We start from the raw sequence: 57,671 nt of genomic DNA on the forward strand, positions 1-57,671 counted from the left end.
ATGGCGGCGCACCCGAACATCGTGCCCGCGTTGGCGAGCGGTCCGGGTCATCGCCCCAACGCGTTGCGCATGGCCGACGCGGTCTTCGGCGGCCTCGTCGCGGCGGGCTGGCCGCGGCGGGAGGCCACCACGGTCGGCACCACCATGCGCTATTTCCTCACCGGAGCGTCGCTGGGATCGTTCGCCGCGGGCTTCCCCGCCGACGTCGCGGTCTACGCCGACGCGTATCCGCACCTCAACGAGGCGCATCTGCTGGCAGAGCGGCAGCAGCGGATCGATCGCGACGCCTTCGAAGTCGGCCTGGAGTCCCTGCTGGACGGACTGGAAAATCGCTACCGGCGTCTCGTCGACGGCGCGTAGCTCGACCGGGTCACCACAGCGGCAGTGGCGGCGAGGGCGGGAACACCACCGGAAGGGCGGTCAGCGCGCGGTGGAAGGGACCGGGACGCCAGGTCAGCTCGTCGGCCGGGACCGCGAGCCGCAGTTCGGGCAGCGCGTCGAGCAGTTGATCGATGGCGTCCTGAGCGATGAGGTAGGCCAGCGAATTCGCCGGACACGCGTGCGGGCCGCCGCCGAACGCGAGGTGGGCGCGGTTGCCCGAGTACCGTTCGGCGCGGATCGCGGGGTCGGTGTTGCAGGCCGCGATGCTGATCACGACCGGCTGGTGGGCGGGCAACCAGACATCGTCGATCAGGATGGGCTGCTTCGGGAAACTGAAGCAGAAGTTCGCCATCGGGGGATCGTTGAACAGCACCTCGTCCAGCGCGTCCCGGCTCGACAGGCTGCCGCCCAGCACACTGCCGCCGAACCGCTCGTCGGTGAGGATGAGCAAGAGCGTGTTGACGATCAGATTCAGTTGCGGCTCGATCCCCGCGCCGTAGAGCGTCCCCAGCTGGTGCACGACTTCGGCGTCGCTCAACTCGGTCGGGTGCCGGAGTATCCGCGTCGTGATGTCGTCACCCGGCTCGGCCCGTTTCAACACCGCCAGCTCACCCAGCGAGCCGATGAGCATCTTGTTCCCCTCCTCCGCGTCGACGCCCTCGAAGATCGCGGCCATACCGCTCGCGGCGCGCTGCGCGATCTCGGCCGGGCACCCCAGCATGGCGTTCAGCACCGCGAACGCGAGCGGAAAAGCGTACTGCCGCACGATATCCGCCGACCCGTCCGCGCAGAACGAGTTGATCAGCGGCGTCGCCAGCTTCGCGACGGTGTCGTGCAGGCCGTACAGGTCCACCTCGGCCAGGCCCGCGACGTTGGCTTGCCGATAGCGGGCATGCTCGGCTCCGGCGTTGCGCAACGCGTTCGGCCGCCACTGCATCATCGGCAGCACCGGGCAGTCGGCGGCGATGTCCTGCTGCCAGGCCCGTGGGTCGGCCGGAAAGTGGTCCGGATCGTTCAAGATCCGCACGGCCGTGTGATACCCGAGCACCAAGGTGGCCGGCACGCCCGGCGCCAGTTCCACCGGCGCCAGCGATCCGTACCGCTCCCGCATCGCGCGATAGGCGCCGTGCGGGTCCGCGGCGAATTCGTTGGCGAACAACGGAATGCGCGGGCCGTCGGTGTCGATCGGCGAACCGTGCTGTGCGCGGCTGTACGCGGAGGACGTTGGCATCGTCATCGAAGAAGCTCCAGGCGGTCGAACAACAAGATCCGTGAGCCTAAGCAGCGCGCAGGGCGTCCGCACCGGAAACGACTCGAGATGACCGGCCAGCGCAAGTTGCTATAGAATTGCCCCGATATTCGACGCGTTGACCTGATCGAAGGCGAATCGCACCCGCTGTGTCGAGTGCGCCGGTCGAGCGCAGGTAGCACGGCGGCCGTGCGCGAACTGCAACCCGAGGACGGCACGCCATGACAGACGTCGACTTTTGCGTAATCGGCGGGGGATTCGCCGGATTGACGGCCGCGCTGCGGCTGAAACAGATGGGTCGATCGGTGGCGCTGCTGGAGGCCAGAGACCGGCTCGGCGGGCGCACCTTCACCCAGGTGCGCGACGACGGGTCGTGGATCGATCGCGGCGGCGCCTGGATCGGGCCGGGCCAGGACCGCATCCGAGCGCTGATGACCGAGTTCGGCGTCGCGAGCTACAAGCAGTACACCGGCGGCGAGGCCATGATGGTGGTCGACGGCAAGCAGCATCGCTACACGGGGACGATCCCGTGGACCATGAGCCCGTGGGCGGCGATGAACCTCGGCGCCGTATTCCTCGAGCTGGGACATATGTGCAAGTCGGTGCCGCTGGAAGCGCCGTGGGCGGCGAAGAAGGCCGACAAGTGGGATCAGGTCAGCCTGGCGCACTGGCTGGAAGCCAACGTCCTGTCCAAGCCCGCGCACGATCTGCTCGAGACCGCCATCGCCGGTTGCTACACCTCGGCGGCTTCGGAGGTCTCGTTGCTTTTCGTCCTGTACCAGATGGCCTCCGGCGGCGGGCCGAGTTTCGTTCTCGGCGTCAAAGACGCGGCGCAGGACGCGCGGCCGATCGGGGGCATGGGTGCGATCTACCGGCCGATGGCCGCCGAACTCGGCGACGCGATCCACCTTTCGCAGCCCGTGCGCTGCATCCACCAGGACGATTCGGGAGTGACGGTCCGCGGGACCGACCTGAGGGTGCGGGCGCGCCGGGCGATCGTGACCGTCCCCCTCGCGGTCGCAGGCCAGATCTCGTACAAACCGATGTTGCCCGCCGACCGCATGTTCCTGCATCAGCGCATGCCGAGCGGTGCGATCATCAAAGTCTCCGTCGTGTACGACGAGCCGTTCTGGCGCGCCGACGGTCTGTCGGGGCAGTCCGCAGCGCCGGGCTCCCCCGCGACGATCACCATCGACGCGTGCACGGACACCGGGCGGCCCGGTGTGCTGTGCGTCATCGTCGAGGGACCCATCGCACGGCAGCTCGCCCGGCTCGACGAGACCGAACGCCGGCGCGCGATCCTCGACGCCCTCGTGGAACGATTCGGCCGGAAGGCGGGCGCGCCGGTCGACTACCTCGAACAGGACTGGAGCGCCGAGCGTTACTCCGGCGGCGGGATGCTCAGTCACGCGCCCACCGGTGTGCTCACGCAATTCGGTCATGCGCTGCGGGAGCCGTGCGGCCGTATCCACTGGGCGGGCACCGAGAGTTCCGCGGTCATGTGCGGCTGGATCGACGGGGCCATTCGCTCCGGCGAACGCGCGGCCAGCGAAGTGCTCGAGCACGAGACCGCGGTGGTGGGCTGACCGATGCGCACCGACGGAGACGTATGGGACATCGTCAGCAGTGTCGGGCTCACCGCCTTGGGAGTCGCGACGTTCCGGGCGCTGGAGACAGCCGCTCCCGATCCGCTGATCCGGGACGATTATGCGCCGCTGTTCGTCGCGGCCTCGGGTCACCAGCATTTCATCGGACTCTTGGCGGACCCGTCCCCGCTGGACGACATACCGCTGGTGCCCGGGTTCATGGGCTTTCGCACGAAGTTCTTCGACGACTTCTTCCTCTCGGCCGCCGCGTCGGGCGTTCGGCAAGCCGTGATCGTCGCGGCGGGGCTGGACGCGCGGGCACAGCGCCTGGACTGGCCCGCGGGGACGACGGTGTTCGAGATCGATCAGCCCAAAGTGCTGGAATTCAAGGAGAAGGTGCTCACCGAGCACGGCGCGCGAGCGAAGGCCGAGCGGCGCACGGTGCCGGTGGACCTGCGTGAAGACTGGCCCGCCGCGCTGCGTGGCGCGGGCTTCGACCCGGGTGCGCCCACCGCGTGGTCGGCCGAGGGGCTGTTGCCCTATCTGCCGGGCGCGGCGCAGGACAGGTTGTTCGAACACATCGATGCACTGTCCGCGCCCGGCAGCAGGCTGGCGGTGGAGAGCTTCGTGGCCGGAGTCGACGTCAAACGCTTCGCGAGCGTCGAGTCCAAGTACTTCGGCCAGTACAACCCGTTCGGGACTGTCGATCCGGCCGAGCTGTTCTACGACGACGAGCGGGCCGATCCGGCCCGGTGGCTGGCCGAGCACGGCTGGTCGGTGCGGGCCGAGAGTCCGAGCGAGCTGGCCGCGTCCTACGGCCGGTCGGTCCCGGATCTCCCCGATGACCTCGACGACCTGTGGCGGCAACCTCGGCTGCTGACCGCTGGGCGGTAGCAGTCGTCACATCTTCGCGCTGCGGGCCATGACGAAGCTGTAGAGCCCGTAGGTGATGATGCCCAGGCCGGCGACCAGGAGCAGGGCAAAGCCGAAGGGTTGCGCGCCGAGCGTCTTGATGGCTCCGTCCAGTCCGGCGGACTTGTTCGGATCGGATTCGGTCGCGGCGAGGATCACCAGCAACCCGACTGCGGCGACGGCCAGTCCCTTCGCGATGTAGCCTGCCGTGCCGAGCCGTCGCACGAAAGCGCTCGGCGTCCCGCGCAGGTCGTCGAGGAAGTTCTGCGTGGCGCCTTTGTACACGTGATAGCCGCCGACCGCGATGATGATCAGCCCACCCACGACGAGAGCGATCGTTCCGGCGGTGTTCTGCATCAACCGTGCCGTGAGCCCCACGCTCTGACTGCTGCTCGACCGCCCGCTGCCGTGGGCGAAACGGAACGCGGTGACAGCCAATCCCGTGTAGACCGCGAACAGGGAGAAGGCCTTGACGCGGTCGAACGCCTCGGATTTCTTGCTGTCGGCCGCCGGTTCGGACGCTTTGCCGAAGAAAGCTTCCATCAGCCGCCACAGCGCCATCACGACGAACGCGGCCCCAGCCACCCACAGCGTGATCGTGCCGCCCGGCTTGTTCGCCAGTTCGGCCATCGCACCGGATTGATCGGCGTTCCCACCGCCACCGAACGCGAGCCGGATGGCGATGTAGCCGATGAGCAGGTGCACGAGGCCGGACATGACGTAGCCCGCGCGGGCGAACCCCGCGAACACGCTGTTCTGTGCGATGCGCCCGGCGGTGTCGGAAAGGCCGGTGTGGGTCATTGGTACTCCTCCCATCCCAGGTGCCACGACAGAAGCGCCGCAGGACACCGACCGGATACCCAAGTCCGCCGCGAACCCACCTGCCCATCTCGGTGCCTCGCCGATCCACGATCGCAGCGGTGCGCGCCCTCGTGTCAGCGGCCGGCGGGTGCGCGTCGCGCGAATACCGGTGCGCGCTCCGCCCGAATCCCGACGCCGCCCAGGTAGGCGGTGAGACCGCGAAGGGGCGGGACCTGCCGCAACGCGCGCAGCGGCCCCGGCAGGCGATGGGGATCGAGGGTGCCCGACAGCGCCGGTCGCAGGAGCATCTCGTGTTCGCCGCGCTGGGATCGCTGGGTCACGATCGTCGGCAGTGACCTGCGGTGCTGGACCCGCCCGAGATGGCGGGCGCCGATCTGCCCGCCCAGCAACGGTCGCGCCAGGATTCGCGCGGCGGCGACCGCGTCCTGGATGGCGAGGTTGACTCCGACGCCGCCGACCGGCGACATGGTGTGCGCGGCGTCGCCGATGCAGAGCACGCCGGGGGCGTGCCAGCGGCGCAACCGGTTCATCTCGGCGCGAAGCAGTTTCACGTCGTCCCAGGATCGAATGGCTTCCGTCTGCCGCGTCGACCAGCCGAACATCCCGGCCAAGCGTGTGCGCAAGACCGAGATGTCGTCGGCCCGCCGGTGCGCGTCGGTGCCTTTGGCGATCAGATAGGAGGTCTGGTAGTAGTCGCCGCGGTCCATGGTGACCGCGACCTGGCCTGCGCCGAACCAGCCGAACACTTCGCCGTCGCGGGTGTCGTCGCCCTTCGGAACGCGGACCTGCCAGACATCCATCGGGACGTCGAACGCCCTGACCGGCAGCCCGGCTTCCCGGCGGACCGTCGACCAGCGACCGTCGCAGCCGACGGTCAGCCGGGCGTCGAGTTCGTGGTCGGCGCCGTCGGCGTCGCGGTAGCGCACGCCGGTGACCCGCCCGCTGTCATCGCGGCGCAGGTCGGTGACGGCGCAGTTCATCCGCAGTGTGAACGACGGTTCCTCCGCCGCGGCGGTCGCGAGCAGGTCGAGGAAGTCCCACTGCGGGACCATCGCGATGTACTTGTGCCGGCCCGGGATTCGCCGGAAGTCGGCCATCACGACCGTGGTGGCTCCGATCCGGATGCGCATCTGTTCCAGCCGCCTGGCCGGAAGCCGCGCGAATCGCTGCCCCAATCCAAGTTCGTCCAGCAGCCGCAGGGTCGAGGGATGAACCGTGTCGCCACGGAAGTCCCGCAGGAAATCACGATGCTTCTCGAGCACCGTCACCTCGACCCCGGCGCGAGCCAGCAGCAGGCCCAGCATCATCCCGGCCGGACCGCCACCGACGACCACGCATTGTGTCCGTTCAACCATGCCGCCACGGTAGCAAAACTTAGACAGAGTCTAATTTTAGAGGGTGTGTAACAATCGATCCTGTGGCTGAGCGTCTCGGACTGCGGGAACAGAAGAAGCGCCGCACCCGTCGAGCGCTGGTGCGGGCCGCTCTGGCGCTGTTCGACGAGAAGGGCTACGACCACACGACGGTCGCGGAGATCGCGAGCGCCGCGCAGGTGTCGTACGCGACGTTCTTCAATTACTTCACCGCCAAAGACGAGGTGATCTTCGCCGACGACGATCTCTACGACGATCTGCTGCGCGAGGTGTTCGACCACCGCGCACCGGACGAGCGCCCGGCCGATCTCCTGCTGCGCGCGATCGAGCACCTCAGCACCGCCACGTCGTGGAGCTTTCCACTCGACCACGAACTCACCCGCCTGCGCGCCCGCCTCATCGCGGAGGTGCCCGCACTACGCGCCGCCGCCCTGCTGCGCAACGCCGCGCTGCAGCAGCGGCTCGCCACCGCCTTGCGGCAGGCCTATCCGGACGACGTCGACGCCTTGCACGCGGCGGCGCTCACCGGCGCGCTCGTCGGAGCCGTCGATGCCGCGCTCACCTGCGTCGCCACCGGGGCCGTCACACCGGACACGATCTCCGCCGCCGTCGGCGAAGCCGCCAGAATCGTGCTGCGAGGTCATCTGTCGAATCACCGAACCTCGGCGAAGCCGGACCACCTCCCGAACCCGGACGCTTGACCGGTCCCGTCCGCCGACTCACACGGTCGCCGCTGGAACACCGTTTCGCGTACCGACCGGCGGCTGCCGCTCCTGGCCGAGAGCGGCGCTGGCCCGCGGCCATACCCGGGCCAAGGCGAGCAGGTGCCGCAGATCGGTGTCGAAATCTCGTGCGCCCAGCGGCGACCGCGACACGACCACCGCCCGCACCGGTGGCCTGCCCGTCTTCCTGGCCTGCACGGCATAGGCGAGCCGGTGCGCGTAATCCGCTGTGCCAAGGGACGATTCGTCATCCTCCGGAAAGTACGGCCGCAGATGCAGGAGCGCATCGCGCACTTCGACCGCCATCCGAAGCAGGCGTGTCGCCGGGGGAACCCGTTCCCGCGTGCTGGTGTCCGGCACGAGCACGATTTCCGGCACCGCCGCGGTGAGATCGCGCCACAGCGGTCGCAGCCTGCGGCAGGAGCGGGCAGGCCGGTCCAAGCCGAGGCGTTCGAGCAGCCAGGCGCCCAGCGGCACCGCGAGCAACGTCGAACCGGAGACGAGACAGACGACGGTGATGGACTCCACGCGCGGCAGGTGCGGCCCGAGATCGGGCCACCCGGTGAGCATCTGCATCGTGGAGAGGAGCTGATTGGCCAGGATGCAGGCGGTGTCGATGATGAGGGCGTAGTAGAAGACCTTTTCCTTCGCCGATTCGGTGCGGCGCAGCCAGCGGCCCCCCATCCACAGCAACGTCATCGCGCTGACCGCCATCGGCCCGCCGAAGGCGACCGCCAGCACCATCCCGTCGAGATCCGAACCCATATCGATGGACCGGCCCCGAGCATGGGCGTGCGAGCCCGCACCGAGGATGGCGACCGCCGAGACCGCCGCGACGAGACAGTAGCCGCGCTGACGTCGCCATATCGCCGCCACATCGCCGTCGGCATCCCAGAATCGAGCGAGCCCGAGCATGTACATGGCCATCACGACCAGGCAGCCGAGGGCGGGCAACTGCGCCAATTCCGCGACGGCCGTCGTCCAAGTGCAGCGATACAACGCCAGGGCGAGCAGGCACCACAGCAGTATCCGATTGAGGAACTGATCGGCGATCGTGTCGCGGAACAACAGCAGCCTTCCGGCGGTCAGCGCCGAGGCGTACCCGAGCACCGGCCACGCGATGAACCCCGGCAGCGGCGACAACACCATCGAACCACTCCCCTCGCCTCCACCGACCTCTCACGCGGTGCCGAAAACTACACTGGCGCGAGCATATCCAGCACCGAGAAGCGACCTCCCGGCTGGCACGGCGTCGCGAACTCGCCCGCGCTGACAGTAGACGCGAACGACGTGACCGGCTGCGAGCGAATCATTCCATCACTGCCCAAGAGCAGGTCAGCGCCTGTCGCGTACCGGCAACCAGCGGGCGTGATCGCGGAAGCCGGGGTTGACAACTCGTGGATCTTCGCCTGTCGCAAGGATATTCGTGATGGACTCGACATTGGCCGCGAGTATCTCCTGGAAAGACTCCTCGGTAGCGCCTGCCGCGTGCGGCGTGACGAGAATCTTGTCGTTGCCCAACGCCAGTAAACCCAGGGGATCGTTCCCGCTGGAAGGCGCCGGGACGATGTAGTAGCCATCCATGGCGGCGGCCGCGAGGCGACCGTCGAGCAGGGCGGTTCGCAGCGACGCCGCATCCACGAGCTCCGCTTCGGACGTGTTGATCAGGATCGCGCCGGGCTTGACGACGGCGAGTTGGGCTTCGCCGATCATCCGATCCGTCCGCGGCCCGTAGGGAACATGGAGACTGATGACATCGGCCTCGGCGAGCAGCTCGGGCAATTCCACCCGGCGAGCGGCCGTAAGTCTTTCCAGCTCCGGTTTGGCTGTCCGGCTCACGTAGACCACTCGCATCCCGAACCCGTCGGCCGCTATCCGGGCGACGATTGTGCCGATGGTCCCCATCCCGATGACGCCCAGCGTCTTCGCGTGCAGATTGCGTGTCGTGATCCCACCCCAGCGACCGGCTTTCGTCTCCACCGCCAGGTCCGTGATCCTGCGCCAGGCGTCGAGCATGAGACCGATCGTGAATTCCGCGACCGCGCGCGCATTGGCTCCAGGCGTGTTGGTCACGGCGATGCCCGCCGCGGTCGCTGCCGCGGTGTCGATGTACGACTCGTACCCGACACCCATGAACGCTATGACTTTGAGGTCGTCGGCAGTGGACAACGCGGCAGCGGTAGCTCGCTCGATACCGCCGAGAATGTACGCGTCCTTCCCCACCAGAGCGCGCGCCAACTCGCTCTCGGACAGGTCGGAGCGGCGCACTTCCACCTCGAGATTCTGCCGCCGCAGCCACTCGATATCGGCCGGCGCCGGATCAGCGCCGGTGAGCAGGGCACGACAACGGCTCGATCGGGCGCTCATGGTCATGCGTCCTGGGCCGCGAGCCGGTTCGCCGTGTCTCGCAGCAGCCGCGCACCCTCCAGCATCAGCCGCGGATCGCGGGCCAAGGCGACGCGAACGAAGTTTCGCCCGCGTTCCGGCCTGTTCCAGAAGAAGTTCGTTCCGGGTAGAACGTGGACCCCCGCGCGGATCGCCTCCCGGACGAATTCTTCGCAATCCATCCCCTCCTGAAGACGCAGCCAGTCCACCGAGACCGGCGATCGCACGCCGGTGAGGAATTGCAATTCCCCGCCCGAAAGGATCGACCGGAGGATATCGCGGTTCTGTAGCACAGAAGGCAGGATGCTGCGTTCTATACCGTTCCTCGAACTATCCTCGATGAATTCCGTCAGAATGCGCAGGTGAAAGGGGGAGACGCTTTGCAACAGGTCGTCGTGCAGCCGGTACATCTCTGTGTACATATCCGGACTGCACACCGTCAATCCAACCTTCATTTCACTGGTGGCCCAGGTCTTCCCGGTGTCTTCGAGCACGATGTACGAGATCCCGGATTCCTCCAGGATCTCGTACTGCGACCAACCGGTCGGCAGCGGAGCGAAGAAGCGGAACGAGGAATCCAGAACCAGGGTGCACCGACGGTCGGCACAACACTGGACCAGCGTTCCGAACTCCGATTCGGACAGCGTCCATCCGGTGGGGTTGTTCGGCGATACCAGCCACACCACCGCCGGATCGAGTCGAGCCAGCGCCGCAGGAAGGTGTTCGGCGGTGCAATCCTGTTCCGGCAGCGGTACCAGCTCGACGTTCTCGCGGCGCAAGATCGAGGAAATATTGTCGAAAACCGGCTCTATCAGAGCCACTCGCTTGCCCGCGCGGGCACAGTGACTTGCCACCATGGTTATCGCGGACGACGCGGAGTACGACAGCATATACCTGGAGAGATCTCGATGCATCGGCTCGCAGGCCAGGCGCAGAAAAGCAGTGAGGAATTCCTCTTCCAGTTCGGACTGCGACCGCTCTCGTGCCTCGTGGAACAGCTCGGGAAATCGCTCGACGATCTTCTTTTGCGAGGACGTCAACGGCTGCCGGCAATGGGCATCCGACAGGTTGACGGCCCGATCGAGACTGTGCCTCTCATAGGTCGTGCTGGTCGTGTGACCGAGCGGATTCGGGTGAGGTGAGCTGTGCGGACGGACAGATGTCACGGTTGATGAAACCTTCGAGGTGGTAGTTACGACCCGGTGGAGGGCTTGCGGCGGATCGAGCCGGTCGGTCGCCCATCGCCGGAAGTCACGGCGATCGACGGAACCCGCATGGTTCAACCCGGTGGACGGCTCCATGGAGAGCCGTTTCGCTCATGCGGTGGAGGTGTTCTGGTCCAAGGCGTCGGGACGCGTCGCACCGCGGGCGCACCCGAGTCGACAGCTTCGGAATCCGATGTCGATACCGGCGGTGATTCTGTTCGAGCGAGACGCCTGCGAACCGGACTTCTCGACGAATTCTCGAAAGAGTAGATTCCGCCGAGGCGGATCTGGAGTGTGCCGTCCGCGGTGCGTGCCGTGGTGATCTGCGCGACGTCCAATATTCGCCTTGCCGCGGTGACTATCGGTGTTCGGCTCATTCGTCCGTGCGCCCCGGATATGGAGTCGGCGCGCGCCGCGATTCGGCCGAGCGCGAGACCGCCGCCGATGCCGATCGCGGCCGCGGACAGGATTCCGCCGGACGAACCGCCGAAGTCGACGGATTGGCTGGCCACGATACTTCCCATGGCTACACCCACCCACATCAGACTGAAATGGAAGCCGAGGGCCTCACCTAGTGCGTCCTGAGACGCGGCGGCATTCATCTGATCGCCGCACGCCGGGAAAACCGCACCGGCGAGCACACCGACCACGAAAACGGCTACGGCCAGCAGGACCGGCCCGGATGCGACGGAACAGAGCAGGACACCGGCTCCCAGGGCGGCCAGCAGAACATAGGGCGAAATGGTTGTGGAGAGCGCGCCGTAACCGTACCCACCGACCACCGCACCGGCCGCACCGATGGCCAGCACCAGTCCAGTGGCATGCTTGGCGTGCATATCGTGCATCGCCGTGATGACACTCAATTCCTCCGCGCACAGGACGGCAGCGGCTGCGGCGTATCCGACACAGGCCGTCACGAAACCGGTCTGTAGCCAGGATCGCCGTGGGGCACGCGGGGACATCCCGCTCGTATCGGTTCGCAGCGGTGGGTTCAGCCTCAGCAACACGACCCCGCAGCCCACCGCCACCAATCGGACCCCGAGCAGCACCGTCGCCGTGTCCCAGACATTCATGATCGCGACGCCCAGCGGCGGTCCGACCAACAGGGACACATCCGCGGTGATCTCGTACGCCGCGAGCGCCGGTCGCCGCTCGCGTTCGGTCGTGGCGACCGTAATGGCCTGTTTCGCGACGTTGATGACGGGCATCTCGAACCATCCCGCCAGCGCCGCGAGCAACAGCAACAGCGGAAACGGAGCGAATGGCGCGATGAGCCAACAGATCCCGTTCACCAAGATCGATGGAGCCATGGTGGCCCGCAGACCCAGTCGATCGAGCCGCGGGCCGCGCCGTAGCTCGGTGCCGGCCAGACACAGGTAAACCACAGTGCTCAGTAGGCCCGCGGCACCGTAGGAGAGGTGCAACGTGTGCCGCACATGCATTACCAACAACAGGGATTGGGAGTTGAGAACAATGCGGAACAGTAGGCTGACCAGCACCATATTGCATACTGTCCGATTTGCCAGAAGCTCGCGGTAGGCGTTCACTCCCACTCACCTTTCGGCTGGAACACTCGTGCTCTCAACCCTCGAGGTGATCGGAGGTCTCCTGGTAACGTCTGTTCGAAGAGTCATGCGACGACGAGCGCGGCTAGGCGGATGCTGTCTCGAGCAGGTCACACAACTCCGGGATGGCGACGGAAAGAGCATGCGCGAATCGGCGCATGTGCTGTTCGATGCCCTTGGACGCGCTGAGATGGACGTTGAAACCGCCGGGCTGCAAGAGGTAGCCGATGCCGATGCATTGATCGGTCGGCGGACCGAAACCGAAGAACCGAACATTGGCCGACGACACGGCACTGGTGCTGAGATAGTCATCACGCAGAATCCGCCAGCCGGGAGATGCGTACAGCGCGTGCGGCTCGTCGCCGTTTTGCCGCTGGATTCGCTGTAGCTCCACCAGGTGCCGTTCGGGCGCGCGTCCCGCCTGGCAATCTCTGGTATTGGCGACGTGTGCTCCCGCCGCGGCCCGTAGCGCCTCGGCGCGAGCGGTGGCTGTTGCGGTCGAGTCGTTCATCAATGTCACGAAGCGGACGACTTCGGGAGTGACCGCCCGGAGGGCCTCTGTGCGACCGTTGCGGTAATGCCGCACGGCAACGGATTCGTAGGTGGTGCCAAGGAATCCCCTCGACCGTTGATGCGCCAGTTGGTAAGCCATTTGCACGAACGCATCCGGCGATATCCCGAGACGTTTGGCCGTGTCCGAGCCGAAGTCGTCGAACGTCACGACTTCCGTGGCGATCTCGCCGGTTTGTTCGGCGAAGCGGGCCGAGGCTTGCCGGATCTCCTGCCGCAGATCCTCATCGAGGCGGAATTCGATCGGTGCTGTCGTGGGCGCTCGGCCGGGCCGGTCCGCCGAGATGGCGGTCGTACTCGCGAGAATAGCGTCGCAGAAGCCTGCCACGGTGGTTCCGTCCAGCCCGGACTCCTCGATGTTGACGCCAGCGCGGCCGTCGGCGAACACGATGAATGTCAGCGCTTTGTCGTACCAGCGATTGCCCCCGTCACCGTGCAGAAGCTGGTGGCATGCGGAGAGTTCGTCGCGCGGGGCGAAGTCGTCGAGCGCGACGCAGAACAACGCCGTTTCGATCACCTCGAGTGCCGCGGCATTGTCCGGATTCTCGATGAGGGCCTGACGGGCCGCCGCCCATGTGGCGCGCGATGCCGTCGTCAACGCTCCCGGCGACGGCTCCGCGGCCGGATCGGTTCTCCTGATCGCTTGCAGCCCGGCGATCAGATCCTCGACGGGATGCGGGGTACCGTCCGCCGCGATGACGTCCATTCGGAACGCCCGACCACGGAAATGGACGACGATGTGCCGGGCCGTCGACGGGCCGGGTTCCGCACCGCCGACGGAGCGCACGGCGTCGAATTCGATCCCGGGGATCCTGGTCGTGGAGAACAAGCACCTGTTCTGATGCATGGACACCGGCCTGCCGCGCAGGTGCACGGGCGCGACCAGCTCGGCGTCGAGTTCGAGTTTGTACGCGGCGCTGCGCGCGATCAGTTCGGCGGCGCGTTCGAGCTGCCCATGCTCCGAGTCCGCGAACAGGAAGAAGGAATTCGCGCTGAGCGCGATGCTGTCCCGATAGCCGAGATGGCGAGACGCCCAGAATGCGTCCAGCCAACTGCCGACCCCCGGTGTCCGATCGAATCGTTCGATGTCGCCCTGCCATGCCCGTGCCGGACTGTCCGGGGCGAGGAACTGCTCGACCGCCGCCGCCGTGGCAGCGAGTTCCTCATCGGTCAGCAACGGCGAACACCGCTGGAGAAACCGCTCGCACGTTTCCTCCAACGTCGGGATCGGTAGCCGCGGCAATTTCTCGTCGAAATCGTATGTGCTGACATGGATCTCGGCTACGGACTTCTCGCTCACCGTCCGAGTTTCCCATCACCACCGACACGGCTGACTCCAGCGGTGGGAATGCCGGGCGAGGCCGTTACGGCGTCTCGAACGCACTCGCCACAGTGCACAAGTTCGCACGAAGGCCCGAGAAAATGCCGCACCGGCGGGTGGCGACCATTGCTTCTCTTCTGCGCGACGCGCGGGTGTCCCCGGGAACGGGAATGGCGGGCACCGGTGTGCCCGTCACCAGGGCACCGCTCCGGCGTCGTCGAAGAATTCGCCGGTCGGTCCGTCGTCGGGCAGAGTCGCGAGGCGGATCGCGATGGCCGCGCCCTGTTGCGGTGTACGGACGCCGCGAAAGCCGTTGAGGTCGGTGGCGGTGAAACCGGGACAGCCGCAGTTGATCAGGATGTCGGTATCACCCAGTTCCTTGGCGTATTGGATGGTGAGGGCGTTGAGGAAGGTCTTCGAGGCCAAGTAGGCGGCGGGGACCGGGCCCAAGTCGACGCCGGGTGTGGTTTGCAGGGTGAGCGAGCCGACGCTGCTGGACATGTTGACGATCCGCGGTGCGGCCGAGGCGCGCAGCATCGGCAGCATAGCGTTGGTGACCCGGATGACCCCGATCACGTTGGTTTCCACGACAGCTCGCACGGTCACGGGATCGACCGTGGTCGGTGTCTGCGGCATACCGCCGGTGATCGCGGCGTTATTGACCAACACATCGAGCCCTCCGGCGTGGTCGGCGATCAATTCGGCCGCCGCGGCCACACTCGCGTCGTCGGTCACGTCGAGCGGCACACCGAACGCGTCGGTTCCGGCCGCGCGCAGCTTCTCCACCGCGGTGTCGCGGCGTTGCCGATCGCGCGCGCCCACGCCGATTCGCCAGCCGAGCGCGCCAAGGCCGGCGGCGATCTCGTATCCGATTCCCTTGTTCGCGCCGGTCACCAGCGCGATCGTCTGTTCACTCACACCGCCGATCCTGCTGCGGCCGCGGGTGCGGCGTCCAAGACCGATCGGGTGGGCGGCGATACCGCACGGGTATCGGTCGTGGTCATCGCCGGATAGCATGACCCGGTGGAGACGCGGGAGATGCGGTACTTCGTCGCCGTCGCCGAGGAGTTGCACTTCGGGCGGGCGGCACAACGGCTCGCGATCGCGCAACCACCACTGTCGCGAGCCATCCAGCAGCTCGAACGGCGGCTCGGAGTCGTCTTGCTGCACCGCACCGCTCGCGCCGTCGCGTTGACCGAGGCCGGGGCGGTGCTGCTGCGGGAGGCCAGGATCGCGCTCGACGCGGTCGAAGCCGCCGAGCGGCGCACCCGCCGTGCCGCGTCCGATCAGCCCGGTGTGGTGCTGGCCACCAAGGCCGGAGCGTCCAGCGAACTGTTGTCGAAGCTGCTGCACGCCTACGCCGCCGAACCGGGCGCCGTGGCCGTCGAGGTGATGCTGTGCGGGCCGGGCCAGCCGGAACGTCTGCTGCGCAACGGGCGCGCCGACGTTGCTCTGCTCCACCGGCCTTACGACTCGACAGCCGGATTCGACACCGAGGATCTGCACACCGAACAGCAGGTCGTGGTCCTGCCTGCGAACCATCCCCTCGCCAACCGGACGCAGGTGTCGTCGGCCGAGCTCGACACCCTGACGAACCTGCCACTGCCGCGCTGGCCTGGACCGGATGGCAGCTATCCGGACGGCCCCGGCCCGCAGGTGCGCGACCATACCCAGCTATTCCAACTGATCGCGCTCGGACTGGCCTGCGCAGTCGTGCCCGAGTCGCTGCGAACCCAGCTACGCGACGATCATGCCGTCGTGCCCGTGCCGGACGCACCGGCCGTCACGACCGTCATCGCGTGGCCACCACACAGCAGATCCAAAGCCGTCGCCGACCTCGTCCACACCGCGACACGCCTCTGACCGACGCCGGCCGCATCAGGCATAACCGTAGTACCGCCGCACCAGTCGCTCGTAGACGTAGGCCGGGACAAGCCTGCGGGTCCAGAAGGACAACCGGACGTCCCGCCCGCACAGGTACGACTGCCGGGGCCGGGCGGCGGCGAGGATCACCGCGACCTTCCTTGCGACCGTTTCCGCGGATTGTCCGGCCGCCAGGTAGCCGCGCACCAGGTTCAGCACGGCCGCGCGGTCGCGGTCGTATGCGGCGATCGGGTCGGACACGTGCACTGCCGTGTCGATGATCGGGGTGACGGTCCACCCGGGGATGAGCACCGACACGTGCACACCGAACCCGGCCGCCTCCATCCGCGCGGCCTCGCCGATACGCTCGACAGCCGCCTTCGTGGCCGAGTACCAACCGCCGTACGGCTCCGCGATCGCGCCCGCTCCCGAACTCACCACGATCACCCGGCCCGCGCCCTGAGCCCGCAGTAGCGGCAGCACGGCTCGCAGCACGCGATGGGTGCCGAGCACATTGGTGTCGAACAGCGCCGCGGCTTCCTCCGGCGTGGTCTCCTCGACCGAGCCGACCACGCCGTAGGCCGCGAAGGTGACCACCGCGTCGATGCGGCCGTGCCGTGCGTGCGCCTCGCGCACCCAGCGGTCCACCGCTTCCGGGTCGCGCACGTCCACTCGCGCGACACCCGACGCCGCCACGCGGTCGCATCCTTCGATGGTATAGCCCAATGCCGCAAGGTGTTCCATGGTGGCAGCGCCCATGCCGTTCGCCGCCCCGGTGACGAGCACGACGGTCATGCGGCGCACACCCGCAGTACCCGTGGCAGAACTTCCAGCCGCGCCGATTCCACCATCGTGATCTCGCCGTCCAGCTCCAGGGGCGCCGGACGGTCGGGCCGCAGCTCCACCGCCGTGTCCCGGTAGCGCACCGCCAGCCGGGAGCCTCGGAACCGCCCGGCGTACAGCCCGGCGATCAGGCCGAGGGTCCGCAGCCTTCCCGCCGCGGACCAGATGTTCACGTCGAACTGGCCGTCGCCGCGGGTGACCTCGGTGTCGTAATGCATGCCGCCCGCGAAATGCACGCTCTTGAGTACGCCGACGTTGGTGATCGGGGCGGTGTGGGTCCACGTGCCGCCGCGTATCGAGACCGGCAGCGGCCGGTGGGTGGCGATGGTGGCCAGCGCCGTGGCGAGGATGGCGGCTTCGACGCTGCGCGACTTGAGCCAGCCTGCCACGCCGGTAGCGTGGTTGAACGAATGATTGCCCGCCGCGACCAGTCCCATGCTGGCGTTCAGCAGGAAGTAGTGAACGGTGCGCGTGCCGTCGGTCCGCAGCACGCTGGCTTTGCCGACGTCGACGAGTTCGGCGCGCGCGGCGTCCAGCCGAACCGGGATGGCGCCGACGCGCGCGCTCGCGGGCACCGGCTTGTGGAAGTCGTTGGAGCTGCCCAGTCCGACCGCGCCGAGCGCCGACCCGGCGGCGCGGGGCCGGTCGGTCGAGGGGTCCATGAGGGCGTTCAGCACCAGGTTCACCATGCCGTCGCCACCGGCGGCCACCAGCACCCGCGGAGGATTCGGCCGGGTGACGGCCGCGCGCACGATCTCGGTGGCGTGCCGAGGGTCGGAGGGCAGTTCGACGGACAGATCCGGATGGCGAGTGCGCAGCACGGATTCCACCGGCTGCCAACGCCGCAGCGCGGTGCCCGCGTTCGACCGCGGATTCAGGACGACGAGCACGAATCCTCCTCGATGCCGAGCCACCGGCGCAGCGCGCTGTGGTCTCCCGTGGTGATCAAACCGGTGCGGGCCACCGCGGGTGGTATGCCGGTGCTCCGGGCGCCCAGCAGGAACACCGGAATCCCGAGGTGCGCCGCGGGTCCGTCGCTGACGGGATCGTTGCCGACCATCACGCACTCCCCCGCTGCCGCTCCGAGGTGGTCGAGCACTTCGCGATAGAAATCCAGCCGCGGCTTGGCGCGGCGCATGGTCTCACCGCTGGTGGTGAACGCGAACGACGCCAGATCGTGTCCGCCCCAGCGGATCCTCGTCTCGACGGTGCTGCGCGGCCACAACGGGTTGGTCGCGACCACTTGACGCGCACCCGACGCCGTCAATCGGCGCACCGTCGCGACCGCGGCCGGGCTCGGCGGGAAACATGCTCGCAGTCGGACGAATTCGACCTCCGACAGCCGCGCCAGGCGGGCCGCAGCTACGTCGCGGCTGGTGCCGACGCGTTCGGCGAGCAGTCTCAGCATCAGCTCGGTATTGGTGTGGTCGGTGTCGTTGGCGCGCACGTCCCGCAGTGTGCGGCGCAACACCGGCAGGAAACGGTGCGGCGGCGCGAGATCGCGGAATACCCACGCCGCCCCGGCGGGCATCAACGTCGCGAAGGTGCGCCGCCGCAGTCCGATCAGGGTGCCGTCCAGATCCCACAGCACCGTGCGCCGCTCGCTCATTCCTGGCTGTCCAGTACGGCTTGCAGATCCGCCTTCGTCAGCCCGAGCCGGGCGGCGTACTCCTCGATACCGGGCGGCGTGGTCCGCGCGCCGCCGAGCCCGGTGCGCGACCGCAGCTGTCCGGCGTATGCCGCGCCGAGATCGAAGACCGTCTTGGCGAGCGCGGCGGGGAACAGCCATCGGCCGAGGTCGCGCTGGAACACGCGGGTCAGGCGGTAGGGCGCGATCACGCGCGCGCCGAGGGCGGCCACCGGGCCCGGCTCGCGCAGCGAGCTCATCCGGGCCGCCTCCGCGCCGGGGACCAGGAGCAGCCCGGACCACAGCCGGCCGAAGCCGTCCAGCTTCTCCCGCGCGTCTGCGGTCATGTTGAACTCGGTGTAGGCCTTCTCGATGCGGGATGTGTGGGTGGAGCGGCTGCGCAGCAGCGTGTGCACGTCGGCGACCTTGCGCGCGGTGTCGCCGCGAGTGAACCGGTCCACGCGCGCGGCGATCCGGTCCAGCAGCACGGCGAAGTCGTCGTTGGGCACCAGCCGGTGGGCGAGCGAAAGGGCGTGATACATCAGCCCTTCGCTGCCCGCCGTCGCGATCTCGGCGGCGAGCAGGTCATAGTCCAGATTGGTGCCCGCATAGCGGGCCAAGTTCCAGATGTCCCCGAGCTCGCGGACGCCGGTCTTATAGTAGGGCAGGTGGATGCCCAGGTGATGCAGGTTGTCCTCGTGCGCCATCGCCCACGCGGGCACGCCGTGGAAATCGATGCGCCGCACGCGCTTCCAGATCGCGGCGTAGTCGACCGTGTAGGGCGCCAGCGGAGTGATCAGGCCCCAGTGCGTGCCCACCACCAGCGCGCCGTCGCGGGAGACGAACGACGGCAGGTGGTGGGAGCGCTCGGCCCGCGCCTTGGGCGCCTTGCCCAGCAGCTCCGAGGTCGCGAACAGGCCCAGCTCACGATAGATCTCGACAACGGTGTCGATCTGCTCCGGTTCCACCAGGATGTCCAGGTCGTTCATCCGCTTGTAGCGCGGGTCGTGGTAGATCTCGGTGGCGAAGAGCATGCCTTTGAGCACGACGCAGCGCACACCCCGCTCGTCGAACCGGCGCAACAGGTGTACCGCGCCCGCCAGGCGGCGGTCGTTCGCGGCGGCGATCCGCTCCGCGACGGCGTCGAACCGTACTCGCGTCAACGGCGGGACCAGCTCGTACACCCCGGCGGCGAGCAGCGAGTTCCGCACCAGCGGAACCGTCGCGTTCAGTTGCGCCAGCTCGAAGAAGCTCGTCCAGTCGGTGACCCGGTGCGCCAACTCGGTCAGCTCGAAGCGCTCCGATTCGGTCGGGGCGGCCAGCGCGGCGTGCACCAGCAGCCGCTCGGCGTCCGTCCCGCCCGCGGCGATCATGGTGTCGGTCATATCAGGCGATCCCTTCCTGCTCGGGATGGAAGCCGAAGCGGCGGGCGACGGTGTCGATCCGGTCCAGCGCGTGATCGAGGTGGTCGCGGGTGAGGGTGGCCATCATGCTGATCCGCAAGCGCTGCTGGTCGCGGGGCACCGCGGGGAATTCGACGCCGTTGACGAACACGCCCTCCCGGTGCAGGGCGGTGACCACGTCGGCGACGGCGAGGCGCTGCGGTACCAGGATCGGAATGATCGCGGTCTGCGGATCCACCGCGAAACCCATGGCGCGCAATCCGCGCACGAAATACGCCACGTTGTCGTGCAATCGCCGGACCCGATCGGGATGCTCGGCCAGGAAGTCGATCCCGGCGAGCACCGCCGCGACCACCGGCGGCGCGAGCGCCGCGGAGAACATGTAGGACCGGGCGAAGAAGCGCAGCGTGTCCACCAGATCCCTGGAGCCGGTCACGAAACCGCCGGTGCTCGCGAAGACCTTCGAGAACGTGCCCATGGACAGCTCCACGGCGCCTGCTCCGAGCCCGAAGTGCTCGGCGGTGCCGTGGCCGCGTGCGCCGAGCACCCCGGTGCCGTGCGCGTCGTCCACCGCCAGCCATGCGCCGAAGGCGTCGCACAGCGCGCGGATCTCCGGTAGCGGGGCGATGTCGCCGTCCATCGAGTACACGCCCTCGACGGCCACCACGATGTTCGCGCCCGGATTGCGCCACCTGATCTGCATCAGCCGGTGACGCAAGTGACGTAAGTCGTTGTGGGCGAACGCCATCGAGCGCACCCGGCCGAGCTGGATGCCGTCGTAGAGGCTGGCGTGATTCTGTTCGTCGTAGAGCAGCACGTCGCCCTTGCGCAGCAGACCGGTCACCCAGCCGACGTTGGCGGCGTAGCCGGAGGAGAACAGCATGGCCGCTTCGCTGCCCTTGAGCTCGGCCAGCCGTTCCTCGAGCCGCCGGTGCAGCGTCGTGGTGCCGTTGAGCAGCGGCGGGCCGCCGTGTCCGACACCGTATTCCCGGATCGCCGCGATGGCCGCCTCGGCGATCCGCGGTTCGTTGCCGAGGCCGAGGTAGTTGTTGGACCCGAGCATGATCAGCTCGTCGGTCGCGCCGGTCCCCGGATCGCGCACCGGCACGACCGCGCCGGAAGGACCGGCCACCTCGCGCAGCACGAACCCGCTGCCACGGGCGTGCTCGGCGTAGGGGCGGAACTCCGCGAAACGCTGTTCGAAGGTGTGTGCCGTGGGGTCGAGATAGTGTTCGAGGCTGAAGTTCTCGCCGTGGGCGAGATCGGGAGCTGTCATGCTCGCTGCTCCTTACCGAGCGTTACGGTTCCGGCCCGGCCGTCCAGCACCAGGACGTCGCCGCTGGCGACCAACTGGGTGACGCCAGGGACCCCGACGACCGTGGGGATGCCGAGTTCGCGTCCGATGATGGCCGTGTGCGACAGCAGGCTGCCGCGCTCGCTCACCAGACCGCCCGCAGCCACCATGAGGAACACCCATCCCGGGTCGGTGGTGGAGGCCACCAGCACCTGGCCGTCGATCGCCACGTCCGGGTCCGGGGTGCGCAGCACCAACGCGGGGGCCTCGACACGGCCGGGGGCACAACCGATTCCACGCAATACCCGAGCGCCGGCCACGACGCCGTCGTCCGGTTCCTCCAGCGTCGGGTCGGCGATGCCTGCCGCGGCGATCCCGGTGGTGACGATGCGGGAGGGCAGTCGTTGGGCACGCCAGCGCTCGTGGTCGGCCTTGCGCAGGGCCACGGTGCGGGCGGCGTCGGTGTCCACCGCGGTGCCGCGGGTGAGGGCGGCGATCTCCTCGTAGGTCAGCCAGAAGACGTCACGCGGATCGTCCAGCAGCCCGGACGCGTGCAGCTGTCTGCCGTACTCGCGGAATACTCGCTTCACCAAGCCGAAAGAGCGGCTGCGGCCCAGACGCATGTTCTCGCGCTGCTTGACGTGTTCGCGCGCCAAGCGAAGCGTGAGGCGGAAGGCTGCGCGCCGTAGGGCTTTACCATCGAACAGTCCGGCGGCCGTGTGCTCCGCCGCGCGGCGGATCGCTTGCTCCCGCGCGATCATGTCGTCGGCGTTCTGCCCGCCGCGCAGGTAGTTGCGCAGCATCGGCACCAGCCGTTCGGGGTGCTCGCCCAGCGGATCGGTCTCCAGCTTCAGCTCGTCCACGGTGCGGTCGCCGAACTCCGCGATGTGGCGCAGGCAGGCGGCGCGGAAGTCCGCGAACCGATCCTCCGACAACGTCGTCCACACTTCCCGTGCGGTGGCGGGGCCGTCGAACAGCGCGCGCAGCGCCGAATCGGTGTGCACTCGGGCGGTGAGCGCGAGCGCCGAACGCACCGGGTCGACGCTGTCGACGCCGTCCTCACCGCAGAACAGCTCGTTGCGCAGGGTGAGCGCCGCGTCCTCGGTCAAGCCCGCCCGCCGTAGCTGCAGACCGACCACATGGAACATCTGCTGGGCGAGGAAGTCGTTGAAGATCTGCACCGAATACACGGGCACGAGCTCGGCGAAGAAGCGTTCCATCCAGACCAGCAACGCCTGCGCGTCGCGTTCGCGCTCCGGCGTGCCCGGGTCGAGGCGGCGATCGAGGTCGGCGGTGATCGCCGCCAGTTCGCTGAAGAATGCGCGCAGTCGCCGGGGCAGCCGCAGCCAGCCGAGCAGGATGACCGCGAACACCCGTAGCCGCAGGGCGACCGCGCGCACCCGGGCGACGCCATGGGCGGGCGCGTCCGGTCGCCGGTATCGGTTCTCGATGTCGAGTGCGGCCTCCCAGCCCTCGATGGCGAATTCCATGCCGGGAATCTCGAGGAAGAGCCGGTACCAGTTGCTGATGTTGTAGTAGATCCGGCCGCGCGCCGTGCCGACCAGATAGGGGTACAGATCGGCGGCGTTGCGCTCCACGATCCGCGCGGTGGCGCCGAAATCCCGGTGGCAGGCCCGGAAGACCTGCTCGTAGGCCGCTCGCAAGACGGAGAAGGTGAGTGGACTCGACATTCCCGGATACGACTCGGCGACGTTGACGTTGTCGAAGATGGTCTCCTCCGCACCGGTCACGGTGACCGGCCTGGCCTGCAACAGATGCAGCAGGCCGTCGGGTGTGTAGGAGAATTCGATGTCCTGGGGCGCGCCGAAGCGGTCGGCGAGTTCTCCTGCTGTCGCGGCCAATTCGAGGATTTGAGCGTCCGACAGCGCCGGGGTCCGCACCGGGTCGCCGAGGTCTTCGACGGCGGTGCCCGTACCGTCGGGCGACGGCGTCACGCGGCTGTGCTTGTCGACTACGACACGCGAGGTGATGGTGCGAGTGTCGCGATCGATGAAATAGGTGTCGCAGTCGACTGTTCCCGCCACGACGCCCTCGCCCAATCCGAGCGCCGCCGCGACGACCGCCTCGGCGGGATCACCGGTCTGCGGGTTGCAACTGAACACCACCCCGGAGACGGCGCTGTCGAGCAGCACCTGTACCACGACGGCGCAGGCGATCGGCGTCGCGTCGAGACCACGGCGCGCCCGGTAGAACAGCGCCCGCTCCGACCACGCGGAGGCCAGCACAGTGCCGATCGCGGCGGGCAGGCCCGTCGCGGCGACATTGAGCACCGTGTCGAGCTGCCCGGCGAAGGAATCGGTGGCCGAATCCTCGCCGCGCACCGAGGAGCGGACGGCGAAGCGCACGTCCGCCGCGGACGAGCCTGCGGTGGACATCTCGGCGACAACGGCATCCAGTTCGGCCGCGATGTCCGCGGGCAGCGTCAGCGCCTCGACGAGCGCCCGGATCCGCGGCGAGACGGCCCGCAGCGCGGCCGGGTCGTCGGTGTCGAGTCCGGCCAGCAGGTCGGCGATGGAGTCGGCCGCCGGGGCGAGCACACGCGCGCACGCGTCGGTGCTCAACACCGCGAACGGCGGGACACGACACCCGGCGGTGTGCAGCCTGGCGAGGTTGGCGGCCTTGGCGCCCGCGTGCGCCTCGGCGTCGGGGTCCGTGGCGAGGGTTTCCGCGCGCAGTATCGCGCCGGTGGTGGTACTGGTCATCGGGCGGTCTCCTGTCTGGCCGGGATCGCCGCGGCGGCGTGCTCGCGCCGGGTCAGCCGGACCAGGACCGGGTCGGGGGTGTTCGAGATCTCGGGGCGCTCGCGCACCCGCATCCCGTTCACCAGTTCGATGTCATAGCGGGACAGCAGCATCGCGAGACCCACGCGGATCTCGATCAACGCCATCTGCTGACCCACGCACAGATGTGCGCCCCAGCCGAAGGGGAAGTACCGGAACGGCGGGCGCGCCCGGTTCCGCTCCTTGGTGAACCGGTCGGGGTCGAAGGTCAGCGGCGAGTCCCAGAAATCGGGTAGCCGGTGGTTGACGAACGGACTGATCACCACGATCGCGCCGGGACGCAGGTCGAACCGGTCGAAATGGTCCGGCGCGAGCGCGGTGCGGCTGAACGCCCACGCCGGCGGGTGCAGGCGCATCGCCTCGTCGATCGCGCGGCCGGTGTACTCCAGTTCGGGCAGTGCGGCGCGCATCGCGCCCGGATCGTCCATGCCTTCCGACAGCAGGTCGATTTCGGCGCGCACCCGCTCGAGTGCGGCGGGGTTGCGGCACAGCTCGTAGATCGTCCAGGCCAGCGCCCCTCCGGTGGTCTCGTGACCGGCCAGCAGGAAGGTCAGCACCTCGTGCCGCAGTTGCGCGTCGTCCATCGCGTGCCCGGCGTCGTCGCGGGCGGCGAGCAGCCGGGCCAGCAGCGAGTGGGCGTCACCGTCGGTGTGCCGATGCCGCCGGATCACCTCGTCCACCACGTGATGCAGCCGCCGCCGCACGCCGTGGAAGCGCCGATTGCCCGGCGTCGGCACCCGCGGCGGCACCTGGATCGGCGCGGCCATGTGCCGCATCACCCAGGAAACGCCGTCGCGCACATCGTCCTCGATCTGCGGGAGCACGCCGTCGATGTCCGCGCCGAGTACCGCGCGGCACACCACGTCGGCGGCGAATCCCATCACCTCGGGCACCAGGTCGAACGCCGCGCCCGCCGCGGCGCGCGCGTCCAGGCGGGCGCGTAGCCGGTGTCCGCACTCGACCATGAGCGGGATCTCGGTTTCCACGTGACGCCGCGCGAACGCGGGTTTGATCAAGGCGCGCTGACGCTTCCACAGTTCGCCGCCGCTGGTCAGCAGGCCGGGACCGAGCAGATGGTTCAGGCTCCGGTAGCTGATCCCCTTCTCGTATCGTGTCGCGTGCGTGACCAGCACCTGTTCGATGTGCTCTGGCTCGACCAGCAGGTGCACGTGCTGGTGGGCCAGCCGCAGCCGCACGCTGCCGTGGGCGAGACCGGACTCGTAGAACAGGGTGAGCGGGTCGGCTCGATAGTCGGGGTAGGCGCCGAGCGGATGTCGCAGGACGGGACCGTCCAAGCGGCGGTCGCCGTTTCGGGTCAGCAGTGTCATCGCGCGGCATCTCCCCCGCGCCCGGCGCCGACCAGCGCGTCGGGATCGACCTCGAGCAGGTGTCGTGCCGCGGCGCGCTGCACCTTCCCACTCGTGGTTTTGGGGATGCTGCGCGGCGCCACAATGCGTACGCCCGCGGCCAGTACCCCGGTCCGTTTGCTCACCGCGGCGCGTATCGCCCGGGCGAGCGCGTCGTATTCCTCTGGCACCAGAGCTGATTCGACGATCAGATGCAATTCTTCCGACATGCCTTCGGCGTCGGTCACTCCCACCGCGGCCACGCCGCCGGGCCGGACGCCCGGCACCTGTTCGGCGGCGATCTCGAAGTCGGTGGGCAGATAGTTCGCACCGCGGATGATGATCAGATCCTTGCGCCGCCCGGTGACCCGCAGTCGTCCATCCCGCAGATAGCCCATATCGCCGGTGTCCCACCAGCCGTCCACGCGCGTGGCCGCGGTCGCTTCGGGCAATCGGAAGTAGCCCGGCGTGGTGGACGGTCCGCGGAATTGCACGCGGCCGATCAGATCCGGGCCGCGCGGGTCACCGTTCTCGTCCACGATCCGGACCTCGGTGCCCGCCACGGGTGCGCCGCAGTCGACGATGTCGAGCGCGTCGCCATCGTCGGACGGAACATCCACAGCCATATCGTCTTCGGCGAGTGCCCGGCGCGAGATCGAGTCGTATGCGATCGGCGCCCGCGGCTGTGACACTGTCACCGCGAGCGACGCCTCGGCCAACCCGTAGCACGGCACGAGCGCGTCGGACGGAAGTCCCCAGGCGCGGAACCGGTCGACGAACCGTCGCACCGTCGCCGGATGGATCGGTTCCGCTCCGCAGAACAGGAACCGCCAGGTGGACAGGTCCAGCCCGTCGAGTTCGCTGTCGGCGATCCGCGCCGCGGCATAGCCGTAGGCGAAATTCGGGGCGGCGGTGAGGGTTCCCCGATGCCGGTGGACCGCCCGCAGCCAGTCGGCCGGATGACGCAGGAAGCGGTTCGGCGGGATCAGCACCGCGTCGACGCCGCGGAACAGCGGCGTGAGGAATCCGCCGATCAGTCCCATGTCGTGGTGCAGCGGCAGCCAGCTCACCCAGGTGTCGCCGGGTCCGATCGCGGCGGCGCGGGCGATCTGCTCGCAATTGGCGGCCAGATTCGCGTGGGTGACCTGGACCCCCTTCGGTGCGCCGGTCGAGCCGGAAGTGGCCTGGATGAAGGCGAGATCGTCCGGTGCGGGCAGGCGAGGCGTCAACGCGGGTGCGTCCGGCGCGCCGGCCAGCGCGTGCAACACCGTGGCGTCGATCGCCGCCACCGACGTGGGCAGCGGCACATCGGCCAGCACCGATCCGGCGGCCACCACGGCCGCGGGTTCCAGATAGGCGAGCAGCCGGGTGAAACGGTCCAGGAATATCTCCGCCGCCCCGAATCCGCCCGGGGTGGCGATCGCCGTGGGCACCGCGCCGAGCAGCAGTGCGCCGAAGAACGCCGTGACGAACTCCGCCGACGTGGGCAGGCACAGCAGCACCCGATCGCCCTCGCGCACCCCTGCGTCGGCCAATCCGGCCGCCGCCCGGCTCGCCACCTCTACGAGATCATCGTGCCGCCAGGCGATCTCGTCGGCGCCGGGTGCCGCGGCACGCTCGGCCATGATGGTCGTCGACGCCGCTGCCGTGCCCCGCTCGCCGCCTGCCAGCAGTGCGTGCACGATACTCGGGTATGCCGGGCGCAGCGCATCGGATGGTGTGGTCATGCCTGGTCCTCGACGTATCGCACGATCGTGGCGACCGTGGTCAGCCGGACCGCGACATCCTCGGGAATGCTCACGGAGAACGCCTGTTCCAGCTGGATGGTCAGTTCGATGGCGGTCGGCGAGTCGAGTCCGTAGTCGATCAACGGTGTCGCCGGGTCCAACTCGGCGGCGGACACCCACAGCACCTCCCCGACGATCGCGCGTACCCGCGCCTCCAGATCGGCCGCGCCGATATCACCGCGCGTGCTCATCCCAGCAACTTCCCTTCCGTCACGCAGGAGCGCACCGATTCCTCGATATCGACGCCGTCGCCGGTGTCGATGCGGTGGAATCCCACCTCGGGGAACGCGGTCGCGAGGGTTTCGCGCACCCGCTCGTAGCCGGTGCGCAGAGCGGCAAGCCGCTCGGCCGTCTCATGGGCCTCGACGGGCCCGTGCGCCGACCGCTGCACGCAGCGTGCCGCGGCCTGCTCCGGTGGCGCGTCCAGCCACAGCACCGCGTCGGGCAGTGTGGTGCGGAACCGTTCGGCGAAACCGGACACCGCGCCGGAGATGTCGCGTCCGACCAGCTCCGCGATTTCCGACAGCAGCAGCCACGGGTCCGGCGAACTGCCGAGCCGGGCGGCTTGGGCGTGCTGCCACGCCAGGATGTCGGCGAAGGTGCCGGGCCGATGCCGTTCCAGTACCGCGGCGATCTCGTCCTCCCGCTCGCGGCAGCGTCCGTCGGTGCCCGCCAGCGCCACATACAGCGGGCCGTAGACCAGCAGTTCGATCAGCGGATGCCGTTCGCAGACCAGCACATCCGGCGCCCAGGTGCGCAGAAGGTGCTGTTCGACCGGGCCGAACAGGGTCATCTGCAGATACATCGCGGTGGCCTTCATCGCCACGTCGCCGATCTCGTCGCAGCCGACGCTGAACGCTCTGAGCTGCCGGGACAGATCGGCGAGCGGGACGTCCCTGGTGTCGTGGAAGTCGGGGCAGGTCATCGAGGCGAACCGGCCGACCCCGGCGGGTTCGGCCAGCGCGCGCAGCCCGGCCAGCACCGAGGACTTCCCCGCGCCGTCGATGCCGACCAGTGCCACCCGGCGGGTGCTCATCGGTCGTCCTCGCGCAACTGGGCGAGCACGGCGCGGGTGACATCGGCGGGCGCCGCGGCGCCGTCGAGGCGGATCCAGCCGAGTTCCTCCGACAGAGCGTCCAGCGCCTCGTGGCTGCGCTGCTGGAAGGTCAGGAACGACTCCTCGTCGCCGTAGCCGCTCTCGTAATCACTGCGCAATCGCTTGCGCGCCAGCGCATCGTGCGGACGCACCGTGAGGTAGAAGGTGCGATCGGGCTCCGGGAACCCCGCCGCCAGGCTGCGCAGCACGGCCGGGTCACCGCCGTGGGCGACTTCGGTGGCGTAGTACTTGTACCAATAGGCGTTGGCGAGCACGATGTCCGCGTCGCGTTCGGCGGCCAGGTCCAGCGAGAGCTGCATGGCGTGGAACAGGAAGTGCGCACGGCTGAGCGGGCTGAGCAACTGGAGGTAGCCGTAGATCTCGGCGGGACTGCCCCAGGGCAGTTTCGAGGAGATCTTGGGGTCGAGGAACGCGTCCCAGATCGTCACCGCGGCCACGCTGTGGCCCTGCGCCTCGAACTCGGCGGCGATCCTCGCCACCTGGGTCGTCTTGCCCGAACCGTCGCCACCCGCCAGGCAGATGAGACGTTTGCGTGCGGTCAGTGCGGTGTCCTTTCCCGAACCGCGCGGAATACGCGGCAGTACTGTGAAATTGGTTGTCTCGACGGGTGTTTCAGGCATCCGCCGGATCGGCGGCGGGTCCGTTTCCGGCGTTTCGCGAATCGCGGTGTCCGGTCGGTGCGCGTGGGAGACCGACTCGGTCGCGGCGGGTTCGTCCGCCGGATCACCGCCGTCGAGGACCTGCACCACGCCCGCACCGCCGTCGACCCGGATGCGCTGGCCCGATCGCACCGCCGTCGTCGCCCCCGCCACGTTCAGCACGGCCGGAATGCCGTACTCGCGTCCGATCACGGCCGCGTGCGACAGCATGCCGCCCACTTCGGTGACCACGCCGGCCACCAACCCCAGCGCGGGCGTCCAGCCGGGATCGGTGAACCGCGTGACGAGGATGTCACCCTCGCGCAGCTGGTCGATGTGGTCCAGCGAGGTGATCACCCGGGCCGTGCCCTCGGCCACGCCCGGGCTGCATCCGAGGCCGGACAGATCGCCATCGCCCACCGCGCGTACCGCGGCGACGGTCACCCCGCCGCCGAGTTCGTGCGGCGGCACGAGATCGCGGTAGCCCGCGTACATCGCACGGCGGTAGGCGATCACGGGCGCGAGGTCGCTACCGGCCGCGCGGCCCGCGACCAGATCGGTCAGTTCGTGGATGGTCAGCTGGAACGCGTCGTCGGCGTGTTCAAGCACACCTGCCGCGGCCAGCCGGGTACCGGCTTCCACCACGTAGGCGCGGACCACGGCGTAGCACTGCGAGGAGAATTCGCGCATCCGCTCGCGGGCGACCAGATAACGCCGCATCCGCTCGATCTGCTTGTCCAGCGCCTTGGCGTACCGCACCCGCGTCGTCGGCCGGGCACGGACCCGGGCGCGCACCGCCGCGAGCTCGGACTCGTAGCGTTTGCGCTGCTCCACCAGGGTGGTCGCGGGATCGGCGGGCACGGTCCCGTTGTCGAGCATCACCGCGATCATCGCTCGCACTCGCTGTGGGTCCTCCGACCAGCGCGGGCAGGTCAGATCGAGTTCGGCGTCGGCGTGGAAGCCTTGCTCGTCGAGAAAGGCCGCGAGCGCCGCGTCCCACTCCGGGCTGTCGAGCCCGGATTCCCGTGCCACTCGGTGCAATGCGACGATGCCGCGTTGCAGCGCCATGTGGCTGATCTCGGCGAGGCCGCCCATGAGGGCGATGGCCGAGGTGGTCGCACCGGTGGCCGCGTCCACCTTGTCCAGCAACTGCTTGAAATCGGTTTGCAGGCTGGAGTTGTGGTAGATGGTGGTGAAGTAGGTGCGCTCGGTGGCGGCGTGCACGGTGAGCAGGCAGTCGGCCAGGTCGGCGGCGAAGGTCGACTCGTCGGTCCGCGGCAGCGCGCTGACCCGTTCCCGCCAGGCCTGGTACTTGGCGGGCCAGCTCGCGGCGAACGCGTCCACCGCTTCGAGCTGTTCGCGATAGCTGCGCTGCACGGCCAGGGCGACCGGCAGCGCGCGAGCAATGATCAACGGCGTATTCGGGGTGCGAATCGGACCCTGCGGGCCGTATTCGTTGAGGACGCCCAGATCGTCGTCGAAATGCTGCTCGTCGAAGCCGGGAATGCGCCGGAAGCACTGCTTCACCGCGCTGACGTTCCAGTAGGCCCGGCCGTAGTACATCGCCATCCAGTCCGGCTCCCGCCCCGGCTCGGCCAGCCCGAGTCCCTCGAAGAACCGCTGCATCGAGTACTGGAAGGCGTTGTCGTACAACGAGAACATCATCGGCGTGCACACCCGCGCCGAGACGCCGCCGTCCCGGAGATCCGCGTCGGAGAACTGCTCGATGTCGGTGCGCCAGCTGATCGCGGTGACCGCGCGGGACTGCAACAGCCACAATGCGCCGTCGCCGTCGATCGCCCACTCGATGTCCTGCGGCCGATGCCTGCGCGCCTGCACGGTGAGCAGCAGCGCAGCCAGCGCCGCGGTGTCGGTGGCGTCCAGGTGGACGTCCTCCTGTCCCGCGTCGCGCGCCACCACGGCGCCATCCGACAGCCGAAGGGTGTAGCGAGTGGGCGCGACCTGCCCGGAGACCAGTCGCTCGCCCACACCGTGGCAGGTCTCCACCACCGCGTTCTCCTCGATGCCCGAAAGCACATCGATGCTGAAACCGACCCCGGCGCAACGAGCGGCGACCATGCGCTGCACCAAGACGGCGACACTCGCGTCCGCCTCGGCCAGGCCGCGCCGCGACAGGTAGGCCCGCACTCGTTCATTGCGCACCGACGCCCGGCACTGCTCGATGTGCGTCCGTAGCGCGGCCGCGTCGGTGATGTCCAGGTAGGACTCGTACTGTCCGGCGAAACTGGCGTCGTCGAGATCCTCGAGCACGCCGCTGGAGCGCGCGGCCACCGGGAATCCGCCGATCGACCGCACCCAGCCGGTCAGCTCGTCGTCGGCGACGGCGTCCAGGTCCAAGTCGGCGGGAACGACGAAGCCGGGTGGGACGGCGAATCCGTCGGAGAGCAATTCGTGCAGGGTGGCGGCCTTGGCGCCCGCCCGCGACGGGGTGAAGTCGGCCGCACCGAGGAACATCGGTGTCGGACCGGACGCGGTGGTGGGGGTGATCACGGTGGTGGCTCCTGTCGGCAGCAGAACCGGGCGAAGGTCGTGGCGGGCGGCCAGTTCCCGCGCTTGATGTACGCCGGCGGCGGTGAGCGCGCCGTAGGACGGGCTCGCGGTGCGCGGCTCGAAGCCGAGCAGCAGCGTCTCGGCCATGCACGCGTACACGATCCCGGCGGGCAGCCCGGTTTCCGGGAAGGGCGGGGTCTGGCCGAGCGGCAACGCCATGCGGCCGCCGCCGACCAGGGTGATGTGCGGGTGTGCGGCTACCGCCGGGTCCACATCGCCGGGCACGGCCAGATCGCAGATCAGCACGGGGTGGTCGGCGGCGAGATGCTGGGTGGTGACCAGTGGCGCGGCCGAGTTGGTCGCGGTGACCACGACCCGGCAATCGCGCAGCGCGGTCAGGTCCTCGCTCACGACGACCTCGCCCGGCAGTCCGGCCGCCACCCGGCGCAGCCGTGCCCCGGCGCCGGGCCTGCCCACCAGAACCAGCGAATCAGCCAGTGGCGCAACGAGTTCGGCCATCACCGCGCCGATATTGCCGAGCGCTCCGAGGATGCCGACCCGGCGCTGTCCCGGCGGGAGCGCGGTCAGCTCGGCGTGCAGCACCGCATAGGCGCAGGCCGCCGTGAGCGAATTGCCGGAGGTGACGGTGACGGTGTCCTCCGCTACCTCGCGCGCGGCGTCGGTGACGATCGACGTGTAGCCGCCCAGACCGATCACCCTGGCTCCGGCCGCTAGCGCCTGTTCGACCGCCAGCCACACCAGCTCCCGCACGTAGGCGCGTTCGCCGGCGCGCTGGTGCGCCACGATCTGCTCGGCCGTCAGCGGCACCGCGATCAGCAGCATCTCGACCTCGGCCCCGGTCGGTGAGGTGATCGTCCGCCTGGTCAGTTCGAACGGATCGGCCACCGCGCGCAGACGGTCGAACAGTGCCGCGAACTGCTCGTCCGTCCATTCCGTCAGCTCGGGGGCGAGCCGGCGCAGATCCGCGACCTCGGGCAGGTTCGCCAGGAAAGCCACTCTGATCGGTTGGCGCGGATCTCGCGCCGGTGACGCGTCGGCACGCCGCGGGAGGGGCGCGCGGTCCAGCGCCGCGGATTCGGTGGTGACCGGTGCGGCCAAGTGGGCCAGCAGCCGGGCGTACTCGCCGCGGTGCAGCAACGCGGCGACGTCGTCCAGCGCCGCGGCCAGCCGGTCGAGGTCGCGGTCGCTGACGAAGGCCGAAGGCTGAACCCGCAGCGTGGTCGGCGCCGACAGGGTCGGAAGCATGCGGATCGCGTGGCGATGCAACAGGTATCCGGCGACGACGTAGCCGAAAAGGTCGGGCGCGCAGATCTCGCGCAGCAGCGCGGATTCCGGCTCCGGTACCCGCAGCTCCACACCCTGGAGAAGACCGCGCCCGCGCACGGACACGATTTCCTTCGGCCAGCGGCGGGCCACCGCGTCCAGTCGCGACCGGAGCCGGGCACCCGCTTCGCTGATCCGGACCTGGTTGTCGCGCAGCAGGTCCAGCGCGGCGTCCGCGACCGTCGCGGACAGCTCGTCGTCGGCGAAGGTGGAGGTGTGATAGCGCCCGAAGTCGGCGACCGAGTGCCGCCGGTCGACCAGCAGCGCGGCGATCTTGACCAGTCCTCCGCCGAGCGATTTCGACATCAGGTAGTAATCCGCGCGCACGCCGGACGGGGCCGACGCCAGGAACGTGCCGGTGCGTCCCATGCCGCTTTGGATCTCGTCGAAAACCAGTGCCGCCGCGTGCCGGTCCGCCAGTTCGCGCAGGGCCCGCAGGGTCTCGGCGGGGACCTCGCGGACGCCGCCTTCGCCCTGCACGGGCTCGGCGAACACCGCGGCGACCGGCGACAGACGCCGCCAGCTGCGAACGGGCGTGCCGGTGGCGTCGAAGCCAATGACGCCCACCGTGCACAGCTCATCCGCGAACGCGTCGGCGACCTCCTCCGGCGTCCAGGTGTCCAGCCTGCGCCGCTCGGGACCGGGCACCACCAAGTCGGCCGGGGTGTCGGCCTGCTCGGTGAGGGCGAAGGCCCCTGCGCTCTTGCCGTGGAACGCGCCGGCCAGCGAGACGAACACCGGCCCGCGTTCGCGTAGCCGGGCGATGTGCTCCAGCGTCTCGGTGAGCACCGCGGCGGCCGTACGCGGCTCGGCGTCGTCGGCGGGCGCGGCGGGTCGCACGTCGTGCAGGCCGTCGCGGCGCAGCCGACGCAGCGTGCGCCGGATGTCGGCGTCCAAGTCGGACAGGGCACGCGCGTGCGCGACCGCGGCGTGCCTGATCGCCGCTTCGACCGCATCCGCGCCGGTGGATCCGAAGGTGACGACGTACTCCCGGCCGGTGCTCGCGCCGACCGAATCGGACAGCCGCCGCGCCAGCCGCGCCGCGCCGGGCCGGACGCTGCCCTGCGCCACGAACGGCGCCTGCTGATTCAGCACCGCCGTCGCCGCTCGTACCAGCGCTGGATGGTTGTGCCCGAACAGTGCCGCGCCGAATCCGCCCACCAGATCCAGCACCCGCGTGCCGTCGGCGCGGACGAGATGGTCGCCTTCCGCGGCGGTATACACCACGTCCAGGTGGCAGGATCGCAGCAATTGGGCCAGGCCGGGACGGTTGAACTCCGCGAAATCGTTCCAAACGACGCTGCTTCGCCCCGATTTCCGCTCTTCGGCATGCGCGTTCACGCTTGTGCTCCGAGCGCGGCTCGTCGACTGCCCGACGTCTTCGCCACTACATGTTCGGCCACGTCCCGCGCGGTGTACAGCGTCGCGGCTTCCTCGTCGGAGATAGCGATACCGAACCGCTGCTCGAGTTCGACTACCACCTCCACCGACCGAATAGAGTCCAGCCCGTAATCCAGCAATGGGATGTCCATGTCGATGTGCGGCACGTGCAGAACTCCTGCGAACAGCGCGCGCACATGCGCCGACACAGTCTCCGCTGCGTCCATCCAGTGTCTCCCTTCACCGTCCAACAGCCCTTTTTCTCAGACGTGAGAAAAAGGTCTCGATGTGCATTCCCTGATCAATTCCCGAATACGGAATGCACAGCTCGGAGCGGGATTCGACACTACGAACCCGCAAACACAGCTCCTCCGATATCAACGAAACGTCTATCGAATCACTGTCCGTCATCGACCGCCGCACTGCAGTGCAATGACGTCGCCACCAGTTCTTTCATCTCTACACCCGCAAAATGGGTGGCGCAATTCAGCAGATCCCGTGGCTCACCCCCTTCAGCAGGCAGCTACGGGGAGGCTAATTTTCCGTCTCCCTGTCGCCGGAAACCAACTCCGACAGGAGCATTCGTGTCCGAAGCCAACCGTGCCCCAGACGCCTCGGCATCCCGTTCATCGATAGCAAACGATCATCCACAGTTACCCAGGGAACAGCAATCGATTCGCGATCGAGAATGGGCAGCTCATGCCCGACTTTCGCGGCGAAGCGACAAGAGTTCGAACCGACCCACCGGTATCTTCCACTCGAAATCACCCCTACCGCATTTCGGCGGATAGAGGAAGACGTGTAACCGTCTTTTTACCGCAGCCACGCGGCGACGCGAGGCCAGGAACTACCGGCTAACCCCCGGACGCCCGACCGCATGTGACGCCTCTCATTTTGTGCCGGCAAGTATGCGGAAAAGCTGTGACTGTCCACAATGATGCCCCCACCAGGACTTCGCCCAGGCCACGCCCCGGCGAAACGGTCCACTACTACTTCCGGGGCGAATGTGGACGACTCCCCTAGCCGACCGACTCCCACCCCATGGCCGAGTACATCATCTGCCTACCCACTCCGGAAGCCACAGAGCCCGACGACCCCGCCCGGGCAGCCCTCCAAGCCGCTAGGCACTCACAACTCCCCCCGAGGGATCCGCCTTCGCCCAGCAGCGCTACAGATCGTTGATGCAGCCGAGTCGCTGTTCGGCGATTCGGTGGACCGGACCGCACCCGGTTGACCGGACACAGCGCCGGCAACCAATGGCGTGATTACGGGCGGGTGTTCACGCCGAAACTCGGGCGTCCGATCGAGCCGCGCAACGTCAGAAGATCCTCCGGCACAGCTCGATCACCGTGACGACCGGGATCTGCTTGGAGGTGATCGAGACGGTGAAGCGCGACGCGCTGGATTCGATGGACACCCTGTTCGCCTCCTCCGACGACACCGCGAGCTGCACTGTCGTCAGTCGTGTCGTCGATCCCGGATTCGAGAGGTTCCTAAACGAAAAAGGTCAGGTCCGGCAACTCGCCGGACCTGACCTTGCGTTCCAGTGGAGCTAAGGGGACTCGAACCCCTGACCCCCACACTGCCAGTGTGGTGCGCTACCAGCTGCGCCATAGCCCCTGGTTGGTTGCGCTCCGGGTGTCCCCGCCGCGCTTGAATGAAGTTACACCAACGGTGTGTCGGCAACCAAATCGCCTCGATTCGGGGGTGACAGGAGGCGACGGATGGCGTTAGTATCGAACATGTGTTCGAAGTGATTTCGATTGTGCGGGGTGCGGGTCGGTAGGCGGTTGGACGCTCGGAATGGGCAGAGCAGATGGGGTTGCTGGTTTGTTCGTTTCCGAGTGTCCAGCGGTCGCCTGGCGCGAGACGGATGTGCGCGCGGGCGTGGAGCGCTGGACTGGGATGGGCCGAGCGGTCGGCACGGCTCGCGGGTCGGGACGCAACGCGAAACAAGTAGCGGCGCAACCTCGTACGGGTAAATGAGACATCTCGAGGCGCGGTCTAGGGGCAGGGGGCCGGATCGCGCTGTCGAGTGCGCGGGCCGGGTGGCGGCAGGTGGAGCCGTTGCCCGGCCCTAGGCCAACCGAAAGCTCGGCGGGCGGCGATCTCGGGGGCTGGGGATGTCGGGTCGCGCCGTCGAGCGGGCCGGGGCGTCGATTTGGTGGAGTCGACGTTCCGGCCCTTCCTTCCGTCGAGGCCGGATCCGTCATGATGCCGAATGCAGCCGGTGCCGCGCCGGAAGCGGGACCGCGCTCGGTGAGGGAAATCACCGATATCGTCGGTGCCAGGAACAGCGCCGGGGTCCGCCGATCACCGGGTGAGCGAGACCACCCAGTTCTCGTCGTTGGTGTCGACCTTGGTCGTGCCGTCGAACACGGCGGGTGTGGCCGCGGAGCCGCCCAGTGCCGCGCCCAGCGCCGCCGTCTGCGCCATGGCGCTGCTGCGGGCGGAGTCGACCTTGGCTCCGGTCGCGATGCACTGCCGGACGGATTCGGTGGCCCCGGCGTCGCCCGCGATGGCGGCGAGTGCCTCGTTGCTGAGGTCTGCGCCGCCTTCGCTGGGGCGCTTGGTGGTGAACAGTTCGGTGTGGAATTTGGAGTAGACCGGTCCCGAACCCGCCTCGGCCACACACTGGTTCGCCGCGACGGCGCGGGTGGAGTAATCCTTGCTCCGAGAGCGCGCGTCGAGGAAGTTCACCAGGCGATAGCGCACGGCCAGCGCGCCCTCATCGATCTGCTGCGCGATCTCTTGGCCGTAGATGCGCTCCAAGCTGCCGCAGCCGGGGCACAGCGGGTCCTCGAAGATGTCGATGGTCTTCTTCGCGTCCGGGCGGCCGAGCAGAATCGAACCGTTCTGTTCGAGCACCGAGTGCACCGTCTCGTTCCGCGCCGAACCGTAGCCGTCGTTCCGGACTGCCGCGTCGTCCCGCCCCCATCGGATCGCCGCGATGACGATCAGCACGATCAACACGAGAGCGACCGCACCGAGCGCATAGGTGGTCGCACTGGACATCGGCCGGGGCGTGTACTTCGAACGCGATTCGCTCACATGGACACTTTGCCGCAACCAACCACCATTCCCGCCGCCGGGCCACCGATCCGATCCCTACCTGTCCCGTCCTGCGGCGACCGATCGGGGGCGAGCTGTCCTCGTCAGCGCCTGCGGCGGGCACGCCGCTGCGGCCGACGACGTTTGCCGCGAGACATCGGGCGTCCCGGCGGATCTGCCACCTCCGAGTCGACGACCGCGGTCCCCGGCGCGGGCGTCACAGTCCGGAAATCCGCTGCGCGACCAGCGCGATCGCCGCGCACAGCCGACGCGCGACGCGCCAACCCGTCGGACTCCGCCGACGCCCCGGCCACCGATTCAGGACCACCGGCGTGAAGCGCGTCTTCTACGCCGTCTCCACGCGGAGCCGCCCCGGAGGAGGCCACCACCGGCACCGCGCTGTCGGCGACCGGCGCGCCGGACACGTCGCTCAGCGCGTGATCGATTCGGGCTTGCCGCTCCGTGTCGTCCGCTCCGCCGGACTGGTCGGCGGGAATCTCCGATCGAACGGGAGTCCCCCGCCGCAGCGGCTCGGGGACGACGGCCCAGACGAGCGCGGCCACGGCCAGCAGCGCGCCGGTCACGCCGAGCGCCAGCCCATAGGACACCCGCTGGGCCAGGGCGCCCACGGCGACCGGCCCGATGACGGTGCCGAGGTCGGCGGCCATCTGGAAGCCGGCCAGCACCGGGCCGCCGCGCGCCTTGGGGCCGATGATGTCGGCGACAGCCGCTTGCTGGGCGGGCGTGAACATGCCCGAGCCGAGCCCGGCCAGGAACGAGGTGGCGAGCAACCACGGCAACTCGGTTGCCAGGCCGAGCCCCGCGGTTCCCGCCGCGCACACCAGCGAGCCGACGATGACGAACGGTTTGCGCCCCCACCGGTCGGACAGTCGCCCGGAAGCGAACAGCACCGCCACGTTTCCCGCGGCGAACACCGTCAACGCGACACCGGCCATACCCGGCGCCTGGTGCAGCACCTCGACGACGAGCAGCGGCACCAACGCCATCCGGACGCCGAAGACGGCGGCTCCGTTGGCGAAGTTCGACAGCAGCACCGCCCGGTACTCCGGCCGCGCCAAGCCCTCCCGGAAGGACATCATGCGGACGCCGCCGACCGGTTCCGGCGCGGCCAGTTCCGAATGACGCAGGCTCAGGTGCACCACCACGCTCACGGCGAGCAACGCGACGGCGTAGATGACGAACGGCCAGCGCAGCCCCAGTCCGGACAACCCGCCGCCGACCAGTGGCCCGCTCACCGAGCCGACCAGGAAGCTGGTCGACCACAACCCGGAGACCCGGCCGCGCTGCTCGGGCGGCGAGATCCGGATGACCAGCGCCAGCGACGACACGGTGAACATGGTCGATCCGATGCCGCCGAGCGACCGCAACAGCATGAGCTGCCAATAGCTCTGCGCCAACGCGCTGGCGCCGGTGGACACCGCGACGATCAGCAGGCCGCCGAGATAGACCGAGCGCTCCCCGAGCCGTTGCACCAGCCGCCCGCTGAGCGGCGCGAACAGCAACCGCATGAGAGCGAACGCGGACACGATCGCCGAAGCCGCCGCCACGCCGACGCCGAAACCGCGCGCGAACTGTGGCAGCACCGGGGCGACCAGGCCGAAGCCGATGGCGATGACGAACGCGCCCCCGACCAGCACCCAGATCTCGGTGGGCAGGGGCTTGGATCTACCGGTCACCGGACAGCGCCTGCCCCACCAATTCCTCCGCGGCGGTCTGCACCTCGGCGAGGTGCTCCTGGCCGTGGAACGACTCCGCGTAGATCTTGTACTTGTCCTCGGTGCCGGAGGGGCGAGCGGCGAACCACGCGTTCTCGGTGGTCACCTTGAGGCCGCCCAGCGGCGCGCCGTTGCCCCGCGCCCTGGTGAGCACGGCGGTCACCGGCTCCCCGGCGATCTCCTTCGTGGTGATCATGTCCGGAGTCAACTTCGCGAGCAGCTCTTTCTGTTCCGCGGTCGCGGACGCGTCGATCCGCGCGTAGGCGGGGCTGCCGTAGCGGCGTTCGAGTTCGACGTAGCGCGCCGACGGGCTCTGCCCGGTGACGGCCGCGATCTCACCGGCGAGCAGGGCGAGCAGGATGCCGTCCTTGTCGGTGGTCCAGACCGTGCCGTCCATCCGCAGGAACGACGCGCCCGCGCTCTCCTCGCCGCCGAAGGCGAGGCTGCCGCTGAACAATCCGGGCACGAAGAACTTGAATCCCACCGGCACCTCGTGCACGTCGCGACCGAGCACGGAGACCACCCGGTCGATCATCGACGACGTCACCGCGGTCTTGCCGATCTTGGTCAGCGCGTCCCAGCCCATCCGGTTGGCGACCAGGTATTCGATGGCCACCGCGAGGAAGTGGTTCGGATTCATCAACCCGCCGTCGGGCGTGACGATGCCGTGCCGGTCGGCGTCGGCGTCGTTGCCGGTGGAGATGTCGTAGTCGTCCTTGATCGCGATCAGCGAGGCCATCGCGTAGCGGGAGGACGGGTCCATCCGGATCTTGCCGTCGCTGTCGAGCGTCATGAAGCGCCAGGTGGGGTCCACGAAGGGATTGACCACCTCGAGTTCGAGGTCGTAGCGCTGGCCGATCTCCTCCCAGTAGTCGACGCTGGCGCCGCCCATCGGGTCGGCGCCGAGCCGGATGCCTGCGCCGCGGATCGCGTCCAGGTTCAGCACGTTGGGCAGGTCGTCGATGTAGTGGCCGAGGTAGTCGTAACGTTCGACGCCGGTGGCCAGCGCGCGCTCCAGCGTGGTGCGCTTGACGCCGGTGAGCCCACCACGCAGCAGTTCGTTCGCGCGGGCGGCGATGGCGTCGGTGGCGGTGTTGTCGGCCGGACCGCCGTGCGGGGGGTTGTATTTGAAGCCACCGTCGCGCGGCGGGTTGTGCGACGGGGTGACCACGATGCCGTCGGCCTGGTGCTTGGCTCCGCCCCGATTGTGGCGCAGCACAGCGTGGCTGAGCGCGGGCGTGGGGGTGTAGCGGTCGCGCGCATCGATCACCGCCGTGACATCGTTGGCGGCGAGCACCTCGAGGGCGGTGGTCCAAGCGGGCTCCGACAGCGCGTGCGTGTCCCTGGCCAGATAGACCGGCCCGGTGATGCCCCTGGTGGCGCGGTACTCCACGATCGCCTGGGTGATCGCGAGGATGTGCGCCTCGTTGAAGGCGCCGTCCAGGCTGGAGCCGCGATGCCCCGACGTTCCGAACGTCACCCGCTGAGCCGGATCCTCCGCGTCGGGCACACGGCTGTAGTACGCCGTCACCAGATGCGCGATGTCTTCCAGATCGGTGGGACGTGCGGGACGCCCGGCTCGATCGTGGGCCATGCTCGGGTCTCCCTTCCGTATCGGCTGTGCCCGGCTCGTCATCAGGATCATGTCCACGACCGCCCGGTCACCGCCGACCCGGCGGCCACGTTCACCTCGGCCGCCAGCCGGAACGCCTCGCCGCCGTACCTGCTGAACGTGATCGGCGCGGTGCGGAAGCCCGCTTCCGTGTCGGCGGGCGATCGATCGCCCGCCGACGCGCCGCCCTGATCGCCGAGCCGCGCCGAACCGACAATGCTAACGGCCACCGCGCGCGACGGCACCGGCGAGGCGAAAACCGCTGGTGCCGCGAGCGCTATGGCGCCGGGCTCGCCACGGGGTCTGGTCATCGCTCACCTTCCTGCCACTGGTCCACCGGCGTCAAAGTGACGTTGACCGAGGTGAACAGTTCGGCGTTCCGCTCCACGAAGGCGCGCAGGCGTTCCGGCTCGTCGACCAGCATCAGCATCAGCGGAAGGTGGTCGGCGATATCGAGCATGCGGGTGGTGTGCACATGCGAGGACGCGCCGTATCCCTCGATGCCGCGCCACACGCTGGCACCCGCCAGGCCACCGTCCCTGGCCCGGCGCACGATCTCGTGATACAGGGGCGTGTGCCGCCATTTGTCGTCCTCGTCGAGCAGCACGGTGAGCCGTGCCGCGGGGCGCCACCGTCCCGCCGTGGCGGCGCCCGCTTGCGAACCACTCATGCCTGCCCCCTTCCGTCGTGCCGTTCCCGTCGATCGCCGAGCCGAACCAGGTACTCACCGTGCCATGCCCGCGCCGGGCTGCGACGCCCCGGCCACGCCACCGCCACCCCCGAGGCGGACGAGCGCGGCGGGAAATGCCGCGCCCGGTCCGAGGAGTCTACGAACCTCGCGGGTGGGGTGGAAAAGGTGGTGCGACCGCCGGGTGCGCCGGTACAGGGGAGGGTGCACAGCAGCCTCTTGGCTACCCACACCGAAGCGGTCGGAATCATCGGGATCCCGATCGCGAAGCATCCCAGGACATTTACCGCGTGAGCCGGACGGCGGACCGCGGGCCATCACGGCCCGCCACATCTACTTACCTCGTATTTTGCACCAAAGATGGTGATTCGGGAGTGCTTTGCCGTGTGCGGAGGACGAACCGAGCGTGTCGTGCACGATACTCGGCGCCACGAACCGCGATCCGGATCCGCACCGCGGAATGATTCGTTCCCACTCGGGCCGGATCGCTCGGGTCAACCGATCGGCAATCAGACAGCACAGCGCGGCTGCTCGCGCGGGCGCGTTGCTCGGCGAACGACGACGGCCGCCGCCCCGCGACGGAATCGCGGGACGGCGGCCGCTGCGCCGGAAACCCGGTCGGCGCTACCGCACTCGGGTCAGTGGGCGAGCACCGGCTCTCCCTCTGCGGGCGCGGGCGCCGTGCTCGGCATGAGCACCGCGGTGAGGACGCCGCCCGCCACGAAGATCGCCGTGGCCCACCAGAAACTGGTGGTGTAGCTCTCGATCGCGGACTGGGCGATGGTGAGCGGGTCCGGCGTGCGGGTGGACAGGTAGTCGGTGGCCGCGGACGCCGCGATGGTGCTCAGCAGCGCCGTGCCGATCGATCCGCCGACCTGCTGGCTGGTGTTGATCATGGCCGATGCCACGCCGGCGTCCTCGTGCTGCACGCCCGAGGTGGCGCCCTGGAAGGCGGTCGACATCGCGCCGCCGAGGCCGAGACCGAGCAGGATCAGGGCGGGCAGGATGTGGGTGGCGTAGCCGGTGTCCAAACCGATCCTGGTCAGCCAGGCCATGCCCGCCGCAGCGATCAGGAAGCCGCCGCTGACCACGACCTTCGGGCCGAGTTTCGGCAACAGCAGCGACGGGACGGTGGTCGAGGAAGCCACCATGCCCGCGACCATCGGCAGGAACGCCACTCCGGTCATGATCGGCGAGTAACCCAGGGTCAGCTGCATGTAGTAGGTGAGGAACAGGAAGATCGCGAACATCCCGATGCCCATGACGAAGACCGTCAGGTAGGAGGCGCCGCGCATCCGGTCGAGCACGATGCGCACCGGGAGCAGCGGGTGCGCGACCCTGGTCTCCAGCCAGGCGAACACCGCGATCAACGCCGCGCCGCCGAGCAGGAACGCGAGGGTGACGCCGTCGGCCCACCCGTCCGATTCCGCGTGCGAGAACCCGTAGACGATGCCGAACAGGCCCGCGGTCACCACGATCGTGCCCGGGATGTCGAGCTTCGGCCGCTCGGTGCTCGCGTGCTTGGCCAGCAACAGCACGGCGCCCACCAGGGCGACGGCGGCGAAGGCGAGGTTGACGAACATCACCCAGCGCCACGAGGCCCATTCGGTCAACGCGCCGCCGAGCAGCAGCCCGATCGCGCCGCCGGTGCCCGCGACGGCGCCGAAGATGCCGAACGCCTTGGCCCGTTCGGACGGTTCGGTGAAGGTCACGGTGAGCAGGGAGAGCGCGGCGGGCGCCAGCAGCGCGCCGAAGACGCCTTGTCCGACGCGAGCCGCGACGAGCATCTCGAAGCTGGTGGCCGCGCCACCGACGGCGGAGGCGACCGCGAAGCCGACCAAACCGACGATGAAGGTGTTGCGCCTGCCGAACAGGTCGCTGAGGCGTCCGCCGAGCAGCAGCAGGCTGCCGAACGCCAGGGCGTAGCCGGTCACCACCCAGGAGCGGTCGGCGTCGCTGAAGCCGAGGTCCTGCTGGGCGGCGGGCAGTGCGATGTTCACCACGGTCGCGTCCAGCACGACCATGAGCTGGGCGACGCCGAGGACGGCGAGCACCCACCAGCGCAGGGCGTGCGAGCCGCGCCGCCCACTTCCCGTTCGCTCCGGGGCAGGCGCCCCGCGGTCGATCGCGGTAGTCATGTGTACCCTTTGTCTCGAGCATTGATCCGGAGGATTCTCCTCCGCTTACTCGGAGAAGCTATCACGATAACGGAGATAACGCCTCCGGTTAATCCGCGATGTTGATAGAATGCAGGTGTGAATCACGCCACGGTCGTCTCTCCACCCCGGCGCCTGCGGGCCGATGCCGCGCGCAATCAGCAGCGGATCATCGCCGCGGCGCGGGAACTGTTCGCCGACCACGGACTCGAGATCACTCTCGACGACGTGGCCGAGCGCGCCGGTGTGGGTGTCGGCACGGTGTACCGCCGCTTCGCGAACAAGAAGGAACTGATCGTCGAGGTCTTCGACCAGAACCTGAACGATTTCGCCGACGCGGCCGACGCCGCCTACCGGCATCCCGATCCCTGGTTCGGACTCGTCGAGTTCTTCGAATACGCGTGTCGACACATGGCTACGAACCGCGGATTCAGTGAGGTCATGCTGGAACTCGAAGACGACGAGACCGATCGATTCGCGGTCGTGCGCGATCGCATCAAGCCGAAGGTGCACGCCATCTGCGCCCGCGCCCGCGACGCGGGCGTGCTCGCCGACGGCATCGAGCCCTCGGACTTCTTCGCCCTCGTGCACATGGTCGACGGACTCGCCGAGTTCGCCAAGCCGGTGAATCCCGATGTCTGGCAGCGGTATATGGCGATCATGCTGAACGGCTTGCGCGGCGACAACACGCCGCGCAGGCATCTCGACGTCCCCCCGCTGACCGACGACGAGGTCGAGCAGGCCAAGCAACAGCTGACCTGTAGCTGGCGCAAGCGGTAGCGAAATCGAACCGTAAGTAGCGCACGTCACGTTCACTCCCGTAAAGTTGGTCACATGACCAACTCGTGGGTGAACTGGGCGGGCGATCAACACTGTGCGCCCGCGCTACTCGCCACCCCGCGCTCCGTCGGCGAACTGGCCGGCCTGCTCGCCGACGCCGAAGCCGACGACCGGCCCGTGCGCGTCGCCGGCGCGGGCCATTCGTTCACCGACGCCGTCCTGACCGACGGCACGCTGCTGAGCCTGGCGAAGCTGAACCGCGTGCTCGACGTCGACCGGGCCGAGGGCCTGGTCCGGATAGAGGCGGGTATCAGCCTGAACGCCGCAAGCACCGCCCTGCACGAGCACGGTCTCGCCTTCCCGAACCTGGGCGACATCGATGTGCAGACCGTCGCAGGCGCCATCGCCACGGCCACCCACGGCACCGGCGCGACCTTGCAGAACCTCTCCGCCGCGGTGCATTCGGTGGAACTGATGCAAGCCGACGGGACCCTGGTGGAACTGAACGAGCGGACCGATCCCGACGGTTGGCGGGCCGCGCGGGTCGGCATCGGCGCGCTGGGCGTCGTCACCGCCGTGACGCTGCGGATGGTGCCGTCCTTCGTGCTGGAGGGCATCGAGCGTCCGGTCCCGGTGGAGGACGTGCTCGCCGATCTGGATTCGTTCGTCGACGGCAACGAGCATTTCGAGTTCTACATGTTCGCGCACAGCCCGCTGGCCATGACCAAACGCAACAACCGCGTGGCCCTGCCCGAACAACCCCGCCCGAAGGCGGTGGACTGGTTCACCGACATCCTGTTGTCCAACCACTTGTTCGACGTGCTGTGCGGACTCAGCCGCAGGCAGCCGCGCCTGCTCCCGTGGATTCAGCGCGGCGCCGCCTACGCGGGCAGCTACCGGCGTCAGGTGGACCGCTCCTACCGCGTGTTCGCCTCGCCGCGCCTGATCCGCTTCACCGAGATGGAGTACGCGATCCCGCGCGAGCATTCCGTGGCCGCGATTCGCGAGATCAAGGAGCTGTCCACTCGTTTCGACACCCCGATGCCCATCGAGGTGCGCTGGGTCGCGCCCGACGACGCGTTCCTCTCCCCCGCCAGCGGCCGCGACACCTGCTACATCGCGGTGCACCAGTACCGCGGCATGGCCTTCGAGCCGTATTTCCGCGCCTGCGAAGCGGTTTTCGACCGCTACGACGGCCGACCGCACTGGGGCAAACGCCACTTCCAGACCGCCGCGACCCTGCGTGGCCGCTACCCCGACTGGGAGCGGTTCGCCGAGGTGCGCCGCCGCTTCGACCCGAAAGGGCGTTTCGCCAATTCCTACCTCGACCGGGTGCTCGGCCCGGTCGGCTGAACCCGGACCGCCGGGGAATTCACCCCGGTCGTTGGGCGAGCAGTTCCGCGACCAGGCGGGGCACGGCCGTGCCGATGGGTTCGCGGATGATCTCGGTGGCCATGGCGTCGTACGGCGTGGGCTCGGCGTTCACGATCACCAGGTCCGCGCCGGCGCGCACGGCGATGGAGCACATCGACGCCGCGGGCTCGACCTGCAACGACGTTCCGATGGCCAGGAAGATGTCGCTCGTCTCCGCGGTGAGCGCGGCCTTGGTCATGGTGCGGCGGTCCATCTGCTGACCGAACATCACGGTGGCGGCCTTGAGGATGCCACCGCAGTCCGGACACGGCGGGTCGGGCTCGCCCGCCGCCACTCGCTCCAAGGTGGCCGACATCGAGGTCTGGTAGTCGCATTCGACGCAGACCACCTCGAACATGTTGCCGTGGATCTCGATCACCCGATCCGGCGACGACCCCGCCCGCTGATGGAGGCGATCGATGTTCTGGGTGATGATGGTGACCGTCCGCCCGGCCCGCTCCAAGTCGGCGAGCGCGCGGTGCGCCGCGTTCGGGACGGCCTGCCAGGCCGGATTGTCGCGGCGCGCGAGCCAGGCGCGTTGCCGCAGGGCGGGGTCGGCCACATAGTTCTGATAGGTCGACAGCAATTCGGCGATGGGGTCCTCGGTCCACACCCCGCGCGGGCCGCGGAAGTCGGGAATGCCGGAATCGGTGGAGATGCCCGCGCCGGTGAGCACACCTATCCGGCCGGTACGACTGCGCCAGTCGGTCGTCATGTCTGCACAGCCTAGGGGCAGCGACAAGATCGCCTGCCACGGATAGACGATGAGAGATTGTTAGGGTTATCATCTCATTGTATGAATCAGGCCGATCAAGGGAGATCACGATGACCGCGTCCGTCGCACGCGAAACCCCCGGCGCGCGAACGCTGCCGCCTCGCCGCCCGATCGAACCGGGAACCCGGATGTGGGAACAGACCGGTCTGATCACGTTCTCCCTCACCGCGGGCTCGGCCTTCCTGCTGCAAACCATGGAGCCGACCATCTCCGCTGTGGTGGACGAGTTCTCCACCTTCCGCACCGACCCGATGGGCCGCGCCACCCGCAGCCTTGCCTCGGTGATGATGTGGGTCTACGGCGGCGAGGAGGCGCTCGCGGAGGCCGACCGCCTGCGCGAGCTGCACGCGTCGCTGAACACCACCGACGCCGACGGCGTGCGCCACACCGCCCTGTCCAGCGCGCCATGGGCCTGGGTGCTGCACACCGGGACGTTCGCCTTCACCGAGAGCGCCAAGTACTTCGCCAAGCGCCCACTCACCGCGGCGGACAAGGAAGCGTACTTCCAGGAGACGCTGCAACTGCTGCGCAACTTCTCGGTCGCGCCCAAGGAGATCCCGGCGAATTACACCGAGTTCGAGAAGTTCTTCGAGGACACCGTCGCGAACCATCTGGTCGCCACCGACACCGCGCGCGATTACCTGCGGGTGATCCGCTCCGTCGCGCCGCCGAAGCAGCTGCCGCGCGTGCTGCGTCCGGCCTGGAAAGCGGCGGTGGCGCCGATCGGCTGGCTGCAGTACTTCGTGACGGTCGGCACCACGCCCGAGGTTGCGCGCCAGAAGCTCGGCCTGACCTGGACCGCGGCCGACGAACGCAAGCTGCGCGTGCTCGGCTGGCTGATCGCGCGGCTGGTTCCGCTGCTGCCGGAGCGGTTGCGCTACTTCCCGATCGCCTACGAAGCTCGCCGCCTCGAACGCGACCGGCAGCGGCTGCGCAAGATGATCGACCTGCGTCCGATCTGATCGGCTCGCACCGAATCCGTACGCGGTGGACATGGGCAGCGGGGCGGTTCCCGCCACCATGACGTTCCACTGATCCACGCCAGCACCCCGGCCGACTCGCCTCGACCGGGGTGCTCGCGTCGGCGACGGACGCCGAGGCACGCTTCGCGATGCGATGTCGCGCGCGCGGCGATCCGCGGATCAGCTAGGTCCGGGTGATGCCCGTGTGCGGCCGCATCGAATCGCGTGGCCGGATACCGGCGGCTGACGAGCGCTCCGAACGTCGCAGGCATTTCGACGCGGTCATCCCGTGCGTCACCGCGGGGAACATTGCGCGTTGCCGCGCGGACCGCTCGGGCGCACAGCGGCTGCGTGACAGCGGATTACGGCCGCTGACCTGCGGCAGCCGTACGCGCGCGCACGCGACGGCACGGCGCGCCGTAACGATTCGCGGCGCGCTGGTATACGTATCTCATACGCTCCGAAAGCGTTTCGGCTCACCCAGCCGGGCGGCCGGTCCGGCAGCCAGCACACTTATGCTCCACCTTGCACATCGAAAGGCGTTCGTATGTCCCACAAGCCCAGTGTGCTGTTCGTCTGCGAACACAACGCGGGCCGCTCGCAAATGGCCGCCGGGTTCCTCACCGCCCTCGCGGGCCACCGGTTCGATGTGCGATCGGCGGGCAGCGCACCGGCCGAGACCCTGAACGCCACGGTGGTGGACGCCATGGCCGAGATCGGCATCGATATCTCCGGCCACACTCCGAAGCCGCTCACCATGGACGCGATCGGCATCTCCGACGTGGTGGTCACCATGGGCGCGGGCGACGCCTGCCCGTTCTTCCCCGGCATCAGCTACCGCGATTGGATGCTGCCCGACCCGGCCGACCAGACCATCGACGTGGTGCGCACGATCCGCGACCGCATCCGCATCCTGGTGGAGAACCTCATCGCCGAACTGGTCCCCGCGCCCGCGCGGTAGGCGCTGTCCGATTCGTTCAAGACACGTCCGCACGCCGCTGCCTACGCTGCCGGCATGACACCACAACTCGACGTGATCGGCATCGTCGTCCGCGATATGGCCGCGTCGGTGGCCTTCTACCGCCGCCTCGGTCTCGACTTCCCGGCAGGCTCCGACCAGGAAGGGCACGTCGAAGCGGCGCTGCCCAACGGCATGCGGCTCACGCTGGACACCGAAGCCGTCATCCGGTCCTTCCACCCCGAGTGGACACCGCCGATCGGCGCGGGCCGTCTCGGGATCGCCTTCCGCTGCGCCGATCCCGCGGCGGTGGACGCGGTCTACGACGAACTCGTCGACGCCGGGTACCACGGCGAACTGAAGCCGTGGGACGCGTTCTGGGGGCAGCGCTACGCGGTGGTGCACGACCCGGACGGCAACGGCGTCGACCTGTACGCCGCGCGCTAGGACCGAGCGAGCAACCTTCCCAGCGGAATCCCGGCCAGGGCGCGCACCTCGCGGGACAGGTGCGCCTGGTCGGCGAATCCGGTCCGCAGCGCGGTGTCCGCGAGCGGTACGCCGCTGCGCGCCGCGGCCAGCGCGCGTTGCATTCGCAGCACCCTCGCGAGGGTTTTCGGGCCATAGCCGAAGGCGTCCAGGCAGCGGCGGTGCAGGGTCCGCTGGCCCACCCCGGCCGCGTCGGCGACCGCCGCCACCGGCCACCCGGCGTCGAGCGCGCCGACCACCTTCCGCACGAGCGGATCGGCCGGTTCGGTCTCGGCCGCGCGCCGCCCTACGATCTGTTCCAGCGCCGCCGCCTGGTCACCGGCGTGCGCCATCCGGTCCACCAGCGGCCGGACCACCGCCGACGGCCACAGCTGGGCCAGATCGACGCGCCGATCGCGCAACTCGCGCGCCGGGATGCCGAGCAACGGGGGCGCGGTACCGGGGAAGAACCGGACGCCCACGTATCGATCACCAGCCGATCCGCCCGGGTGGTGGGCCTTGGTGTCCGGCCCCGCGACGACCAACCGGCCGTTCATCCAGATCAGATCCATGCAGCCGTCGGGCAGCACCGGCAGCCCGGGGCCGTCGAGGGTCTTGGTCCACAACACGGCGCCCGCGTACCGCGACGGCCGCTCGCGATAGGCGACGTCGTCCATGATGCCGACGCTACTCCGCACCACCGACAGCACGAGCAGAGCGTCTCAAAAATATCGTCTCAATAAGACTGCTTATTTGAGATAGCGATACAACGTCGCCCGGGAGACACCCAGTTCCCTGGCGATGTCGGGGACGCTGCGGCCCCCCTCGTCGCGCAGCCGGCGGGCGAGTTCGATCCGCTCCGCGGTCATGGCCGCGGGCCTGCCCCTCGTCCCGGACGCGGACGGCCCCGGGTCCGTAGGCGCCAGCAACAGCCGCACTCCTTCCAGCACCTCCGCGCGCAGCTGTTCGACCGGCGCCTCGGCGTACAGCACCACCGGGTCGCTGAGCCCCGCCACCGCCTGTGTCGCCCTCACCCGCTCGGCGAAGGTGGCGTCCGGGCCCGCCACCAGGATGTTCGCCTGCATCATGGTCGTGCTGAACCGCTCGAAAATGGTTCCGGGAGCGGCCAGCGCCAGGTCCCTGACGTTGAGCCGGAGCAGGTAGCGGTGTGCGAGGAACACCTCGAGCAACCCTTCGATAACGCGACGGCGAGCCTCGCACGGATCCGGATCGGCCGCCTCGGCGATGGTGCGCTCCATCGCCTCCAGCAACGGTTCGGCCAAACCGGCGAGGATGTCGTATTTGCTCGGGTAGTGGTACAGCACGCCCGCCTTGGAGATGCCCAGTTGCTCGGCGATCGCGCGGACCGAGGTGCGGTGGTAACCGTGCGTCCCGAACAGGTCCATGGCCACCTCGAGGATGCGCGTACGGGTGGTCGTCTCGTCGCTCACGGTCCAGATCCTACTCGTTGACTGACCGATGGTCAGTGCCTTACCTTCGTGACTGACCAACGGTCAGCCACACGAAGGAGGCGCTCATGGCGCACGAACCCCGCATCCTCATCTCCGGCGCGAGCATCGCCGGACCGACGCTCGCGTACTGGCTGGTGCGCAACGGCTTCCACCCCACGGTCGTCGAGCGCAGCCCGGCACTGCGCGCGGGTGGCAACGGCGTCGACATCCGCGCCGATTCCGTGCGGATCGCCGAGCGCATGGGCGTGCTGCCGCGGCTGCGCGAACGCGCCACCGACATCCGCGAACTCACCTTCGTCGACGCCGCCGACCGCCGGGTCGCGGGTATGAGCATGAGCACCTTCAACGCGGAGGGCGACATCGAGATCATGCGCGGCGACCTGGCCCAGGTGCTGTACGAGGCGACCGCCGACGACGTCGAGTACACCTTCGGCGATTCGATCGCCGCGATCACCCAGCACCCCGGCGGCGTCGAGGTGACCTTCGACAGCGGCAAGCAAGCCGAATTCGACCTCGTCCTCGGAGCCGACGGTTTGCATTCGCGCACCAGGAATCTCGCCGTCACGCCCGAATCCGACGCGCTGCACCACCTCGGCGTGTACTTCGCCACCGCGCGTATCGACGGCGATCTCGGACGACCACACTCGGTGACCCTTTACAACACACCGGGAAAGGTGGCGGGCGTCTACCGGTCGGGCGCCCATGACGTCGCTACGGCGTTCTTCGCCTTCCGGGAGGATCGCGTGCTCGATGTCGACCACCGCGACCAGGATGCCCAGAAAGCTCTGCTGCGCGAGTATTTCGACGATCGATCCTGGCAGGTGCCCACTCTGCTCGACTAGGCCACCGCCGACGACGGCTTCTACTTCGACGCGGTGAGCCAGGTTCGCATACCGGCCTGGTCGAACGGGCGGGTCGCGCTGGTCGGTGACGCAGGCTACTGCGCGACGCTGCTGTCCGGAGCGGGCGCGGCGCTGGCCATCGAGGGCGCGCACCTGCTCGCGACCGAGCTGGCCGCGGCGGGCGGCGACCACCGGATCGCCTTCCGCCGCTACGAGCAAGTCCTGCGTCCGACCGTGCTGCGGGCCCAGCGTTCGGTGCGGGCGAGCAGTTCCATGCTGATTCCGGCCACCGGCGGCCACATCTGGTTGCGCAACCAGCTGACCCGCCTGATGGTGCTGCAGGCTCTCGCGTCCCGGGTCTACCGGCCGGTCACGGTGCGCGCCGCCTGAGCGGCGGTCACCGGGCGCGAGTCAGCGCTGCGGCGCCGCGATCGGAACGATCTCGCGCGGCACGACGCGCAGATACGGATCACGATGAGCGGCGGCGATCTTCGATTCCGGGTCCCGGCAAGCCACGGTGACGTCGGTGTTCGGGACGGAGGAGAACGTCCATACCGTCACCCATTCCGTCCCGCCGAACGGCTCGGTCTTCTTCGCGTCCGACGAGCGCAGATCTTCATTCCGTCCGGAACTATCGGTGACCGTGCAGCGAATGCCGCCGGCGGCCTGGCCCCACGCGGCGGGAGCCCGGATATCGAGCACCACATCGGCGGGCACCGGAACTTTCTTGGCTTCGCCCAGCAAAATACGGAGACCGCCGTCAGCCGCGTCGTCGTCATGTGCAGCGGCCGTCGTCGCCGCAGCGCTCGACGCGGCAGCGGCGCTCGTGGAGGTCACCGCCGCGCTCCCCTGCGGGTCGTCGGAACACCCGCACGCGGCGGCGGCGACCAGCGCGGTAATCGCCATCCAGCTCAGTTTCACAGTCGGACCTCTCGTCGCGCCCACTCGTCAGGCGGTTGGTTCGGATCAGCCAGGCACTGAGCATGACAACGGGTCAGCGAAAAATCTTGGATACACGCCGAGGAACCGGCAATTGGGCCGCAATCTTCCGAATCCGCACCGGAGGGAATGAAATAGGGTTGAATTATCGATTCGCTTCGATCAGGCACCTTATACGTTCGGGCAATCGCCATGCAGCCGAGGGTTTCTCCGCGCAGGCCGAGCGTCTTCCGGCCAGGATCGCACCGGTTGTCCGCCGTGATCCGACCTCGGAGCCCTTCGGCTTCGGCCGTGACGTTCGCACGACCCGACGCCTCCTCCGCGCCCCCGGACGACGGGGCGCGGCGGCAGAGGGGGCTGTTTGTTCATGGACGCCTTCGGCTCGCACCCGTGGCTGGGCGAGATGTTGCGCACGGTCGCCGGGCACGGACGCACGGCGTCGGACGTCCTCCATCGATCCGGTCACGCGCCGGCGTTGCCCATGCCCGATATCGGCGACCCGGACGCACGTGCCGGGTTCTCCGTAGCGCTCGGTTCGACGCGCGAGGGGCTCACGGCCCGACGGGCAAGGACGCGCCCGCCTGACCCGACCGGCTCGCGAGCTCGAAGTTCGTCGCGCCCAGCCCGCTGGCACGGGCCTGCGTGGACGGGCGGCTCGCGCCTCGCCGGGCGGCGACCATCACGGCGGAGCTGCTAGTCGCGCACCCCGATCAGGAAGGGTCGGTCCCGCGCGACTGCAAGCGGCCCCGGATGCCACGCAGGTCCGCTACACCTCGGTGATCCACCGGGGCGTACGGCACGGCTGCACCGTGGGCGACACGGCGGTGTCCACGGGGACAGCCACAAACGGTCGCTGCCCGATCGTTCGTTCCGGCGAGGGAATAAAACAAGATTCGTCCGATGTTTGCGCTGGCGTGGCACGGACCTGCGTCTGGTTCGGTTCGCGTCACGGCAGCAACCGGCCGGTTTCGAAAAGGCATTTCCTCGAGACCGCCGGGGCGCATAGTGTGTCGGTAGGCGATCATCTGGAGGGCCACCATGGCGAAACTGTCGTGGGCAGCGGAACGCGAAGGCAGGGCGGAGCCCCGTCGTGCCTGACGGCCAGGAAACCTCCAGCGCGCGCACGTTGCGCGCAGCCACCCTCAGCGGCTACCGGGAAGCCGCGTTCACCACCACACCCGCCACGCGCGCCATGCTGATCACCTTGGCGCTGCTGATCGCGCTGATCCTGGCCTACGAATCCAACGTCACCTCGGACGAGACCGTCGACCACGGCTGGTTCGTCGCGCTCGCGCTGTCCGGGGTGTTCGTCGCGCGCGGGCTGCACCTGCGCAGGCCGATCACGCTGCCGCATCTCACCGCCGCGGTGCTGGTGCTCGCCGTCGCGCATCTGGCCTACCGCGCCGAGCATCAGGACGCGGGCTTCGTGCTGCTGGCCGCCACCGGCTTCGTGCTGGTGCTGCCCATATCCAGCAAACCGCAGCCCGACCAGCTGTACCGGGTGGCCGAGCTGGTCGGCCGCACCGAAGGCGATCCGCTGGCGCCGTTCGCCCTGCACTCGGCCAAGACCTACTTCTTCAACGCGTCCTCGACCGCCGCGATCGGCTATCGCGCCCGCTTCGGCATCGCCGCCGTGGCGGGCGACCCGATCGGTGATCGCGCGGCCTTCCCCGAACTGGTCGCGGCGTTCTCCGACTTCGCGGTCAACCAGGGCTGGCGCGTCGCCGTGCTCGGCGCGAGCCCGGAACTGGCCGAATTGTGGCAGGTGTGGGCACTGGAACATCGCGGGCTGCGCGCGGTGCCGATCGGCCGCGATGTGGTGCTCGACGTGGACGAGTTCAACCTCGTCGGACGCAAGTTCCGCAACCTGCGCCAAGCGGTGAGCCGCACGAAGAACTTCGGCGTCACCACCGAGGTGGTGTACGAGTCGGCGCTCACCGAGCAGCGGCGCGAGGAGTTGCTCGCCATCGTCGACGAATGGCGGCGCGGCAGGCAGACCCGCGGCTTCTCGATGATCCTCGACCACCTGCTCGACGGGCGGAACCCCAACATGCTGGTGGTGATCGCCAGCGACGCCGACGGCAACCCGGTCGGCTTCCAGCGCTACGGCGTTTCGGGGCGGGGAAGAGAGCTGAGCCTCGATGTGCCGTGGCGGCGCAGAGACGCGCCCAACGGCCTGGACGAACGCATGATCGTCGATCTGGTCGACTACGCCGCCGCGCACGACATCCACCGGATCTCGCTGGCTTTCGCCCCGTTCCCGGAACTGTTCGCCGAGAAGGACAAATCGCGCACCGCCACGCTGTTCTACCTGCTGGCGCATCTGGCGGATCCGCTGATCCGGCTGGAATCGCTCTACCGCTTCCTGCGGAAGTTCCACGCGCTGTCGGAGCAGCGCTACGCGTTGGTCCGCTGGCGCGAAGTGGTGATGGCCGCCGCCGCGCTGCTCACCTTGGAGTTCGTCCCGCACCGCCGCGAGTACTGAGCGGCACGGTAGGCGAGGAATCCGATGGAACTGATCCACAGCGACGTCAAGGCCGCCGCCGCGCGGGTGGCCGGGCAGATCAGGCCGGTGGCCGTGGCGCAGGCCGACCACACGGGCGAACTGTGGTTCGCGTTGGAGTTCCTCCAGCACACCGGCAGCTTCAAAGCGCGCGGTGCGCTGAACTTCTTGCTCGCGCACCGCGAGAACGGCACGCTTCCCCGGGTCGGCGTGACGATCGCCTCGGGCGGTAATGCCGGACTCGCCTGCGCGTGGGCGGCCCGCAGCCAGGGCATTCCAGCCACGGTGTTCCTGCCGACCACCGCGCCGCGGGTCAAAGTGGACCGGTTGATCTCCTATGGCGCCGACGTCCGCCTGGTGGGGACGCAATACGCCGACGCGCTCGCGGCCAGTCGTGAGTTCGCCGACGCCACCGGCGCGCTGCTCTCCCACGCCTACGACAACCCGCTGATCGCGGCCGGGGCCGGCACGCTGATGACGGAGATCCACGCGCGCATCCCCGGTCTCGACGCCGTCGTGGTCGCCGTCGGCGGCGGCGGGTTGTTCGCGGGTGTCGCCACGGCCGCCGACCACTACGGTGTCCGGACCGTCGCCGTCGAACCCGCCCGTTGCCGCGCGCTGCACGCCGCGATCGCGGCCGGGCAGGTGGTGGACGTAGAGGTCGACTCGGTCGCCGCCGACTCGCTCGGCGCCCGGCGCGCCACGGAGCTGGCGCTGACGGCCGCACAGCGTTACGACGTGACATCGGTGCTGGTCGAGGACGACGCGATCATCGCGGCGCGCCGCGCGTTGTGGGCGCGGCACCGCCTCGCCGTCGAGCACGCCGCGGCGACCGCGCTGGCGGCGATCCGCGGCGACGAGCCCGCGTTCCGGTCCGCGCCCGGCGAGCGTGTCTGCGTGGTGCTGTGCGGAGCGAACACCGACCCGGCGGATCTGGCCGCCACCCGCCACGCCGACTGACCGCGCATCGACGTATTTCCGACGAATCGGACGACACGGGGTTAGGCTCCCGCTGTCCTGTGCGATCCCGACGGAAGGCACACCATGGCGCATACCTCACACATGGTTCCCATCGGCACACCGCTACCCGACTTCTCGCTGCCCGATCTCGACCAGCGGATCTACTCCCGCGACGACTTCGCCGACGGCCCCGGTCTGCTGGTCGTCTTCGCATGCAACCACTGCCCGTACGTCAAGCACATCGAGGCGGCGCTCGGCGAATTGGTCGACTCGCTGCCGTCCATGCCGACCGTGGCGATCTGCACCAACGACGCGACCGCCTACCCGGACGACGCCCCGCTGCGACTGCGCGACCAGGCGATCCGCGCGGGTTGGACCTTTCCCTACCTCGTCGACGAGGAACAGCACGTGGGCCGGGCCTTCCGCGCCGCATGCACCCCCGATTTCTTCCTCTACGACGCGAACCTCCGGCTCGCCTACCGCGGCGCCTTCGACGAATCGACGCCGGGGAACGGCAAACCGCTGACCGGAAACGACTTGCGCACGGCCGTCGAAGCCGTGCTCGCGGGTCGGCCCGCACCGGAACCGCACCGGCCGAGCATGGGTTGCTCGATCAAATGGCGGGACGCCTGAAGACTTTCCCGCGTTCGCGTGCCCGGCGGATCGCGCTGCGCCACGCCAACTGCGGCACGGCGGCCGACAACCGGGCGAATTCTCCGAGGTTGCCCGGCTCGACCACGGTCCTGGCCTGCTGGGCGGTGGCGGCCAGCCGCACGGCGCGCGACGCTTTGCCGACGTGACCGGCATCGTACGGCGGCCGCGGGTCGTACTCGATGATCAATTGAGCGGTCTGCGCCTGCTGCTCCCCGAAGATCTCCCCGACCAGCCACAGCGCCAGGTCGATGCCCGCGGAGACGCCCGCGGCCGTGACCGTCTTCCCGTCGCGCACCACCCGTTCGTCCGGGCGAGCGTCGGCGCCGAGTGCGCGCAATGCCGACTGCGCCAGCCAGTGCGTCGTGGCGGGCCGTCCGTACAGCAGTCCGGCGGCCGCCAGTACCAGCGAGCCCGTGCACACCGAGGTCGTCCACAGGGTGTTTCGGTGCGCTCGCCGCAGCCAGGCCAGCAGGGCGTCGTCGACCGCGGCCGCCGCCGAGCCGGGGCCACCGGGGACGAGCAGGATGTCGGGCGCAGGCGTCTCGTCGAACGAGTGCGTGGCGCCAAGCACCAGCACCCCGCTGTCGGTGGTGATCGGTCCCGGCTCGTGCCAGACGAAGCGGATCTCCACACCCGGCGCGAAACGCAGCACCTCGTACGGGCCGATCGCGTCGAGCGCGGTCATCCCCGGATAGGTCACTATCGCGATACGCACCGTCTTGCCCGCTGCGCGCCCTTCGGGTTCGGTCATCGTCGACCCCTCCGCCGAAAATTCGTGAGACGAAGAAAGAACAAGCCTTTCACTGCATCGGGCACGTGTCAATCGCTGCCATGATGTGCGCACCCACCGCTTCTCGACGAAAGGATTTCCGTTGACCGACTCAGGCGACCCGGGCGCGGTGGCGCGTCGTTACGTCGAGGCGATCGGCGCGCAGGACTGGCGAACCGTCGCCGACTGCTGGCGGCCCGGTGCGCGCGACGTGTTCGTCGGCGTCGCCGATCTGCGCGCTCCCGGCGAGATCGTGACCTTCTTCCGCGACGTGCACACCGCGGTCCCCGACCTGACCGTGGACATCCTCTCGGTCACGGCGCAAGACGAGCGTGCCGTGGTGCACTGGCGCATGCGCGGCCGTTTCGACGGCGCCGCGACGCTGATCGGGTTGGCCCCCAACGGAAGACAGCTCGACCTGCTGGGCACCGACGTGTTCGTCGTGCGAGAGGGGCTGATCGAGTCGAACACCGCGATCGTCAACGGGTTGGACCTCGCCCGGCAACTCGCCGTGCTGCCTCCCCAGCACTCGATCGCCGAGCGAGTGCTGTTCGGGCTCGTCAATGCGATTGCGCCACTGGGCAAAGCGATCCGGGCGCGCAACCGCTCCGGCCGATGAGCCCCCGCTGCCGATCCCGCCCGGATGAGGGACACTGGTCCAGGCACCGGGGATCGAAAGGGGTGGGACGTTGGCGACGATCGTCCTCGTACACGGCATCGCGCAGGAGCAGGAATCGGCCGACACGCTGGAGGCGCGCTGGCTGCCGGGGCTCGCGGGAGGCGTCCGCAACCACGGCGCACCGGAATTGGCGGATCGCTTGTGGCGCAACGGCACTCCCGGCGACTTGTCCACCCGCATGGCGTTCTACGGCGATCGGTTCCTGATCGAGG

48 protein-coding genes, 1 tRNA gene and 1 pseudogene (2 of these 50 running past the window's edge) are annotated in these 57,671 nt (G+C 68.9%); 17 read left to right on the top strand and 33 right to left on the bottom strand.

Annotation, left to right across the window (positions count from 1 at the left end):
- Positions 1-360: the 3' portion of a TetR/AcrR family transcriptional regulator gene (locus NB3_RS06550; protein ID WP_067797958.1), read on the top strand. The gene continues 291 nt to the left of window position 1, outside the view; the window shows 360 of its 651 coding nt (coding positions 292-651); its start codon lies beyond the left edge, outside the window; the stop codon is at positions 358-360.
- A 10-nt stretch (positions 361-370) separates the two neighbouring features.
- On the opposite strand, the gene NB3_RS06555 is transcribed toward NB3_RS06550, so the two are convergent.
- Positions 371-1,618, bottom strand: coding sequence for a cytochrome P450 (locus tag NB3_RS06555; RefSeq protein WP_067797961.1), 1,248 nt, complete (start codon positions 1,616-1,618; stop codon positions 371-373).
- A gap of 233 nt (positions 1,619-1,851) precedes the next feature.
- Here NB3_RS06555 and NB3_RS06560 point away from each other — a divergent pair, with 233 nt between their 5' ends.
- Both NB3_RS06560 and NB3_RS06565 read left to right on the top strand, forming a co-directional pair.
- Entirely contained in the window at positions 1,852-3,216 is a 1,365-nt protein-coding gene (locus tag NB3_RS06560) for a flavin monoamine oxidase family protein (protein ID WP_067797963.1), read from the top strand.
- Positions 3,217-3,219: 3 nt separating this feature from the next.
- Positions 3,220-4,110, top strand: a complete 891-nt coding sequence (locus tag NB3_RS06565; protein WP_067797966.1) for a class I SAM-dependent methyltransferase — start codon at positions 3,220-3,222, stop codon at positions 4,108-4,110.
- Positions 4,111-4,116: 6 nt separating this feature from the next.
- Here NB3_RS06565 and NB3_RS06570 read toward each other — a convergent pair whose 3' ends face one another.
- Complete coding sequence (locus tag NB3_RS06570) at positions 4,117-4,929, bottom strand: DUF1206 domain-containing protein (protein WP_244891787.1); 813 nt, start codon at positions 4,927-4,929, stop codon at positions 4,117-4,119.
- Between the two features lie 134 nt (positions 4,930-5,063).
- Complete coding sequence (locus tag NB3_RS06575; RefSeq protein WP_084485860.1) at positions 5,064-6,305, bottom strand: FAD-dependent oxidoreductase; 1,242 nt, start codon at positions 6,303-6,305, stop codon at positions 5,064-5,066.
- A 62-nt stretch (positions 6,306-6,367) separates the two neighbouring features.
- Between NB3_RS06575 and NB3_RS06580 the strand changes: the two genes are divergently transcribed.
- The gene (locus NB3_RS06580; protein WP_067797974.1) at positions 6,368-7,024 is read left to right on the top strand and encodes a TetR/AcrR family transcriptional regulator; all 657 of its coding nucleotides are present in this window, start codon (positions 6,368-6,370) and stop codon (positions 7,022-7,024) included.
- A gap of 18 nt (positions 7,025-7,042) precedes the next feature.
- Here the strand turns inward: NB3_RS06580 and NB3_RS06585 are convergent, their stop codons facing one another.
- The 6 genes from NB3_RS06585 to NB3_RS06610 all read right to left on the bottom strand — a co-directional run bounded on the left by NB3_RS06585 (position 7,043) and on the right by NB3_RS06610 (position 15,009).
- On the bottom strand, positions 7,043-8,194 hold the full coding sequence (locus NB3_RS06585) for an MAB_1171c family putative transporter (protein ID WP_067797977.1): 1,152 nt from the start codon (positions 8,192-8,194) through the stop codon (positions 7,043-7,045).
- 186 nt (positions 8,195-8,380) lie between these two features.
- On the bottom strand, positions 8,381-9,418 hold the full coding sequence (locus NB3_RS06590) for a 2-hydroxyacid dehydrogenase (RefSeq protein ID WP_084485862.1): 1,038 nt from the start codon (positions 9,416-9,418) through the stop codon (positions 8,381-8,383).
- On the bottom strand, positions 9,415-10,731 hold the full coding sequence (locus tag NB3_RS06595) for a pyridoxal phosphate-dependent aminotransferase (protein ID WP_084485864.1): 1,317 nt from the start codon (positions 10,729-10,731) through the stop codon (positions 9,415-9,417). The genes NB3_RS06590 and NB3_RS06595 overlap by 4 nt, the downstream gene beginning before the upstream one ends.
- A complete protein-coding gene (locus NB3_RS06600; RefSeq protein ID WP_157111566.1) occupies positions 10,710-12,182 on the bottom strand; it encodes an MFS transporter in 1,473 nt (490 codons plus the stop codon). Before NB3_RS06600 ends, NB3_RS06595 begins: the two co-directional genes overlap by 22 nt.
- A 103-nt stretch (positions 12,183-12,285) precedes the next feature.
- Complete coding sequence (locus tag NB3_RS06605; protein ID WP_244891788.1) at positions 12,286-14,070, bottom strand: choline/carnitine O-acyltransferase; 1,785 nt, start codon at positions 14,068-14,070, stop codon at positions 12,286-12,288.
- Positions 14,071-14,283: 213 nt separating this feature from the next.
- Positions 14,284-15,009 (bottom strand): SDR family oxidoreductase, encoded by a 726-nt coding sequence (locus tag NB3_RS06610; RefSeq protein WP_067798483.1) that lies wholly within the window; start codon positions 15,007-15,009, stop codon positions 14,284-14,286.
- Between the two features lie 105 nt (positions 15,010-15,114).
- Here NB3_RS06610 and NB3_RS06615 point away from each other — a divergent pair, with 105 nt between their 5' ends.
- Complete coding sequence (locus NB3_RS06615; protein ID WP_067797989.1) at positions 15,115-15,954, top strand: LysR family transcriptional regulator; 840 nt, start codon at positions 15,115-15,117, stop codon at positions 15,952-15,954.
- Positions 15,955-15,969: 15 nt separating this feature from the next.
- On the opposite strand, the gene NB3_RS06620 is transcribed toward NB3_RS06615, so the two are convergent.
- From NB3_RS06620 to NB3_RS06710, 19 genes and pseudogenes are all read right to left on the bottom strand, one after another.
- Positions 15,970-16,749 carry an SDR family NAD(P)-dependent oxidoreductase gene (locus NB3_RS06620; RefSeq protein WP_157111568.1) on the bottom strand — a complete coding sequence of 260 codons (780 nt, stop codon included), beginning with the start codon at positions 16,747-16,749 and terminating at the stop codon, positions 15,970-15,972.
- Positions 16,746-17,687: a diacylglycerol/lipid kinase family protein gene (locus tag NB3_RS06625; RefSeq protein ID WP_067797995.1), complete on the bottom strand. Its 942-nt coding sequence runs from the start codon at positions 17,685-17,687 to the stop codon at positions 16,746-16,748. Before NB3_RS06625 ends, NB3_RS06620 begins: the two co-directional genes overlap by 4 nt.
- A complete protein-coding gene (locus NB3_RS35505; RefSeq protein WP_067797998.1) occupies positions 17,672-18,406 on the bottom strand; it encodes an HAD family hydrolase in 735 nt (244 codons plus the stop codon). The genes NB3_RS06625 and NB3_RS35505 overlap by 16 nt, the downstream gene beginning before the upstream one ends.
- Positions 18,403-19,809: a nucleotidyltransferase family protein gene (locus NB3_RS06635; protein ID WP_067798001.1), complete on the bottom strand. Its 1,407-nt coding sequence runs from the start codon at positions 19,807-19,809 to the stop codon at positions 18,403-18,405. Before NB3_RS06635 ends, NB3_RS35505 begins: the two co-directional genes overlap by 4 nt.
- Before the next feature lies 1 nt (position 19,810).
- Positions 19,811-21,103 carry an aminotransferase class I/II-fold pyridoxal phosphate-dependent enzyme gene (locus NB3_RS06640; protein WP_067798004.1) on the bottom strand — a complete coding sequence of 431 codons (1,293 nt, stop codon included), beginning with the start codon at positions 21,101-21,103 and terminating at the stop codon, positions 19,811-19,813.
- Positions 21,100-23,844: a PEP/pyruvate-binding domain-containing protein gene (locus NB3_RS06645; protein WP_067798009.1), complete on the bottom strand. Its 2,745-nt coding sequence runs from the start codon at positions 23,842-23,844 to the stop codon at positions 21,100-21,102. Before NB3_RS06645 ends, NB3_RS06640 begins: the two co-directional genes overlap by 4 nt.
- A complete protein-coding gene (locus NB3_RS06650; RefSeq protein WP_067798012.1) occupies positions 23,841-25,250 on the bottom strand; it encodes a cytochrome P450 in 1,410 nt (469 codons plus the stop codon). Before NB3_RS06650 ends, NB3_RS06645 begins: the two co-directional genes overlap by 4 nt.
- A complete protein-coding gene (locus tag NB3_RS06655) occupies positions 25,247-26,995 on the bottom strand; it encodes a fatty acyl-AMP ligase (protein ID WP_067798015.1) in 1,749 nt (582 codons plus the stop codon). Before NB3_RS06655 ends, NB3_RS06650 begins: the two co-directional genes overlap by 4 nt.
- Positions 26,992-27,246 carry an acyl carrier protein gene (locus NB3_RS06660; protein WP_067798018.1) on the bottom strand — a complete coding sequence of 85 codons (255 nt, stop codon included), beginning with the start codon at positions 27,244-27,246 and terminating at the stop codon, positions 26,992-26,994. Before NB3_RS06660 ends, NB3_RS06655 begins: the two co-directional genes overlap by 4 nt.
- A complete protein-coding gene (locus tag NB3_RS06665) occupies positions 27,243-28,091 on the bottom strand; it encodes a nucleoside/nucleotide kinase family protein (protein ID WP_157111570.1) in 849 nt (282 codons plus the stop codon). The genes NB3_RS06660 and NB3_RS06665 overlap by 4 nt, the downstream gene beginning before the upstream one ends.
- A complete protein-coding gene (locus NB3_RS06670; protein ID WP_067798025.1) occupies positions 28,088-34,006 on the bottom strand; it encodes an aminotransferase class III-fold pyridoxal phosphate-dependent enzyme in 5,919 nt (1,972 codons plus the stop codon). The genes NB3_RS06665 and NB3_RS06670 overlap by 4 nt, the downstream gene beginning before the upstream one ends.
- Positions 34,003-34,272, bottom strand: coding sequence for an acyl carrier protein (locus NB3_RS06675; protein WP_067798027.1), 270 nt, complete (start codon positions 34,270-34,272; stop codon positions 34,003-34,005). The genes NB3_RS06670 and NB3_RS06675 overlap by 4 nt, the downstream gene beginning before the upstream one ends.
- Positions 34,273-35,592: 1,320 nt before the next feature.
- Positions 35,593-35,665, bottom strand: a tRNA-Ala gene (locus NB3_RS06680).
- Between the two features lie 693 nt (positions 35,666-36,358).
- Positions 36,359-37,096 carry a DsbA family protein gene (locus NB3_RS06685; RefSeq protein WP_244891789.1) on the bottom strand — a complete coding sequence of 246 codons (738 nt, stop codon included), beginning with the start codon at positions 37,094-37,096 and terminating at the stop codon, positions 36,359-36,361.
- Positions 37,097-37,563: 467 nt separating this feature from the next.
- Positions 37,564-38,793 (bottom strand): annotated as a pseudogene (locus NB3_RS06690) (MFS transporter); the annotation flags it as partial.
- Entirely contained in the window at positions 38,783-40,426 is a 1,644-nt protein-coding gene (gene pgm, locus NB3_RS06695; protein WP_067798032.1) for a phosphoglucomutase (alpha-D-glucose-1,6-bisphosphate-dependent), read from the bottom strand. The gene pgm and the pseudogene NB3_RS06690, both read right to left, overlap by 11 nt.
- 47 nt (positions 40,427-40,473) lie before the next feature.
- A complete protein-coding gene (locus tag NB3_RS06700) occupies positions 40,474-40,755 on the bottom strand; it encodes a hypothetical protein (RefSeq protein WP_067798035.1) in 282 nt (93 codons plus the stop codon).
- Positions 40,752-41,114 (bottom strand): DUF190 domain-containing protein, encoded by a 363-nt coding sequence (locus NB3_RS06705; protein WP_067798038.1) that lies wholly within the window; start codon positions 41,112-41,114, stop codon positions 40,752-40,754. The genes NB3_RS06700 and NB3_RS06705 overlap by 4 nt, the downstream gene beginning before the upstream one ends.
- 656 nt (positions 41,115-41,770) lie before the next feature.
- Entirely contained in the window at positions 41,771-43,270 is a 1,500-nt protein-coding gene (locus NB3_RS06710) for an MFS transporter (protein WP_067798041.1), read from the bottom strand.
- A 117-nt stretch (positions 43,271-43,387) separates the two neighbouring features.
- Between NB3_RS06710 and NB3_RS06715 the strand changes: the two genes are divergently transcribed.
- Positions 43,388-44,068: a TetR/AcrR family transcriptional regulator gene (locus NB3_RS06715; RefSeq protein WP_067798044.1), complete on the top strand. Its 681-nt coding sequence runs from the start codon at positions 43,388-43,390 to the stop codon at positions 44,066-44,068.
- Positions 44,069-44,122: 54 nt separating this feature from the next.
- A complete protein-coding gene (locus NB3_RS06720) occupies positions 44,123-45,421 on the top strand; it encodes a D-arabinono-1,4-lactone oxidase (protein ID WP_067798047.1) in 1,299 nt (432 codons plus the stop codon).
- Positions 45,422-45,440: 19 nt separating this feature from the next.
- Here the strand turns inward: NB3_RS06720 and NB3_RS06725 are convergent, their stop codons facing one another.
- Positions 45,441-46,196: an SIR2 family NAD-dependent protein deacylase gene (locus NB3_RS06725; protein ID WP_067798050.1), complete on the bottom strand. Its 756-nt coding sequence runs from the start codon at positions 46,194-46,196 to the stop codon at positions 45,441-45,443.
- A gap of 110 nt (positions 46,197-46,306) precedes the next feature.
- Here NB3_RS06725 and NB3_RS06730 point away from each other — a divergent pair, with 110 nt between their 5' ends.
- From NB3_RS06730 to NB3_RS06740, 3 genes are all read left to right on the top strand, one after another.
- Positions 46,307-47,218, top strand: a complete 912-nt coding sequence (locus NB3_RS06730) for an oxygenase MpaB family protein (RefSeq protein ID WP_067798054.1) — start codon at positions 46,307-46,309, stop codon at positions 47,216-47,218.
- Positions 47,219-47,765: 547 nt separating this feature from the next.
- The gene (locus tag NB3_RS06735; protein ID WP_067798057.1) at positions 47,766-48,179 is read left to right on the top strand and encodes an arsenate reductase ArsC; all 414 of its coding nucleotides are present in this window, start codon (positions 47,766-47,768) and stop codon (positions 48,177-48,179) included.
- A 54-nt stretch (positions 48,180-48,233) separates the two neighbouring features.
- A complete protein-coding gene (locus tag NB3_RS06740) occupies positions 48,234-48,623 on the top strand; it encodes a VOC family protein (RefSeq protein WP_067798060.1) in 390 nt (129 codons plus the stop codon).
- Here NB3_RS06740 and NB3_RS06745 read toward each other — a convergent pair.
- Both NB3_RS06745 and NB3_RS06750 read right to left on the bottom strand, forming a co-directional pair.
- Positions 48,620-49,318: a helix-turn-helix domain-containing protein gene (locus NB3_RS06745; protein ID WP_067798486.1), complete on the bottom strand. Its 699-nt coding sequence runs from the start codon at positions 49,316-49,318 to the stop codon at positions 48,620-48,622. The two genes, NB3_RS06740 and NB3_RS06745, sit on opposite strands and share 4 nt — an antisense overlap.
- Positions 49,319-49,390: 72 nt before the next feature.
- The gene (locus tag NB3_RS06750; protein ID WP_067798064.1) at positions 49,391-50,092 is read right to left on the bottom strand and encodes a TetR family transcriptional regulator; all 702 of its coding nucleotides are present in this window, start codon (positions 50,090-50,092) and stop codon (positions 49,391-49,393) included.
- Positions 50,093-50,178: 86 nt separating this feature from the next.
- On the opposite strand from NB3_RS06750, the gene NB3_RS06755 reads away from it, so the two are divergent.
- Both NB3_RS06755 and NB3_RS33980 read left to right on the top strand, forming a co-directional pair.
- Positions 50,179-50,955 (top strand): FAD-dependent monooxygenase, encoded by a 777-nt coding sequence (locus NB3_RS06755; protein WP_084485871.1) that lies wholly within the window; start codon positions 50,179-50,181, stop codon positions 50,953-50,955.
- Between the two features lie 33 nt (positions 50,956-50,988).
- Positions 50,989-51,345 carry a Rossmann-fold NAD(P)-binding domain-containing protein gene (locus NB3_RS33980; RefSeq protein WP_084485872.1) on the top strand — a complete coding sequence of 119 codons (357 nt, stop codon included), beginning with the start codon at positions 50,989-50,991 and terminating at the stop codon, positions 51,343-51,345.
- A 21-nt stretch (positions 51,346-51,366) separates the two neighbouring features.
- Here the strand turns inward: NB3_RS33980 and NB3_RS06760 are convergent, their stop codons facing one another.
- A complete protein-coding gene (locus tag NB3_RS06760; RefSeq protein ID WP_157111572.1) occupies positions 51,367-51,861 on the bottom strand; it encodes a hypothetical protein in 495 nt (164 codons plus the stop codon).
- A gap of 1,123 nt (positions 51,862-52,984) precedes the next feature.
- Between NB3_RS06760 and NB3_RS06765 the strand changes: the two genes are divergently transcribed.
- The 3 genes from NB3_RS06765 (at position 52,985) to NB3_RS06775 (ending at position 55,990) form a co-directional block, all read left to right on the top strand.
- Positions 52,985-54,379 (top strand): bifunctional lysylphosphatidylglycerol flippase/synthetase MprF, encoded by a 1,395-nt coding sequence (locus NB3_RS06765; protein ID WP_067798070.1) that lies wholly within the window; start codon positions 52,985-52,987, stop codon positions 54,377-54,379.
- Positions 54,380-54,403: 24 nt separating this feature from the next.
- The gene (locus tag NB3_RS06770) at positions 54,404-55,357 is read left to right on the top strand and encodes a threonine/serine dehydratase (RefSeq protein WP_067798073.1); all 954 of its coding nucleotides are present in this window, start codon (positions 54,404-54,406) and stop codon (positions 55,355-55,357) included.
- 84 nt (positions 55,358-55,441) lie between these two features.
- The gene (locus NB3_RS06775; RefSeq protein ID WP_067798076.1) at positions 55,442-55,990 is read left to right on the top strand and encodes a thioredoxin family protein; all 549 of its coding nucleotides are present in this window, start codon (positions 55,442-55,444) and stop codon (positions 55,988-55,990) included.
- Here NB3_RS06775 and NB3_RS06780 read toward each other — a convergent pair.
- Entirely contained in the window at positions 55,971-56,762 is a 792-nt protein-coding gene (locus NB3_RS06780) for a DJ-1/PfpI family protein (protein WP_084485874.1), read from the bottom strand. The genes NB3_RS06775 and NB3_RS06780 overlap by 20 nt on opposite strands.
- Positions 56,763-56,883: 121 nt before the next feature.
- Here NB3_RS06780 and NB3_RS06785 point away from each other — a divergent pair, with 121 nt between their 5' ends.
- On the top strand, positions 56,884-57,399 hold the full coding sequence (locus tag NB3_RS06785; protein WP_169810648.1) for an ester cyclase: 516 nt from the start codon (positions 56,884-56,886) through the stop codon (positions 57,397-57,399).
- Between the two features lie 70 nt (positions 57,400-57,469).
- Positions 57,470-57,671, top strand: the 5' portion of a protein-coding gene (locus NB3_RS06790; protein WP_067798081.1) for a hypothetical protein. Its footprint extends 719 nt past the window's final position; the window shows 202 of its 921 coding nt (coding positions 1-202); the start codon lies at positions 57,470-57,472; the stop codon falls past the right edge of the window.

Origin of the sequence: Nocardia beijingensis NBRC 16342, from assembly GCF_001612785.1 — a bacterium.
GTDB classification, from domain to species: Bacteria; Actinomycetota; Actinomycetes; order Mycobacteriales; family Mycobacteriaceae; genus Nocardia; species Nocardia beijingensis.

What these genes read in the sequence shown, in the direction of transcription:
- NB3_RS06555 (WP_067797961.1), bottom strand. Translation starts at nt 1,618, where the DNA reads ATGACGATGCCAACGTCCTCCGCGTACAGCCGCGCACAGCACGGTTCG.
- NB3_RS06560 (WP_067797963.1), top strand. Translation starts at nt 1,852, where the DNA reads ATGACAGACGTCGACTTTTGCGTAATCGGCGGGGGATTCGCCGGATTG.
- NB3_RS06565 (WP_067797966.1), top strand. Translation starts at nt 3,220, where the DNA reads ATGCGCACCGACGGAGACGTATGGGACATCGTCAGCAGTGTCGGGCTC.
- NB3_RS06570 (WP_244891787.1), bottom strand. Translation starts at nt 4,929, where the DNA reads ATGACCCACACCGGCCTTTCCGACACCGCCGGGCGCATCGCACAGAAC.
- NB3_RS06575 (WP_084485860.1), bottom strand. Translation starts at nt 6,305, where the DNA reads ATGGTTGAACGGACACAATGCGTGGTCGTCGGTGGCGGTCCGGCCGGG.
- NB3_RS06585 (WP_067797977.1), bottom strand. Translation starts at nt 8,194, where the DNA reads ATGGTGTTGTCGCCGCTGCCGGGGTTCATCGCGTGGCCGGTGCTCGGG.
- NB3_RS06590 (WP_084485862.1), bottom strand. Translation starts at nt 9,418, where the DNA reads ATGACCATGAGCGCCCGATCGAGCCGTTGTCGTGCCCTGCTCACCGGC.
- NB3_RS06595 (WP_084485864.1), bottom strand. Translation starts at nt 10,731, where the DNA reads ATGGAGCCGTCCACCGGGTTGAACCATGCGGGTTCCGTCGATCGCCGT.
- NB3_RS06620 (WP_157111568.1), bottom strand. Translation starts at nt 16,749, where the DNA reads ATGACCGTCGTGCTCGTCACCGGGGCGGCGAACGGCATGGGCGCTGCC.
- NB3_RS35505 (WP_067797998.1), bottom strand. Translation starts at nt 18,406, where the DNA reads ATGAGCGAGCGGCGCACGGTGCTGTGGGATCTGGACGGCACCCTGATC.
- NB3_RS06635 (WP_067798001.1), bottom strand. Translation starts at nt 19,809, where the DNA reads ATGACCGACACCATGATCGCCGCGGGCGGGACGGACGCCGAGCGGCTG.
- NB3_RS06640 (WP_067798004.1), bottom strand. Translation starts at nt 21,103, where the DNA reads ATGACAGCTCCCGATCTCGCCCACGGCGAGAACTTCAGCCTCGAACAC.
- NB3_RS06645 (WP_067798009.1), bottom strand. Translation starts at nt 23,844, where the DNA reads ATGACCAGTACCACCACCGGCGCGATACTGCGCGCGGAAACCCTCGCC.
- NB3_RS06650 (WP_067798012.1), bottom strand. Translation starts at nt 25,250, where the DNA reads ATGACACTGCTGACCCGAAACGGCGACCGCCGCTTGGACGGTCCCGTC.
- NB3_RS06655 (WP_067798015.1), bottom strand. Translation starts at nt 26,995, where the DNA reads ATGACCACACCATCCGATGCGCTGCGCCCGGCATACCCGAGTATCGTG.
- NB3_RS06660 (WP_067798018.1), bottom strand. Translation starts at nt 27,246, where the DNA reads ATGAGCACGCGCGGTGATATCGGCGCGGCCGATCTGGAGGCGCGGGTA.
- NB3_RS06665 (WP_157111570.1), bottom strand. Translation starts at nt 28,091, where the DNA reads ATGAGCACCCGCCGGGTGGCACTGGTCGGCATCGACGGCGCGGGGAAG.
- NB3_RS06675 (WP_067798027.1), bottom strand. Translation starts at nt 34,272, where the DNA reads ATGGACGCAGCGGAGACTGTGTCGGCGCATGTGCGCGCGCTGTTCGCA.
- pgm (WP_067798032.1), bottom strand. Translation starts at nt 40,426, where the DNA reads ATGGCCCACGATCGAGCCGGGCGTCCCGCACGTCCCACCGATCTGGAA.
- NB3_RS06700 (WP_067798035.1), bottom strand. Translation starts at nt 40,755, where the DNA reads ATGACCAGACCCCGTGGCGAGCCCGGCGCCATAGCGCTCGCGGCACCA.
- NB3_RS06705 (WP_067798038.1), bottom strand. Translation starts at nt 41,114, where the DNA reads ATGAGTGGTTCGCAAGCGGGCGCCGCCACGGCGGGACGGTGGCGCCCC.
- NB3_RS06710 (WP_067798041.1), bottom strand. Translation starts at nt 43,270, where the DNA reads ATGACTACCGCGATCGACCGCGGGGCGCCTGCCCCGGAGCGAACGGGA.
- NB3_RS06720 (WP_067798047.1), top strand. Translation starts at nt 44,123, where the DNA reads ATGACCAACTCGTGGGTGAACTGGGCGGGCGATCAACACTGTGCGCCC.
- NB3_RS06725 (WP_067798050.1), bottom strand. Translation starts at nt 46,196, where the DNA reads ATGACGACCGACTGGCGCAGTCGTACCGGCCGGATAGGTGTGCTCACC.
- NB3_RS06730 (WP_067798054.1), top strand. Translation starts at nt 46,307, where the DNA reads ATGACCGCGTCCGTCGCACGCGAAACCCCCGGCGCGCGAACGCTGCCG.
- NB3_RS06735 (WP_067798057.1), top strand. Translation starts at nt 47,766, where the DNA reads ATGTCCCACAAGCCCAGTGTGCTGTTCGTCTGCGAACACAACGCGGGC.
- NB3_RS06740 (WP_067798060.1), top strand. Translation starts at nt 48,234, where the DNA reads ATGACACCACAACTCGACGTGATCGGCATCGTCGTCCGCGATATGGCC.
- NB3_RS06745 (WP_067798486.1), bottom strand. Translation starts at nt 49,318, where the DNA reads ATGGACGACGTCGCCTATCGCGAGCGGCCGTCGCGGTACGCGGGCGCC.
- NB3_RS06755 (WP_084485871.1), top strand. Translation starts at nt 50,179, where the DNA reads ATGGCGCACGAACCCCGCATCCTCATCTCCGGCGCGAGCATCGCCGGA.
- NB3_RS06760 (WP_157111572.1), bottom strand. Translation starts at nt 51,861, where the DNA reads ATGGCGATTACCGCGCTGGTCGCCGCCGCCGCGTGCGGGTGTTCCGAC.
- NB3_RS06770 (WP_067798073.1), top strand. Translation starts at nt 54,404, where the DNA reads ATGGAACTGATCCACAGCGACGTCAAGGCCGCCGCCGCGCGGGTGGCC.
- NB3_RS06775 (WP_067798076.1), top strand. Translation starts at nt 55,442, where the DNA reads ATGGCGCATACCTCACACATGGTTCCCATCGGCACACCGCTACCCGAC.
- NB3_RS06780 (WP_084485874.1), bottom strand. Translation starts at nt 56,762, where the DNA reads ATGACCGAACCCGAAGGGCGCGCAGCGGGCAAGACGGTGCGTATCGCG.